The following is a 57,671-nucleotide window of genomic DNA, read 5'->3' as shown; positions in this document are numbered from 1 at the left end:
GGAGGAAGTCCCCGCCCGCGTGGGGCATTCCCGCGTTCCGGGCACGGCCGAGCCCCACGTTCCGCGGCAGGTGCAGCACCCGCACGCGCGGGTCGCGGGCCGCGTACTCGTCGAGGATCGCGCCGCAGCCGTCCGGCGAGCAGTCGTCGACGGCGATCACCTCGAGATCCGTGTACGACTGCTCCAGGACCGAGTCGAGGCACTCGCGCAGAAAGCCCTGCACCCTGAAGACGGGGACGATGATGCTGAAGCGGGGCACGTCAGCTCCTTACGAGGGTGGACGCGGCGGGGGCCGGAAGCCGCTCGGCGAGCGGGATCACCGGGGGGACCGCCTCGGGAGGCTGGCCCAGCAGCACTCTGCGGACGACCCGTTCGGCGGCCTGCCCGTCGTCGAACGAGCAGAACCGCTCCCGGAATCCGGCCCGCAGGGCCCGCGAGGAGCCGTCCGCGTAGGAGCCGTCGCGGAACACCCGCGCGAGCTCCCCGGGGGTACGGGCCACCGGCCCCGGCGGCGCCTGGAGCAGGTCGAAGTAGACGCCCCGCGTCTCCTGGTACACCTCCCAGTCGTCCGCGTACACGACGATCGGACGGTCGAGGTTGGCGTAGTCGAACATGATCGACGAGTAGTCCGTGATCAGCGCGTCGGCGGCCAGACAGACGTCCTCCGAGGAGCGGTGCCGGGTCACGTCGATGATCCGGCCGCTGCCCGCGCGGCCGCCCTCGTCGTAGAAGTAGTGGGCGCGCAGCAGCACGACGAAGGAGTCGCCGATCTCCTCGCAGAACGCCTCCAGGTCCAGCCGGGACTCGAAACCCGTGCTGTGGTCCCGGTGCGTCGGCGCGTACAGCAGGGCCGTCCTGCCCTCGGGCACGCCCAGCTCCCCGCGCACCCGGGCCACGTCCTCGGCGGTCGCCGTGCAGTAGACGTCGTTGCGCGGATAGCCGTACTCCAGGGCCTCGTAGGTGCCGGGGAACGCCCGCTCCCACATCTCCGTGGAGTGCCGGTTGGAGGAGAGGTTGTAGTCCCACCGGTCCACCCGGGCCAGCAGCTTGGTGAAACTGCCGGTCGCCGCGGCCACCACCGGGTACGTCGACTGGTCGACGCCCATCTTCTTCAGCGGGGTGCCGTGCTGGGTCTGCAGATGGACACTGCCGGGGCGCTTGACGACGCCGTCCGCGAAATTGGCGTTGTTGATCAGGTATTTGGCGCGGGCCAGCACCTCCCAGGAGCGGGCGCTGCCGATCACCGCGTGGTCCACGCCCGCGGGCAGGCCGTCCACCGCGTCGGCCTCGACGAGGAACACCCCCCGGATGTGCGGGGCGAGTTCACGGGCTTTGGCGTGGATCGCGGCCGGGTTGCAGGCGTAGCCGCGCCCCCAGTAGGCGCAGTACACCGCGAGGTTCTCGTCCAGCGGGCGGCGCAGCTGCGCGGCGTACCGGGTGCGGGTGCGCAGCAGTCGGGGACGCGGCACCTTCCCCCAGACCCTCGGCAGCCGCCGGTTGGCACCGCGCAGCGCGCGGAACGCGCTGTACGCCCCGGCCGCCAGCAGTCGGTGCTGCACCCCGACCCGGCCCGGCGGGGGCCGGAACCCGGTCGGGCGGTGCAGACGGTAGAGCCTGCCCGCACGGCGGAAGAAGGCCCGGCGCCGCCTCAGCGGAAGCCGCCGGGGATGGGCCGCCGACTTCAGCACCGCCGTGAAGAGGTCCCCGAACAACGCCCTCGACCGCTCCTCGGACAGCCCCTGTCCCGCGGCCCGTCCGAGCACCAGGCCGACCTGGTCGAGCAGGTGGAACTGGTGCTCGCCCGGCTCGTTCAGCCGGCTGCCCTGCCGGCGCAGCAGATGGCGTACGAGGACGGAGCGCAGTACCGCCATCCGCTCGGCGGCGACGTTCACGAGTCCGCCCCAGCCCAGGTCCGTGAAGTGGCCCTGGGGGAAGGTGAGATGGTGCTCGCGCAGGAAGTCCCGCCGGTAGGCCGCGCTCCAGGCCGGGAGCAGCACACCGGTCAGCCGCGCTGCCCGGTCGGGCGTGAAGACCCCCTCGGGTGTCCTCGGGAGCGGGGGCGTGCTGGTCTCGACGTCCCACCAGTGGACCCGCTCGTGCGCGAAGTACAGGACGTCGGGCTCCTCGTGCAGCCCGCCGTCCAGGGCCCCCAGCGCGCCCGGCACCAGGACGTCGTCACCGTCCAGGAAGAGCAGATACGTGCCGGCCGCCGCCCCGATCCCGGTGTTGCGCGCCGCGCTCAGCCCCTCCGACGGCGGTGAGTGCACCGGGACGACCCGGGAGTCGCGCGCGGCGTACCCGGCGACCACCTCGGCCGCCGGGGAGTCCGGCGCGTCGCAGACCGTGATCAGCTCGAAGTCGCCGAAGGACTGGCCGAGTACCGAGTCCAGTGCGAGGGCCAGCCGCCCGGCGACTCCATGGGTGGGGACGATGATGCTGAAGCGGGGCATTCTGCTCTTTCTCTCACGGGGAGCTGAGGTCTCGGGGGGTGCTGGTGCGGGTCGTCATCGCCCCGGCCGGCCGGCGGGACGCCAGGTGGCGGGCCGGGACGGCGTGGGCCGGGAGGGGCTGGAGGGCATGCCTGCTCCGGTTCAGAGGGTCTCGGTGACGGTGGCGGGGGCGGGGGAGCCGGGCGCGGGCACCGTGGCGAGAGGCGGCACCGGCTGCGTCCGGGCGGCCGACGCGACCGGGTGGCGCTCGGCGGGCGGGAGGACCCGCGGCAGCCCGCCGCTCTCGCCCAGCACGACATGGCGCACCACCCGCTCGGCGGCGAAACCGTCCTCGTACGGGCAGAAACGCTCGCGGAACGTGGCCCGCAGCCGCGCCGAACGGGAGCCGCGCCACTGTCCGCCCGCGAAGAGGTCGATCAGCTCGTCCTCGCTCCGCGCGACCTCGCCCGGCGGGAAGGCGCGCACGTCGAAGTAGGTGCCGCGGGAGGCCTCGTACGCCTCCCAGTCGTCCGCGTGGATCACGATCGGCCGGTCGAGGACCGCGTAGTCGAACATCAGGGACGAGTAGTCGGTGACCAGCGCGTCCGAGGCGAGACAGAGGGACTCGACGTTCGGGTGGTCGGACACGTCGATGAGCCGGCCCCCGGGGACGGCGGTGAGGGGACCCGCGTACGCGTGGTGCGCGCGGGCCAGCACGACGAAGCGCGGGCCGAGCCGGCGCAGGACGCGCTCCAGGTCGAGGGTGAGGCGCTGGGTGAGCCGGTAGTCGCGGTACGTCGGCGCGTACAGGACCGCGACCGTGCCCGCGGGGATGCCCAGGGACTCGCGCAGCCGCGCCACGTCCGCCGAAGTCGCCCGCTGGAAGACGTCGTTGCGCGGCAGACCGTACTCCAGCGTGGTGAACGCGGCCGGGAAGACGCGCTCCCAGACCAGGGTGGAGTGGCGGTTGCCGGACAGGCAGAAGTCCCACTTGTCGGCGCTGCGCAGCAGTTCCGCGAAGTCCGTGCCGCGGGCGGCGGCCGGGCGGTCCTGCAGATCGAGACCCATCTGCTTGAGCGGGGTCCCGTGCTGGGTCTGGATCATGATCTGGCCGCGCCGCTTGACCAGTCGGCGGTCGAAGTTGACGTTGTTGACCAGGTACTTGGAGCGGGCCAGCGCCGTCCAGTACCCGGCCGAGCCGGGCCGCAGCCGGTGCGTCGCCGGCGGGATCGTGTGGTGGTGCTCGGGGTGCGCGATCCACGCGGTGCGGATGTGCGGCGCGAGATCGCGGAACGCGGACTCCAGGGCGCCGGGGTTGCAGCCGTGACCGCGCCCCCAGTAGCTGGAGAAGACGGCCCGGTCGGCGCGCAGCGGAAGGCGGAGCTGCACTCGGTAGTGGAACTGGAGCGCCCCGCCGCGGGCCCCGCGGAGCAGTTCCTTGGCGCGGCGCAGCGTCTTCTTGTGGACGCGTGAGGCCAGCGACAGCAGCCGGTACGTGCGGTGGTTGCCGAGCCGGACCAGGGCGTGCCGGACACGGGTGCGGAGGCGGACGGGCGCGCCCGGCGCGCGGTGACGGCGGTAGTGGGCGCGGGCCGCGCGCAGGAACTCGGCACGGGTGCCGCGCGGCAGCCGGCCGCGCTTGGTGAACACCGTCGAGAGGTGGTCGACCATGCGGCGGAACAGGACCGGGCGCCAGTGCTCCAGTTCCGGGTGCGCGTCGAGGTGCGCGAAGACCCGGTCGTACTGGGCGAAGATGTCGAAGTGCTTGCGGCTGCTGGTGCCGAGGATGTTGCCCTGGCGGCGCTGGCGGTAGTGCACACAGACCCGGTCGAGGGTCGCGATCGTCTCGGCGGAGGTCAGCACCGGGTACGTCCACGGCGTGTCCTCGTAGTACCCGGGCGGGAAGGTGAAGCCCGCGCGTTCGACGAACTCCCGGCGGTACGCCTTGTTCCACACCACCATCAGGACCTTGAGCAGCCCCGGCCGGTCGTCGAGGCGGAAGGGCGCGGGGCCCTCCTCGGTGAGGTGCGCCGCGAACTGGTTGCGGACCGCCTCGCCCGACCAGTAGGTGCGCGCGTAGTCGTAGACCAGGACGTCCGGTTCGCCGGTCTCCTTCAGCCGGTCGGCGATGGCGCGCAGCGCGTCCGGTGTGAGGGTGTCGTCGCCGTCCAGGAAGACCAGATAGTCGCCGGTGGCCTGTTCGAGCCCCGCGTTGCGGGCGTGTCCCAGGCCCACGTTCCGCGGCAGGCGCACGGGACGGACACGGGCGTCACGTTCGGCGAACTCGTCGATGATCTCGCCGCAGGCGTCGGGCGAACAGTCGTCGACGGCGATCAGTTCGAGGTCGGGAAAGGACTGATCCAGCACGGATTCGAGGCATTCGTGCAGGTACGCCTGAACCTTGTACGCGGGGACGATGACACTGAACCTGGGCAACGGACATCCATGGGTCGGCGCGGGCATACTGCCCGGCAACGGCCGAAGGGGTGACTTGGTTACGCCAGATGTGGCATATGGGGGACCCCGGGTGAACGCCGAGGGGCGAACCGGTGTCCGGCCCGCCCCTCGACCCGCCCGCCGTACCGCTACTTGACCGCGCCCGCCATCACGCCGGACACGAACTGCCGCTGGAACGCGAAGAACACGGCCAGCGGGATCACCATCGAGATGAAGGCGCCCGGTGCCAGCACATCGATGTTGTTGCCGAACTGGCGTACCTGGGTCTGCAGGGCGACCGTGATCGGCTGGCTGCCCGAGTCGGAGAACACCAGCGCGACCAGCATGTCGTTCCACACCCACAGGAACTGGAAGATGCCCAGCGAGGCGATCGCGGGACCGCCGAGCGGCATCACGACCCGTACGAACAGGCGCAGTTCACCCGCGCCGTCCAGCCGGGCCGCCTCCAGCAGCTCCCGGGGGATCTCCGCGAAGAAGTTCCGCAGCAGGAACACCGCGAAGGGCAGGCCGAAGCCCACGTGGAAGAGGATCACACCGAAGATCGTGCCGAAGATGCCGATCTTCCCGAAGAGTTCGGCGATCGGGATCAGCGCCACCTGCACGGGGACGACCAGCAGGCCGACCGTGCCGAGGAACCACCAGTCGCGGCCCGGGAACTCCATCCAGGCGAAGGCGTAGCCCGCGAGCGAGCCGATCACCACGACCAGAAGGGTCGCCGGGACCGTGATCAGCACCGTGTTCAGCAGCGAGTTGGTGATGTCGCTGTTCTCCAGGAGCTTCTGGTAGCTGTCCACGGTGAGCTGCGAGGGCTCGCTGAACACCTTCCACCAGCCGGACGCGCTCATGTCCGCCGGCCTGCGCAGCGAGGACAGCAGGAGCCCGATGGTCGGCACCAGCCAGAACAGGCCGACGAGCAGCAGGAAGACGCGTACGATCCCGCCGCTGACGCCGCTCGCGAGGCGTGAGCCGAGCGAGGTCCTGGCCTTCTCCCGGGCGGTGACGGGCGTGGTCCCGGTGACCGTGCCGGCGTGTGTGGTCATCGCCGTACCTCCCGTCGGAGCCGTCGGATGTTGAACAGCATCACCGGGATCACGAGCAGCAGCAGGAACACCGCGATGGCGCTCGCTATGCCCGGCTGGTCCTCGGCGAAGCCCTTGCGGTACAGCTCCAGGGCCAGCACGTTGGCGTCGTCCTGGGACGAACCGGGCGCGATGATGAAGACCAGGTCGAAGACCTTCAGGACGTTGATCATCAGGGTGACGGCGACGACCGCGAGCACCGGCGCGAGCAGTGGCACCGTGACCCTTCTGAAGACCTGCCACTCGTTCGCGCCGTCGACCCGGGCGGCCTCCAGCAGCTCCCGGGGCAGGCCCGCGAGCCCCGCCGCGATCAGCACCATCGCGAAACCGGCCCACATCCAGATGTACGAGCCGATGATCGCCGGGGTGACCAGGGACGGGCCGAGCCAGTCGAGGCCGTTGTACGGCTCCTTGAAGTTGCTCGCGGGCAGCCGGAGCAGGGCCCCGTCGGCCTGGGCCGGCAGCGTGAACGTGCCGTTGTCGCGCACCTTCGTGGAGGCGACCACCCTGCCGTCCTTGACGGCCTCGACCTTCATGCCCGCGTAGCCCAGCTCGCTCGGGTCGGCCTGCCCGAGCCTGCCGACGCCCTTGCCGCGGGTGAAGTCCTGCCAGGCCGTACCGGTGACCTTGCCCGGCTCGACGGCGGCCCGTACGGCGTTCTTCGCGCTGCCGGGCATCTGGTCCGGTGCGACGCCGACGAGCGGGAGGGCGACCGACTGCCCGGCCCGGACGGGCTGAGCGGTGACGAACCCGCCCTTCTCCGGCCGGAGCGGCGACTGCCGTCCCGGGTGGGCCTTCGGGAACGCGGACGACTGCGCGAAGGTGTCGTGCACCCCGACCCAGACCGCGTTCGCCACCCCCTTGTCCGGGTCCTGGTCGTACACCAGCCGGAAGATGATCCCCGCGGCGAGCATGGAGATCGCCATCGGCATGAAGACGACCAGCTTGAACGCCGTTCCCCAGCGCACCCGTTCGGTGAGCACCGCGAAGACGAGACCGAGCGCGGTCGCGATCGTGGGCGCGAACACGACCCAGAGGACGTTGTTCTTGAGCGCCGTGCGAATGCCGTCGTCCGTGAACAGCGCCTTGTAGTTGTCGAATCCGGCGAAACCGTCACCGGACCGGTCGAGGAAGCTGCGGACCAGCGAGTACCCGATCGGGTAGACCACGAGCGCGCCGAGCAGCACGAGGCAGGGCAGCAGGAACAGCACTGCCACGGCCCTGCGGGTACCGGTCACGCTCTTGCGCCGTGTTGCCGCGGGAGGGGTCGGGCCGACCCCTCCCGCCGTTGCCGACGTCATCGCCGGATCAGCCCTTGTACGCCGCGGCCGCGTCGGCCTCCAGTTTCGCCTGCGTCCCCGCCACGTTCTTGGGGTTCTTCAGGAAGTCCTGCAAATCCTTCCACTCGCCCTTGCCGGGCGTACCGCCGAAGGCCTGCGGGGCCTGGTCGGACATGTCGAAGCGGAAGTCGTCGCCGGCGGCGATCAGGGCCTTCGCCATCGACTGCTGCACCGCGTTCGGATAGGCGGAGTTCGCCACGCTCTTGTTGGGGGAGAGATAGCCGCCCAGCTTCGCCTGGATGGTCGCCGCGTCCGGCGAGGCCAGGAAGGTGACCAGCGCCTGGGCCGCCTTGGAGTCCTTCAGGATGACGGCCGCGTCGCCGCCGCTGACGACCGGCGCCTTGTCGCCCACCGCCGGGAACGGGAACACCTTCGCGTCCGTGCCGATCTTCGCCTTCGTCTCCGCGATGTTGACGCCCACGAAGTCGCCCTCGAAGACCATGCCCGCCTTGGGCTGGTCGCCGCCGGTGAACGTCTGGGTCACCGAAGCCGGGAACTCCGTCTGCAGCGCGCCGTCCGGGCCGCCCGCGAGGTAGTTCTTGTTGCCCCACAACTGGGCGAGCGTGGTCAGCGCGTCCTTCACGGACGGGTCAGTCCACTTGATCTTGTGCTGGGCGAGCTGGTCGTACTTCTCCGGGCCGGCCTGGGAGAGATAGACGTTCTCGAACCAGTCGGTGAGGGTCCAGCCGTCCGCGCCGCCCACGGAGACCGGGGTGACCCCGGAGTCGTAGACGGTCTGCGCGGTGGAGAGGAAGTCCTTCCAGGTGGCGGGCTCCTTCGCCCCCGCGTTCTCGAAGACCTTCGCGTTGTACCAGACCAGCGACTTGTTGGCCGCCTTGTAGTACACCCCGTACTGCTTGCCGTCGATCTTGCCGAGGTCCTGCCAGCCCTGCGAGTAGTTCTTGGCGAGCTGGGCCTGGGCCTCGGCGCCGACGGGCTTGGCCCACTTCTTCTCGACGGCCTGCTTGATGGCGCCGACCTGGGGGAGCATCGCGACGTCCGGCGGTGCGCCGCCCGCGACCTTCGAACCGAGGAAGTTGATGATCGGGTCCTGCGCGGGGACGAAGGTGACCTTCGCGCCGGTGCGCTTCTCGAACTCCGCCAGCACCTTCTTGAAGTTGGCCTGTTCGGGGCCCGTCCACACGGCGGCGACCTCCAGGCTCGCGCCGTCGAGCTTGGGCAGGGCGACACTCCCGCCGCCGCCCGCCGTGTCGCCGGTGCTGCCGGTGCCGCTCTTGCCGTCGTCGCTCTTCTTGCCGTCGCTGCCGCCGCATGCGGTGAGGGTGAGTGCGCCCGCGATGAAGGCGGCTGCCGCGGCCTGTGCGGCCCTGTGCGTCGAGTGCGTGTGCGACCTGTCTGTACGAAGCGATCTGCGCATTTCTGCCCCGTTCTTCGTTCCTCGTCGAACGTCCGGCGCTGTCCCGTGCGGTCTGGTCTACGCCCGGGGCCTTAAGGGCGGCAAGAGCGCCTGGGGTGTCAAGTGAGCGATCGTGATTGGGTCGTGACGTGGCCTGCCGGCCTGGCTGACCCGGGTGGGAGGTTCTTCGGGTGCGGGTGGGTGGGGGCGGCCGCGCGGTTCCCCGCGCCCCTCGAAGGTGGCCGGGGGCCGCTGTCCCGGGGCCGTCCCGTCCCTGGGGGCTTCGCCCCCAGACCCCCGTTCGGCCTGGACGGCCTCGTCCTCGAACGCCGGACGGGCTGAAAGACCTGCCCTCGGCCGGACCTGTCAACACGCACCCGAAAGCGCGTTTCCGCTTGCGCCCGCCTATCCAGCCCGTCCGGCGTTCGAGGACGAGCCCTTCGGGCGATGCGGGGATCCAGGGGGCGCGGCCCCCTGGCGGGGTCCGGGGCGGAGCCCCAGGGAAGGAAGGGCGGCGGGGGCGAGGGAAACGGGGTCAGAGGAGGGACGGGACCTCGGCGGCCGCCACCGACCTCGCGGCCCGCTCCAACGCACTGGCCAGCAACGCCAGATCCGTCGGCCCGTTACCCAACTCCCGTACGGGCCGCCGCGCCGGCGGGTCCCCCATGCGCTGCCACTCGACGGGCACGACCGTCGGCCGCAGCGTCGCCGTCCGCGGAATGCGCCCCGTGACCCGCCCGGCCTGGAAGGGCGTGACCCGGCCGTCCGGCGTGAACAACCGCCCACGCCCGGGGGCGGGTTCGTCGGCCCCGGGTGACACGGGGTCCAGGGCGACCCGGAGCCCGGCGGAACGCCCCGGCTCACTGGCCGCCGCCCGTCCGTCGTCCGAGGCCGCCGCCACGAGATGCACACCGAGCCGGTCGCCCTCACGGGCCACGGCCTCCAGGGCACGGACGACCGAACCGGCGGCCGGCCGGCCCGGCGACCCCAGCGCGGGTGAGAGCAGCGCGTCCAGGTCGTCGACCACGACGACGAGACGGGCGAGCGGCGGCGCGGGTTCGGCACGCGCGCGTGTGGCCGCCGGCCGCAGCCGCAGCGTCGAACTGGGCGGGGTGTCCAGGTCGGCGGCACCGGAGGACGCGCCGGACGGCGCCCCGGGGGACGGCCGGACCGCTCGCTGGCCGACGAACCGGCCCGACACCTCCCGGTGGGTGTGCCACTCCGCGAAGCCGAGCCGCCCGAGGAGCTCGGCCCGCCGCTTCAGCTCGGCGCTCAGCGACTGGGCGAACTCCCGCATCCGGACGGGGTCGTTGGCGGTGAGGTGGGTGGTGACGTGAGGCAGGTCGGTACAGGCCCGCAGGCCCTCGCCGCCCTGCGCCGCGCCAGGGCCGCCGGTGCTGTCCCGGCCGTCCACCAGCACGATGCCGAGCCGGTCGGGCCGCTCCGCGGCGGCCAGGGCCGCGGCGATCGAACGGAGCAGCTCCGTACGGCCGCTGCCCGGCGGGCCCTCGATCAGCAGATGGGGGCCCTCGGCCGGGAGGTCCACGGCCAGCGGCCCCCGCGGGCCCGCGCCCAGGACCGCCCGTCCGCGCCCGCCGGGCGACTCCGTGTCATCGGCCGCGTCCGCCCAGCGCGCCATCAGTGAGGCGGGGGTGGCGCGGGCCAGCCCCAGTTCGTCCAGCAGACGGGCGACCTGGGGGAGCGGAGAGGACACCCGTATGTGCCGGTCGCCGTGCGCGCCGTCCGTGCGCAGGGGCGCCAGGGCGCGGGCGAAGCGCTCGGCCCAGGCCCGGGACACCGCGTCCACGGTGGCGACCGTGCCGTGCCCGACGGGGCCGCCGGACGCGACCCGCATCAGCCGCAGCGCCGTGGCCACGTCCCCGCTGAGCAGCGCGACGGCCCCGCACTCCCGGAACGCCGGTGACGCCGAACAGGCCGCCTCGTACGTCTTCGTCACCGGGGACGCGGGGGACGCCGCCGCGGTCTCGGCGAGGCAGAGCACGTGGATGCCCGCGCGGGGCCCCTCGTGCGCCAGCCGCAGCACGGCCTCCCGCACGTCGGCCCCTCCGGGGTCCCCGTCGACGACGACCAGCGTGTACGGCCCGTCGAAGTCCCGGTCCGTGCCCCCGGTCCCGCCCTTGTCCGCCGGGTCCTGGTCCCGTGCCCAGGACGGACGCCGTCCGGCGGCCCGGGTGTCCAGCGGGATGTGGTCGGCCTCGTCGTACGGCCGGGGACGGGCGCCGGGCCCGGTGGTGCCCGCGCCCCGGGAGTGCGTGCCGTGACCGCCGTCCGCTTCCGTCAGGTGGTCCTCCAGGCGGCGCAGCAGCTCGTCCGTGCGGGCCGTCGCCTGTTCGCGGTCGTAGGCGAGGAGCAGGCGGCAGTCCTGACCGTGGGTGGGGCGCAGATGGGGGAGCCAGCCGAGCCAGGCCCATTCCGCGGTGCGCTCCTCGACCGTGCGGGAGCGGTCCGTGCTGAGCAGGACGATCTCCAGGGTGTCCGGCGAGTGCAGCGCCGCGAGCTGGGCCACCACCGAGCGGGCCAGCCCCGCGAGGCGCGCCCGCGGGCCCGCCAGGCCCAGCGCGCCGGCCTCTCTCAGACCGGCCGTGACCGGCACCACGGGCAGCGGCCCCGCACCGTGGGGCGTCGCCCGGTCGGCCGTCCCCAGCCGCACCGTCAGCGCCTCCGGGTGCCCCGGGCCGCGCTCCCACAGCCGCGATCCCGGTCCGAGCGCGGTGAGCAGCAGCGTCGCGGCGTCGGGCCAGCTCTCCGGCACCTGCGCGGCGCCGCGGTCCGCCGGGGACTCGACGGCGTGGTTCCCGCCGTGCTTCCCGTACTCGCCGTGTTCCCCGTGCTCGCCGTGCTCCTCGTACTCTCCGTGCTCCTCGTACTCTCCGTGCTCCTCGTACTCGTACGGGTCCTGTCCGGTGTCCGTGGGCTCGCCCCGGCTTCCGGTCAGGCGGCGCGCCCAGGCTCCGAGGCCGCCCCGCCTGCGCTCCCCCGGCGGCAGTTCGGTCCCCCGCGGGGGAGTGCCCTTTCTGGCGCCTTGGTCAGGGACGGCCGGGGACCGGGCGAGGTCCCCGGCGGACGGGGTGCCGGGACCGGACGACTCCGGCCACCTGCTCTCGATCCCGGGCGCCCTGCCCTGTTCCGGCACCACGGGCGGCACGGCGGAGGGTGCGGCCGAGGAGGCAGAGGAGGCGGGTGAGGCGGAAGGGGCGGCGGGGGGTACGGCCCGGCCGTGCGTGCGTGTTCCGGGGACGTCCTCGGTGGTTTCCCACCCCGTCGATCCGTAGGCGTGACGGGTCTCACCGCGGGGCGGTTCGGGGGCGTCGCCGGTGCGGGCCCGGGGCACGGACGCGACGTGGGCGGACGCCGGATCAGGGCGGGCGCCCGTACCGGCCGTGGTGGTGACCCGGACGTGTCCCTCCCCGTCGGGTGCCGTCCTCACGGAGCCGGGTCCGCCGGGTGGCGCCAGCCGCAGGGCGGACTCGCCCACGCGCAGCAGCGCGCCCGGCGGGAAGCCGACCGGGCGGGTGGTGACGCGGGTGCCGTCCAGCGTCGTACCGTTCGTCGACCCCAGGTCGGCCACCGTGACGCGGCCCTCGGGAGAGACCGTGACCGCGCAGTGCAGACGGGAGACGTCGGGGTCGTCCAGCGGGACGTCCGCCTCGGCGGAACGGCCGATGTGGATCCGCCCGCCGTGCAGGAGGTGGACGCCGCCCGCGTCGGGGCCCGCGACGACATGGAGCTGGGCCGCGTCCTCGTCCACGTCCGGACCGGGTTCCGTGGGGGCGCCCAGGGACAGCACCGCGCCGTCGGTCAGCGGCGGCTCGCCCAGCGTGCAGCGCTGCCCGTCGAGCCGCTCGGCGCCCGCGTACAGCACGACCGGACCACCGCCGGGCTCCCGGCTCCGCTCGGACGGGGCGCCGCTCCCGTCCCCGCCGACCGCCGAGGCCAGACCCGACGCCACCGCCGCCAGCGCCGTGCCTGCGGGGGCGGTGACCAGCACATCGCAGGCCGTGGCACGCCCCCGGGGCTCCGAAGGCGGGCCCAGCGGGTCTACGACGGTCAGCCGGATCTGCATCGCCGTCAGGGGTCCCTTCCGCGCAGGCGCCCGCGACGAGGACGAGGCTGTGCTGCGGTCCCCCCACCGCAGATCCCCCCACCGCGCACGGACACGTCGGCCAGTACTGAAGGCATCCTCGCACCTGCCACTGACAACACGCCCGCCACCCGGGCAGAAGTGATCTTGATTGGTCGGCTCTGCCCGTAAAAGTGCCTGACCAGTGCCCGACCGGTGCCCGCTTGGGATCGGTGGCGGCATCCGTCACACCCTCCTCGAAGGGGCCGAACGGCAACCAACCGTCGCGAGTGAGCGTCTTTCCGTCGAACATGTACGGCAACGCCTACGTAAGCGCTTATACGAACCACAGGCGCTCACGGGAAGCACACAAGGACGACAGCCCGGTGCCGGGCAGCTCGGCATTACAGTGGGCGCAGCCGCCGCGGCAGAAGTGACGCCGAAGTGACAACGGCGGACGGACCAGGCAAGCAAGCAACACGGACCAGGCAAGCAAGCAACAGGGAGCGCATGACGTGCGGCCGGTAGGGAGCAAGTACCTCCTTGAGGAGCCGCTGGGACGCGGCGCCACAGGCACCGTCTGGCGAGCCCGCCAGCGGGAGACCGCGGGTGCCGAGGCGGCCGTCGCCGGCCAGCCCGGCGAGACCGTGGCGATCAAGGTCCTGAAGGAGGAGCTCGCCAACGACGCGGACGTCGTGATGCGCTTCCTGCGGGAGCGGTCCGTCCTGCTGCGGCTCACCCACCCGAACATCGTGCGGGTCCGCGACCTCGTCGTCGAGGGCGATCTGCTCGCGCTCGTCATGGACCTGGTCGAGGGTCCCGACCTGCACCACTACCTGCGCGAGAACGGGCCGTTCTCGCCGGTCGCCGCCGCCCTCCTCACCGCCCAGATCGCCGACGCGCTCGCCGCCAGCCACGCCGACGGTGTCGTGCACCGGGACCTGAAGCCCGCGAACGTCCTGCTCAGGCAGGACGGCGGCCAGATGCACCCGCTGCTCACCGACTTCGGCATCGCCCGGCTCGCCGACTCCCCGGGCCTGACCCGGACCCACGAGTTCGTCGGCACGCCCGCGTATGTCGCGCCCGAGTCCGCGGAGGGACGTCCGCAGACGTCCGCCGTCGACATCTACGGGGCGGGCATTCTGCTGTACGAGCTGGTCACCGGACGTCCGCCGTTCTCCGGCGGCTCCGCCCTCGAAGTACTGCACCAGCACCTGAGCGCCGAGCCGCGCCGGCCCTCCACCGTGCCCGATCCGCTGTGGACGGTCATAGAACGCTGTCTGCGCAAGAACCCGGACCAGCGGCCCAGCGCCGAGAACCTCGCGCGCGGGCTGCGCGCCGTCGCCGAGGGTGTCGGCGTGCACGCCACCTCCGCGCAGATCGCCGCGGCGGACGGGGTGGGCGCGCTGCTCGCCCCCGACCCGGCACCGGCGCCGGTCCCCGGCACGCCGGGCGCGGCCGACCCCACCCAGGTGCTGCCGCACGGCGCTCCGGGGGCGTACGACCCGAACGGCGCGACCAGTGTCCTTCCGCACACGGGTGCTGCCGATCCCACCACGGTCCTGCCGCACCGGGGTGCCGCCGACCCGACCGCCGTCATGCCGCCGGTGCCGCAGAACCAGCCCGGCGGGGGACCCGGCCGGCCGGAGGACCCGCATCCCTGGCAGAACCAGTTGCGGGCGGCCCGCGACCGCAACGAGCAGACGCAGTTCCAGCAGTACGTCGACCCGGACCAGGACCCCCTGCGCCGGCGTCCGCAGCGGCAGGTCGCACGACCGCAGCAGCGGCCCGAGCAGCAGCAGGGCCAGCAGCCGCCCGGATACGGGTATCCGCAGCAGGGCCAGCAGCCCCAGCAGTACGCACCTCAGCAGCAGCCTCAGCAGTACGGGCAACAGCAACAGCAGCAGCGACAGCAGTACGGGCAGCAGCAGCAACAGCAGCAGCGGCAGCAGTACGGGCAGCAACAGCAACAGCAGTCCCGGCGGGCGCAGCGTCAGCAGCCACAGCCGCAGCCGCAGCGTTACGCTCCCGCGCCGCAGCAGCCCGAGGCGCCCGCGCCGCGGCAGCCGCGTGAGCCGCGGCAGCGCAGTGCCAACCGGATGAGGATCCCGGGGCTGGGCTGCCTCAAGGGATGCCTGTTCATGATCGTCATCCTGTTCGTCGGCGGATGGCTGGTCTGGGAGTTCAGCCCCCTGCAGGGCTGGATCGGCTCAACCCAGTCCTTCTGGGGCGTGCTGACCGACGGATACCACAGCGTCAGCGACTGGGTCGGGAATCTCGGCTCGGGCTCGTCCGGCAACTGACGCGCACCCGACCGGCGGCCGGTTCGCGGCCGACTCTGGGGACTTGTCGACATCCGGCGGGTGATTTCCGCCTCCGGAGTGAAGGTTGGCTCCTCGGACGCGTACTTTTAGCGGCAACACGCGTCGGTAGGAGCAGTCTTGGCACGGAAGATCGGGAGCCGCTACACCGCCCACCAGATTCTGGGGCGGGGCAGCGCCGGTACGGTGTGGCTGGGTGAGGGACCCGAGGGGCCCGTCGCCATCAAGCTGCTGCGCGAGGACCTCGCGTCCGACCAGGAGCTCGTGAGCCGCTTCGTACAGGAGCGCACGGCCCTGCTCGGCCTCGACCATCCCCACGTGGTCGCGGTGCGTGACCTCGTGGTGGACGGCAACGACCTCGCGCTCGTCATGGATCTCGTACGGGGTACGGACCTGCGTACCCGGCTGGACCGGGAGCGGCGGCTGGCGCCCGAGGCCGCGGTCGCGATCGTGGCCGACGTCGCGGACGGTCTTGCGGCGGCGCACGCGGCCGGGGTGGTCCACCGGGACGTCAAGCCCGAGAACGTGCTCCTCGACATGCAGGGGCCGCTCGGGCCGGGTGGCGCGCACCCCGCGCTGCTGACCGACTTCGGTGTGGCCAAACTCATCGACTCACCGCGGCGCACCCGGGCCACGAAGATCATCGGCACGCCGGACTATCTCGCGCCCGAGATCATCGAGGGACTGCCGCCGCGGGCCGCCGTCGACATCTACGCCCTGGCGACCGTCCTGTACGAGCTCCTGGCCGGGTTCACCCCCTTCGGGGGCGGACACCCGGGAGCGGTGCTGCGGCGGCACGTGACCGAGACGGTCGTGCCGCTGCCGGGGATCCCCGAGGAGCTGTGGCAGCTCCTCGTGCAGTGTCTGGCGAAGGCGCCCGCGTCGCGGCTGCGGGCGTCCGAGCTGGGAGCGCGGCTGCGGGAGCAGCTGCCGTTGCTGGCGGGGATGCCGCCGCTGGACGTGGACGAGCCGGACGGGGAACCGGCGGAGGAGACGTCCGAGGAGGCCGCGGAGCCGGCCGAGCCGACGTCACGGGTACGACGAGGGGCCGTGCCGCTGGTGCCGGGCGCCGCACCGGACTCGAACCGGGACACGCACACCTCGATGCGGGTGCCGGGGCCGGACGAGCTGGCCGGCGGGGCGCGGGGGACGGCACGCGTGCCGCGCGCGGCGGGGGCGCCCCGGCCCGGATCGGCGCGGCACCGGGCCTCCGCCCGGCGGCGCCGGATCACGCTGGGGGTGGCGGGAGTGGTGCTCGTCGCCGCGGTGGGGGTGGGGACGTGGCTCGCCACCTCGGGGGACGACGGAGGGGCGCAGCCCTCCGACACGAAGAATTCGGCCCCGGCCTCTCCCTGACAGGCCTTCTCCCGGACAGGCCCTTTCCCTGACGGGCCCTGTCCCGCCGTGGGGCTCCGCCCCGGACCCCTGCCAGGGGCGCTGCGCTCCCGGACCCCCCGCATCGCCCGAAGGGCTCGTCGTCGAACGCCGGAAGGTTCCCGCGTGGACGGGACGGTCTCCGGGCCGGACTGGTGATGCCGGCCGGGGCAGGGCTTTTCAGCCCGTCGGGGTTCGAGGACGAGGCCGTCCAGGCCCGCGCGAGGGTCCGGGGGGCGGCAGCCCCCGGGACGGGGAGGCCCGGGGGCGTGGTCCCCGGGGGTGAGGGCCCCGCTTGCCGCAGCCGTTACGCTGGAGGCGTGGCAGTCGTCGATGTATCCGAAGAGCTCAAGTCCCTCTCCTCGACCATGGAGTCGATCGAGGCCGTCCTGGACCTCGACAAGCTGAGGGCAGATGTCGCCGTGCTCGAGGAGCAGGCGGCCGCGCCGTCCCTGTGGGACGACCCGGACGAGGCGCAGAAGATCACCAGCAAGCTGAGCCACCTCCAGGCGGAGGTCAGGAAGGCCGAGGCGCTCCGCGGGCGTATCGACGATCTGAGCGTGCTCTTCGAGATGGCCGAGGAGGAGGACGACCCGGACACCCGTGCCGAGGCCGAGTCCGAGCTCACCGCCGTCAAGAAGGCGCTGGACGAGATGGAGGTGCGGACGCTGCTGTCGGGGGAGTACGACTCCCGCGAGGCCGTCGTCACCATCCGCGCCGAGGCCGGAGGCGTCGACGCCTCCGACTTCACCGAGAGGCTGCAGCGCATGTACCTGCGCTGGGCCGAGCGGCACGGGTACAAGACCGAGCTCTACGAGACCTCGTACGCGGAAGAGGCGGGCATCAAGTCCACCACCTTCGCCGTGCACGTGCCGTACGCCTACGGAACGCTCTCCGTGGAGCAGGGCACCCACCGGCTCGTGCGGATCTCGCCCTTCGACAACCAGGGACGCCGGCAGACGTCGTTCGCCGGTGTCGAGATCCTGCCCGTCGTCGAGCAGACCGATCACATCGAGATCGACGAGTCCGAGCTCCGGGTGGACGTCTACCGTTCCTCGGGTCCCGGCGGCCAGGGCGTCAACACCACCGACTCCGCGGTGCGTCTGACCCACCTGGCGACCGGCATCGTCGTGTCGTGTCAGAACGAGCGGTCGCAGATCCAGAACAAGGCGAGCGCGATGAACGTCCTGCAGGCCAAGCTCCTCGAGCGGCGCCGCCAGGAGGAGCAGGCCAAGATGGACGCCCTCAAGGGCGACGGCGGCAACTCCTGGGGCAACCAGATGCGTTCGTACGTGCTGCACCCGTACCAGATGGTCAAGGACCTGCGGACGGACTTCGAAGTGGGCAACCCCGAGGCCGTGTTCAACGGTGAGATCGACGGGTTCCTCGAGGCCGGAATTCGCTGGCGCAAGCAGCAGGAGAAGTGACGGGAGCCCTCAGGGGCTCTTTGTCGACAAGGCAACTGCCGCTCTTTGAGCGGCAGTTGCCTTTTGTGTGGCGGTTGTCTGGGTTTTACGTCACAGTCACATGTCTTCATGGCGGTCAAATAGCGCCGATCCGGACATCGCGGCCGCAACGACCTTGACGCTGCTTTGAAAACTGGGAAGGGTGACGTGTGGCATGCGTATCTCTGGGGCGCATGTGAACCGGGGGGTCGAGCAAAGCCACCCCCTGTGACGCCGTGGCCCCGGGCGCTGCTCCATTGACGATCAGCTACTGGGGGTAGCAAGCAGATGACCAAGAAGACGCGGATTCGCGCGGCGCGGATAGCCGCCTGCGCGGTGATCGCCGCCGGTGCCTCGCTGACCGCCGCGGGTGCCGCTTCGGCTCTCGACATCAACATCGGCGTCACGGCCGACGGCCCGACCCCGACCGCGACCGACACGGGCATTCCGACCGACCCGGGCACGCCTTCCGGCCCGGGCACGCCCTCGGACCCGGGTACGCCCTCGGACCCCGGTACGCCCTCCGACCCGGGCACGCCCTCCGACCCCGGCACGCCCTCCACCGAGCCGACCGACGGGCCCACGGACCCCACCGAGGAGCCGACCGAGCCCACCGACCCGACCGACAACCCCACCGACGGGGCCGGTGCGGGCGGCAACAACAGCAACCCCGACGGTGGCTCCAAGCCCGTCGAGCAGGGCAAGGGCTCCTCCGGTCTGACCGACACCGGCTCGGACACCTCCGCCCAGGGCAAGAGCGGCGAGCTGGCCGAGACGGGCGCCACCGAGACCACGTTCCTGCTGGTCGGCGCCGCCACGATGATCGCCGGCGGTATCGGCTTCCGCCTGCTGCCGCGCCTCACGGGCGGCCGCGGCACCACTGCCTGACGCGGGCCCGTGTGATGCGGGGGTCGGTGTGATGCGCGACACCATCCGCGCGTGAGATGCGAAAAGGGCCCGGAGCGAGCTGCTCCGGGCCCTTCCCGTACGCCCTGGGTAGCCGTACGTACGCCCTGGGTGCCCTCTCGCGGGTCCTACACCGTCTGGTGGGCCAGCAGCGCCACCGCCGCGATGAGCACGGCCAGCAGCGCTATCAGTGCCATCGGGTTCAGCCCGGCGAAGGGGCTCTCCTGCTGCAGCCGCTCCCGGTTCGCGCGGCAGACCGGGCAACGGCCCTCACTGACGGGCGCCGCGCAGTTCGCGCACACCAATCGGTCGTACGTCATGCGCTTGCCCTCCTTGCGCCGTCCTCCGCGTACATAACGCCGCGGGGAACGCAACCGTTCCCCTTCCACTGTGCCAGGTTCCGCGGAATTCGGCGCGGCTCGGCTTATCCTGCCCCGCCCGGACGCTTTCCAGCCCGTCAGATCCGTGACAAAACGTGCAAGCGTCGCGCAACCCCGGACGCCGACTGCGGAGCCACACCCGGTTCGCGTATGGTCACGCACATCTACCCCCGGCGACCCGTGGTGCATCCGTGATCCGATTCGACAATGTCTCCAAGGTCTACCCCAAGCAGACCCACCCCGCTCTCAGGGATGTCTCCCTGGAGGTCGAGCGTGGTGAGTTCGTGTTCCTCGTGGGGTCCTCCGGCTCCGGAAAGTCCACCTTCCTGCGGCTGGTCCTCCGCGAGGAGCGGTGCAGCCACGGTCAGGTGCACGTCCTGGGCAAGGACCTCGCGCGCATCTCCAACTGGAAGGTGCCGCAGATGCGGCGCCAGCTGGGGACCGTCTTCCAGGACTTCCGGCTGCTGCCGAACAAGACGGTCGCCGAGAACGTGGCCTTCGCCCAGGAGGTCATCGGCAAGTCCCGCGGCGAGATCCGCAAATCCGTGCCCCAGGTGCTCGACCTCGTCGGGCTCGGTGGCAAGGAGGACCGCAGGCCCGGCGAGCTGTCCGGTGGTGAGCAGCAGCGTGTGGCCATCGCGAGAGCCTTCGTGAACCGGCCCAAGCTCCTCATCGCGGACGAGCCGACCGGCAACCTCGACCCGCAGACCTCCGTCGGCATCATGAAGCTGCTCGACCGCATCAACCGGACGGGCACGACTGTGGTGATGGCGACGCACGACCAGAACATCGTGGACCAGATGCGCAAGCGCGTCATCGAGCTGGAGAAGGGTCGTCTCGTCCGCGACCAGGCGCGCGGCGTCTACGGCTACCAGCACTGACGACGGTCCACGGAAAGGCTTACCAGACGCCATGCGCGCCCAGTTCGTTCTGTCGGAGATCGGTGTCGGTCTCCGTCGCAATCTGACGATGACCTTCGCGGTCGTCGTCTCGGTCGCCCTCTCCCTCGCCCTGTTCGGCGGTTCGCTCCTGATGAGCGACCAGGTGAGCACCATGAAGGGCTACTGGTACGACAAGGTCAACGTCTCTGTCTTCCTCTGCAACAAGAGCGACGCGGAGTCCGACCCCCACTGCGCCAAGGGGGCCGTGACCGCCGAGCAGAAGAAGCAGATCGAGGGCGACCTCGGCAAGATGACCGTCGTCCAGAAGGTGACGTACGAGTCCGCGGACGACGCCTACAAGCACTACAAGGAGCAGTTCGGCGACTCCCCGCTGGCCAGCTCCCTGACGCCGGACCAGATGCAGGAGTCGTACCGCATCAAGCTGAAGGACCCGGAGAAGTACCAGGTCATCGCGACCGCCTTCGACGGGCGTGACGGCGTGCAGTCCGTGCAGGACCAGAAGGGCATCCTGGACAACCTCTTCGGGCTGCTCAACGGCATGAACTGGGCCGCCCGCGCGGTGATGGCGATGATGCTCGTCGTCGCCCTGATGCTGATCGTCAACACGGTGCGCGTCTCGGCGTTCAGCCGGCGCAGGGAGACCGGGATCATGCGCCTGGTCGGCGCCTCCGGGTTCTACATCCAGGCGCCGTTCATCATGGAGGCCTCGGTCGCCGGACTCATCGGCGGCGGTGTCGCCTGCGGATTCCTGGTGGTCGCGCGGTACTTCATCATCGATCACGGTCTGGCCCTGTCCGAGAAGCTGAACCTGATCAACTTCATCGGCTGGGACGCGGTGCTCACCAAGCTGCCGCTCATCCTCGCGACGAGCCTGCTGATGCCCGCGCTTGCCGCGTTCTTCGCGTTGCGCAAGTACCTGAAGGTGTGACGCATGCCAAGGGGGCCGTACTGCCAACCGGCGGTACGGCCCCTCGCGTTGTCCTAGACTCACCGCCATGTCAGGTCGTGACCTGTTCTGCCAGCCCCGCCGCGTCGGCCGCGGGGCTGCCCTGACATTGGTCTTCGCGAGCGTTCTCGTCGCCGGCGCGGCGACCGGGTCGTTCGGCGACCCCGACCGGAAATCCCCGCTCCCGTCGGCCCGTTCGACGCCGGCCGCCCACCACAAGGACGTCGCCGCGGCGGCGGCCGAGGCGATGGCCGACGGCAAGTCCCCCATGGAGGCGGCCGAGCGCGCCGTCAGCCGCAGCGGCGACCGCTGGGGCGCGGTCTACTCCCAGGGCGACTACGAGGAGTTCGAGGAGGCCCTCGACGGCCAGTACACCGGCGTCGGGCTGTGGGCCCGGCGCGAGCGTGACGGCCGGATCGAGGTGACCCGGGTGCAGGGCGCGTCACCCGCGGCGGCCGCCGGGATCCGCGTGGGCGACCGGCTGCGCAGCGTCGACGGCGAGGACGTCGACGGCAGGCCCGTCACCGACGTGGTCTCCTTACTGCGCGGGGACGCGGACGACGCCGCGGCCGGTACGAAGGTCCGCCTCGGTCTGGAGCGCGGCACGCGCGCGTGGAGCGAGACCCTGCGCCGGGCCAGGTTGTCCACGGACTCCGTGACCGTGCACAAGCTCCCCGGCGGCGTCACCGTGATCAAGGTCGCCGCCTTCACCAAGGGCGCGGGCGACGCCGTGCGCACCGCCGTCGAGCAGGCCCCCCGGCAAGCCGGGATCGTCCTCGACCTGCGTGGCAACTCCGGCGGACTGGTCACCGAGGCCGTCACGACGGCCTCCGCCTTCCTCGACGGCGGCCTCGTCGCCACGTACGACGTCAACGGTGAACAGCGCGCCCTGCACGCCGCGCCCGGCGGCGACACCACCAGACCCCTGGTCGCGCTCGTCGACGGCGGCACGATGAGCGCCGCCGAACTGCTCACCGGCGCCCTCCAGGACCGTGGCCGCGCGGTCGTGGTCGGCACCAGGACCTTCGGCAAGGGCTCGGTCCAGATGCCGAGCACCCTTCCCGGCGGGTCCGTCGCCGAGCTGACCGTCGGGCACTACCGCACCCCCTCCGGCCACGGCGTCGACGGACGGGGCATCACCCCCGACCTGGAGGCCGACGCGGGTGCCCTGGAGCGCGCCGAGACCGTGCTCAGCGGTCTCGGCGACCCCTCGTAGTCACCAGCCCGGCCCGTCGAGGTCACCGGTCCGACGGGGTCACTGGCCGGGGCCCCTGTAATCGGCTTTCCCCCGGACCCCCCTGTAGTGCGAAAATGGTCAGCATCATGAGCAAGGGAATGTACGTACCGAAGGAGTCCCAGCCCAAGCAGGGCGGAGGGACCGCGAAGGTCAAGGACGGCAAGCGCAAGATCGTCGCGCAGAACAAGAAGGCACGGCACGACTACGCGATCGTCGACACCTACGAGGCCGGCCTCGTGCTCACCGGCACCGAGGTCAAGTCGCTGCGTCAGGGACGCGCCTCGCTGACCGACGGCTTCGTCCAGATCGACGGGAACGAGGCGTGGCTGCACAACGCCCACATTCCCGAGTACAGCCAGGGCACGTGGACCAACCACACGGTGCGCCGCAAGCGAAAGCTGCTCCTGCACCGCGAGGAGATCGACAAGCTGGCGTCGAAGTCGGAGGAGACGGGTCACACGATCGTGCCCCTAGCCCTGTACTTCAAGGACGGCCGGGCCAAGGCCGAGATCGCGCTCGCCCGGGGCAAGAAGGAGTACGACAAGCGGCAGACCCTGCGTGAGAAGCAGGACCGCCGGGAGTCGGACCGTGCGATCGCGTCGGCGAAGCGGAAACAGCGGGGCGAGTAGCCACGGCCGCGGTGACCGCGGGGCGGTGGCCACGGGTAATACGGTGGCACCGACGTGCGTGGGTCACGTACGATGGGATCTGCACCCCACAGCGGGTGCGCCACCCTCTCCGGAGGGGCTTGAAAAAACAACATGGGGATGATCGGTTTCGACAGCGGCTGTCGAAGCAGGGGAAGCGTGTCGAGGAAGCGACAATGATCTCGTTAACCATATGTCGCAACCAATAATCGCCAATTCCAAGAGCGATTCCCAGTCCTTCGCCCTCGCTGCCTAATAAGCAGTGAGTGAAGGACCCTTAATGGGTGTCAGCCCGGGAGTGTTCCCGACCCGGATCCTGGCATAATCTAGGGGACTAAACCATCGAGCCCGGTCACGGGGTTCGATGGGAAATCAAACAGTGACTGGGCCCGTCGGCGACTTGTTCGCGTGATCACCGGGGCCGAGAAAATCGCAGCGAACTGCACACGGAGAAGCCCTGATTCTGCACCGGTGGACGCGGGTTCGATTCCCGCCATCTCCACGATCAGGAGGTCCCCCGGGACCTCCACATCCCATGTGGGCAAAGGCCCCGTCGCTTTCGAGCGGCGGGGCTTTTGTCATGCCTGGTGTTCGTTTCCTTCATTCCGGTGGACGTGACCACGTACACGGCCGACCAGATCAGAGCGATCAAGGCCGCAGTGAAGGAACTTCCGGAAGCGGATCAGACGCGGATCTTCTACGTCGGCGATCACAGCTGAGCAATCTGTTCACCCTGCGGTGGGCTGGTCCTGCTGAGGCCGCCCACCGCTCGCTGCAAAGGCAAGGAAGCCATGACGAAGCTCGTGTCGTTCCCCTCTGGAGGGGCAGGAGAGGATCTCGGCTGGTTCGCCACCGCCGCCCTCTTCGATGATGTAGCCGATTTCGTTCTCCGGCATGTGACGGACGAGCATGCAAAGCGTGACGTCACTGCAGGTGCCGCATCGGGATATCTGTTCATCGGTGACCTTCCCGAACCTGATCAGACGAACGTTCTGGTCGCGCTGCGTGACGAATTCCCCGGCCATGTGGATTCCGTTGTCCATCCACCGGATGTGACCTCCAGGATGGACGACAAGGAAACCTTCGTCGCGCGTGCCAAGTCGCTCGCGCAGATGGCGAGTAGAAGCATCGCCCTGCGCGACGCTTCCGGAGCCATGCCGAAAGGGAAGGAATGAAGGGATGCGTCGACTGACCGGACGCACCTGGACTGTGGTGGCTGAACGGGGGCCTTCGGGCTGAGGGATCACGCGGCGGTTCATGGCGTTTGATTTCGATGTCTCATGTGCCTTAGGGGTGATGGATTTCCTCCACCTCCTGACGTCCGACAACGGCTGACACCATGAGGTGGATCGGACCTGACTGCCATTGGTTCCGTCTGGTGGTCCGACTCCTCCCACATCAGGGCGTTGAGGAGGCAGCACTCGGGGCTTCAGCGTGCCGACCGCGAACACATGATCGGAGCAACCCCGCCATGCCCCTCGAAGAACCGCGTGCTCTGCTCGTGCAGGCGCGGGGCGAGCCGTCTCCGCTGTACGAGTGGGAGGTCCCCGGGGCCTACGAGGATCTGGGGGCCTTCACCCGCAACGTCCCCTTGGACGACGGCCGGTTGGACCTTCCGGCGGAGCTGGCGGACGCCCTGCGCTCATGGTCGCTGTCCCGCCCGCCGGAGGGTTTCACCTCTCGCCCGGAACTGCGCAAGCACGTCCGGCAGGGTCTGGCGGTCACCCGGCGACTGGCCGGGCGGCTCGGGCCGTCGTGGCCGGTGCGCTACTGGGACGAGCGCCACCGGACGGCGAAGTGGGTGTGCCGGAGCTGCGACCGCCTGCACGGGGAACGCGACAGCCATGGCACACCGGCGTACCCCGTCGACCTCACGGTCGAGGGCGAGTTCAGGTTCGCTCCGCTGCGCGCGGACGGATTCGGGGACTTCTTCCCCGATGATCCCGCCGCCGGGCTGAATCTCTCCGGGGAACTCGTCGCCGGCCTGTACGCGTGGGCGAACGGGATCGACACCACGGTGAACCTGGATCTGCGGGACCGGGTGGAGGGCAAGTACGACGGCGAGTGGGAGCGGCTGTTCCGCCTGGGTGAGGACTTGGCGGGACGAGTGGCCCACGAGCTCGGCCCCGACCGGACAGTGACCTATAGGGGCTTGGCGCATGGTGGTTTGGCAGCGATGACGTCCGTCAGCTGGCAAGGTGACCGGCAGTTGTAGACGCGAGGGGCCCGCACTCACCCGAGAGCGTGGCGCGCCCTCGTCTACGGTTCGGGCGACCGCACCGCGCCCCGTGACCGCTTCGGCGGCGGGAAGGTCCCGACTCCCACCGGTGTTGTCGTCCTCGGCTTCACCACAGGCAGGGAGCCCGCGGTCCGGGTACGCCGCCCGCGGGGATCGAGGTGAAGTGGCCACAGGCACGGAAGACCGGAGGGGGCGACGGTGACGGGACGGCAGGAGCGGTACTACGTCGACTACGACGCGGACTTCGGACTCAGCGGGCTGACCGAGATGTTCGCCCTCTCACCCGCTCCGGGGGACATCGGCGCGGCACTCGGCCTCGTCACGGCGAAGCTCGACGCGTACGACCTCGAATGCCCCGTGTTCGGCGTCGACCATCTCGACCCGGACGAGCGGAGCATCCTGGGCTTCGACGTCAGCCACGACGAGTGGGGGTACGCCGACGATCTGCGCGAGGACGTGCGCGGGCTTGTCGACTCGCCGCTGGCCGACGAGGCGATCCTGACCGTGTGGCGGGCGGCGGCCGGGGGTGTGTGGGATCCCGCGGCGCACGGCATGAGTGCCCGTGACTGGCTGCGGCGCGTCGACGGGATCTGCGCCGCACGCCCTCCCCGGAGAGCCCCCGGGCGGCGGCCGGCGCCTTCCGCGTTGTGGGGTCACCGGCCGCCGCCGGCCGACGAGGTGCGTGACGACGTCGTCGCGGAGATACGGTTCTGCCGCGAGCGGTCGGCGGGTGCCCTCCCTTCCCCCGACACCCTGGGCGCCTTGGAAGAGGTGGCCGCCCGCGTTCCCGAACTCGGCTTCCGGCTCCTTCTGCGGGTTCTGCAGGTCCACTCCGTACGGATCGAGAAGGAGTGGTACGACCGGTTGCAGGCGCTCGCCGAACGTTTCAGTCACAGCGCAGCGCTGGTCCGCTCCGGTCTCGACATCGTGTGGCCGCCCATCGACCCCGCCCGTCGCGACACCACCTGGGACTTCGGGTTGTCCGGCCTCACCGGGAAGGCGCACCAGGACTGGCGTGCGAGCCGGGAGGAGATCCGCAGCGCGGCCGACGGCGACGACATCGGACAGACCCCGGGCTCCGCGGCGGCCGTCCTCCTGGAGGACACGCTCCGACTGCTGGGGTCCGCACTGCCCGACGCCGCGCTCGCGGCGCTGTGGGCCGGGGCCTCGGGCATGCGGGAGGCCGTCGAAGGACGGGACTGGCTACGGCTGGTCGCGGACGTGTGCCGGGAGCGGCTGCGGGAGGTCGCGCCCGCGTACACGCTCGTCGTGGTGCCCGCCCGGACCGAGCTCGCCGACGTGGTGCTGAGGGAGGTCCGGGAGGTGGCACCCGCGGTGGCGGACAAGTTCGCCAGTCCCCACTGGCGTCCCGTTCCCGCCGCGGACGTCATGGACGCGCTGGAGCACGTGGTCACCCGGATCGATCCCGATCTCGGGTTCCGGTTGTTCCTCCGCGTCCTGATCGAGCTGTCCGTGCCGCTCTCACAGGAGCAGTACGACCGCTACGGCGCGATCGGGGAGCGCATCGGGTACGGCGAGTACCACGTCTCCGACGTGGACTACCTGATCGAGACTCGCTGACCCGCCTCGGCGCCGGGTGAACGGGGGCGGCGGGGCCTGCGCGTGCGGTCGTACGCGGACTGCGCCCCGCCCGCCTCTCCCCGGGCCACGGCTCCTCAAGGATTCAGCGTGCGCGGTGCGGTGCTCGCGCGTTCCGTCAGCCGGGGCGCGAGCAGCGTGGCCTCGGGGACGTCGGCGCCGGCCAGTTTCCTCATCAGCAGTTCCACCGCCCGAGCGCCCACCTCGGAGGACGGGAGGGTGACGGAGGTGACGGGGACGCGGACGTTCTCGGCGAGTTCGTCCGGGCAGATCGCCGTGACGGAGAGGTCGACGGGGACGCGCAGACCGAGTTGCCCGAAGGCGTCGATCAGCGGTTCCAGGACCGGTTCGTTGTGGACGACGACGCCGGTGAGCCCCGGCTGTTCGCGCAGGAGCTGTTCGGCGACCCGGCGCGCGGCGGCGGGTGAGGCGTCGCAGGGGTGGACCAAGGACACGAGTCCGTTGCGGTCGGCGGCGGCGGTGAAGCCCTCCACCACACGCTGGGCGAACGCCGTCCCCCGCACGTACACCTCGGGCGGCGACCCGACCAGTGCCACGACCCGGTGCCCGAGCCCCGCCAGCCGCTCGACGCAGAGCTCCCCCGCCGCCTTGAAGTCCAGGTCGATGCAGGTCAGTCCGGCGGGCCGGGAAGGGAACCCGATGAGGACGGAGGGCCGGTCCAGGGTGCGCAGCAGCGGCAGCCTGGGGTCGTGCAGCTGGACGTCCATCACGATCAGGGCGTCCACCAGCGCGGTGTCCGCGACCCGCCGCAGTCCCTCCTCGCCCTCCTCCTGCGTGAGCAGCAGGACGTCGTGATCGTGCCGGCGCGCCGCCGTCACCACCGACACCGCGAACCGCATCACCACCGGCACGTGGATGCCCGCCCTCAGCGGCACCACCAGCGCCAGGACGTTGGACCGGTTGCTCGCGAGGGCGCGCGCCCCGGCGTGCGGACGGTAGCCCAGCCGGCGGATGCTGGCCTCGACACGCTGCCGGGTCTCCTCGGAGATGGGCCGCTTGCCGCTGAGGGCGTAGGAGACGGTGCTGGGGGAGACCCCGGCGTGCCGCGCCACATCGGTGATCTTCACCATCAGTCCGACTCCGACTCGGGCTGCGGCTGCGGGTCGGGTTCCAGGTCCAGCTCCAGGGACAGGAATCCCGTCCCCGCCTTCGCCCGCACCTCGCGGCCGCCCGCCGCCAGCCCCCACGGCGCCGCCGGATCACTCGACGAGGCCCGCAGGGTGTTCCCCTCGCGGACGACGGTGAACGTCACGCCGCCCACCGGCACCGTCACCCGGGCGCCGCGCTCCAGGCCGTACGCGCGCAGGGTGACCCCGTCGGCGTAGTCGTAGTCGGGCCGGTCGTCCACGGCGCCCACCGGGATCACCGCACCCGGCCGCACCAGCAGCGGCACGCTCAGGAAACCGTGGCGTTCGCGCACCCAGCGCGGACCGGTCACCGTCCGCCCGGTGAGGAGGTGGGTCCAGGTGCCGTCCGGTACGTAGTAGGAGACGTCCCCCTCGTCGCTGAAGACGGGCGCGACCAGCAGGTCGGGGCCGAGCATGTACTGCCGTTCCAGATGCGCGCACGCCGGGTCCTCCGGGAACTCCAGCACCATCGCCCGCATCATCGGCACCCCCTCGGCGTGCGCGGCGCGGGCGGCCTCGTACAGATAGGGCATGAGACCGAGCTTCAGCCGGGTGAACAGCCGCAGCACGTCCACGGCCTCCTCGTCGAACAGCCACGGCACCCGGTAGGAGGACGAGCCGTGCAGCCGGCTGTGGGAGGAGAGGAGACCGAAGGCGATCCACCGTTTGAAGAGGGCCGGTGCCGGCGTTCCCTCGAAGCCGCCGATGTCGTGGCTCCAGAAACCGAACCCGGACATGCCGAGGCTCAGCCCGCCGCGCAGTGACTCGGCCATCGACGCGTACGTCGCCTCGCAGTCGCCGCCCCAGTGCACCGGGAACTGCTGGCTGCCGGCCGTCGCCGAGCGGGCGAAGACGACGGCCTCCGCCTCGCCCCGGTGCTTGCGCAGCACCTCGAAGACGGTCCGGTTGTAGAGGTAGGTGTAGTAGTTGTGCATGCGTTCCGGGTCGGCGCCGTCGGCGTACGCCACGTCGACCGGGACCCGTTCGCCGAAGTCGGTCTTGAAGCAGTCGACGCCCTGGTCGAGCAGTGCCTCCAGTTTGGCGGCGTACCAGTCGCGGGCGGCGGGGCTGGTGAAGTCGACCAGCGCCATGCCCGGCTGCCACAGGTCCCACTGCCACACACTGCCGTCGGGCCTCCTGAGCAGATGGCCCAGGGCCTTGCCCTCCGCGAAGAGCGGGGAGCGCTGCGCGATGTACGGGTTGATCCATACGCAGATGTGCAGGCCCTTGTCCTTCAGCCGGGTCAGCATGGCCGCCGGGTCGGGGAACACGCGCGGGTCCCACTCGAAGTCGCACCAGTTGAACTCGCGCATCCAGAAGCAGTCGAAGTGGAAGACGGAGAGGGGGAGTTCACGCTCCCGCATGCCGTCGATGAAGGAGGTGACGGTGGCCTCGTCGTAGGAGGTGGTGAAGGACGTCGACAGCCACAGGCCGAAGGACCAGGCGGGCGGGAGGGCCGGACGGCCGGTGAGTCGCGTGTACGTGCGCAGGATGTCCTTCGGGCTCGGCCCGTGGATCACGTAGTACGTCAACTGCTGTGTCTCGGCGCTGAACTGGACCCTCGACACCGACTCCGAGCCGACCTCGAAGGAGACCCGGCCCGGATGGTCGACGAAGACGCCGTAGCCCGCGTCCGTCAGATAGAACGGCACGTTCTTGTAGGCCTGTTCGGTGGCGGTGCCGCCGTCGGCGTTCCACATGTCCACCACCTGGCCGTTCTTGACGAGCGGGCCGAAACGCTCGCCGAGGCCGTAGACCTGGGTGCCGACCCCGAGGTCGAGCTGTTCGCGCAGATAGTGGGCGCCGGCCGCGTCCCGCATGATGCCCATGCCCTTGGGGCCGCTGGTGGTCAGGACGCGGCCGTGGGCGAGGAAGTCGACGTGCCAGGGGGCGGTGCGGGAGACCCGCACGGACAGGGCGCCCGCGGTGAGCGTCGCGTGCTCGTCGTCGTGTTCCACGGTGGGGGAGAAGTCGCCCCGGTGGAGTTCGAAGCGGGGGCCGCGCGGTTCCTCGCCCTGGAAGTGCGTGAACGTCACGCCGATGACGTCCGGCATCGGCGCGTGCGCGCTGATCGTCACGACCGGTCCCTTCAGCAGGTCGCCGCGGTGGCGGATGGGCTGGGTCGGCGCGTGGATCTCCAGGGTGTTGTCGGAAACGCTCACGTCGAGGACCTCGACCGGGTGGGCCGCGGTGACGCCTTCGCGCAGCAGCCAGTAGCCGTCGGTGAACTTCACGCCCACACCCCTTACTTGACCGCGCCCACGGCGATGCCGCGGGTCAGTGTCCGCTGGAAGACGAGGAAGAAGACGATCGCGGGGAGCACGCCGAGGAGGGCCGCCGCGTTGGTCATGGTCGCGTCCATCAGGCGCTGGCCCTGGAGGACGCCGAGCGCCACTGACACCGTCTGGTTGTCGTTGGAGATCAGCATGACCAGCGGCAGCAGGAACTCGTTCCAGGTCCAGATGAAGAAGAAGACCAGGAGGACGCCGATGGTGGGTCGGCTGACGGGGACCACGATCCGCCACAGCACCTGCCACTTGTTCGCCCCGTCGATCCGGGCGGCCTCGATGATCTCGCGCGGGAACTGCCCGAGGACGGAGGACAGGAGATACGTGCCGAAGGCCGCCTGGACGACGGTGAACACGATGATCACGCTGAGCCGGGTGTCGTAGAGGCCCGCCTGCTTGCTCAGGTAGTAGACCGGGTAGACCAGTGCCTCCTGCGGCAGCATGTTCGCCAGCACGAAGAAGGCGAGGACCCAGGTGCGGCCTTTGACGCGTCCGATGCCGATCGCGTACGCGTTCAGGACGGACAGCACGGCGGCGCCGATCGCCACCGAGCCGGAGATCAGGACCGAGTTGACCAGCTTCTGGCCGTAGTCGACGCGCTGCCAGAAGTCCTTGAGACCGTCGAGGTAGAGGCCGTGGGGCAGGCTGAGGGGCCCGTTCGACGAGTACTCGGCGGGGGACTTGACCGCGTTGACCGCGACGATGCCGAACGGCAGCACCATGAAGAGGGCCGCGATGATCAGGGCCACGAGGACGGGATATCGGCGTGCGGCGGTCATGCGCGGAGTCCTTCCTCGGCGTCCTCGGCACGGGTCTGGAGCTTCAGACCGATCAGGGCGAGTACGAGGATGATCACGGTCAGCACGGTGGAGATCGCGGCGCCGTAGCCGACCTGGGTCTTCTCGAAGAAGGTGGTGAAGGAGAAGTAGGACGGCACGTCGGTCGCGCCGCCGGGGCCGCCCTTCGTGAGGACGTACACCGCGCCGAACACCTTGAGCGCGGCGATCGTGCACCAGAGGAGGACGACGTAGATCTCCGGGCGGATCTGCGGCAGCGTGATGTGCCCGAAACGGCGCCACCAGCCCGCGCCGTCCAGCTCCGCCGCCTCGTACAGCTGCGGGTCGACGCGTTGCAGCCCCGCCATGAAGACGACCAGCGGGAAGCCGATCTGGACCCACACCATCACGCCCATGACGCTGTAGAGGGCGAGGTCGGGGTCGCCGAGCCAGTCCCGCTGGAGCGAGCCGAGGCCCACCGCCCTCAGGAGCGCGTTCAGGGAGCCGTTGTCGGGGGCGAGGATCCAGCTCCAGACGATGCCGGCGACGGCGATGGGCAGGACCTGCGGGAGGTAGAAGCAGGCCCGCAGGACGGCGGCGGTCCGGGTGCCGAAGTGCTTGCCGACGAAGTCGAAGAGGGCCGCGGCCAGCACGAGCCCGAGGACCGTCGGTACGGCGGCCATCGCGACGACCATGAAGAGGCTGTGCCGGAAGGACGCCCAGAACTCGGAGTCGTCCCACAGCGCACGGTAGTTGGCGAGCCCCGACCACTTCGGTGAGCCGACGCCCTGCCAGTCGGTGAAACTCACACCGGTGTTCATCAGGAACGGGACGACGATCACCGTGAGGAAGGCGAGGACGCCGGGGAGCAGGAAGAGGGCGTAGGAGGAGCGGGGGCGGCGCGGGCGGCCCGTACGGCTGCGGTGCCGCCGGACCACCTGGCCGCCCCGTTCGGCGGTGGCCGTCATGTCTTCGGCGCGCCCTTGTCGTACGCCGTCTGCAGCGCGCTCAGATAGGCGTCCGGCTTCTCGCTGCCCGTGATCAGTTTCTGGGTCTCGGAGACGAGGACGTCGTAGAAGCCGGCGACCGGCCAGTCCGGGTAGAAGGCCAGACCGTCCTTGCCGGAGAGGGTGTTGAAGTCGGCGATCAGGGTCTTGGCCTTCGGGTCGGTGATGGCGGCGGTGTCGGCGCCCACCGGGACCCCGCCCTTGTCGCCGAGCAGGTTCTGGATCTTCTTCGACATGGTGATGTCGATGAATTCGTAGGCGAGTTCCTTGTTCTTGGCGCCCTTGGGAACGACCCAGAGGTTGCCGCCGGAGCCGAGGGTGAGGTCGCTGCCCGGCCACAGGAAGGTGCCCCAGTCGAACTTGTTCTCCGTCTGGAAGCGCCCGTACCACCAGCTGCCGCTGAACAGGATCGGGCTCTTGCCCTGGATGAAGGAGACGCCCGCGTCCTCGGCCTTGAGCGAGGTGGACTTCTTGCCGATGTAGCCCTTCTTCACCCAGTCGGCGAAGGTCGTGGCGGCGTACGTCCAGGCGGCGTCGTGGAAGTCCGTCTTCCCCTTGTAGAGCTCGTAACTGTCGACCCACGAGCGGTCGGCCTTGGAGAGGGCGAGCTGGTACAGGTACTGCTGCGCCACGTACTCGGCGCCCGCGTTGGCCAGCGGGGTGATGCCCTTGGACACGAACGTGTCCATGGCGGCGGTGAGCTGGTCGAGGGTGGTGGGCTCCGCGATGCCGTACCTCTTGAAGAGGTCCTTGTTGTAGAACACCATCGTGTACTCGGCGTAGTTGGGCACGCCGTACCACTTGCCGGAGCCCATGACCCCGTTGGTGTCGTACTGGCTCGTGGTGCGCACCCCCGCGCTGAGCTTCTTGTCCCAGCCGCGCTTGGCCGCCTCGGCGGTCAGGTCGGTGAGGAGCCCCTGCTTGGAGAGCAGCCCGGCTGTCGCGTTGCCCTTGTTGTACTCCATGAGGTCGGGCGCGTCGTTCGAGTTCAGGACCATCGGCGCGGTCTTCTGGATCTGTTCGAAGCCCTTCTCCTCGAACTTCACCTTGACGCCCGGGTGGGTCCTCTCGAACTCCTTGATGGCCTCGTTCCAGGCCACGCCCATCGCGCTGTCCGGCCCTTCGTAGTGCCAGAGTTTCAGCGTCTTGCCGTCCGGCGAACCGCTGTCCGAACTGCCGCAGGAGGCCAGCAGCAGGGCGCCCGTCAGGGTCACCGCCGCCGTCGCCACCACACGCCGTCGTGTCGTCGACATCCATTGCCTCCGGGGGTCGGATGGGGATCGGAGCCGTCACGCAGCGGACGTCGAAATCGTTTCGATGCGCGACGTCGAAGCGCTTCGACGGGGGAAGGTATGTGGGGGCCCTGGGCGCGTCAATGGGGTGCGTCGTAATTGGCGCACGGGTTCGACCCGCCGGACGGCGCACTCCCGCGAAAAGACGGTGAACTCCCTCGAAAACGCACTGATATCAGGACCGGGAGCGTGAACGCGGTCGCCGCCGCCGCGACCGGCACGACATACCCGGCCGTCGAAGAGAAGCGCTCCACCACCCAACCGCCGACAGCCGAGCCGCAGGCGATCCCGCCGAGCAGACCGGTCACCGCGAGCGTCATGCCCTCGTTCAGGCGGCCCTCGGGCGTGCGCCGCTGGACGAGCGCCATACCGGTGACCATGGTCGGCGCGGTGGCGGTCCCGGCGAGGAGCAGCGCGCCCGCCAGCACCGGGAGCGAACCGGTGAGTGAGGCCGCGAGCAGCGGCAGGGACATCGTGGCCGTCATGGCGGCGAGGCCGAGCCGGTGACGCCGTTCGGGGGGCCCGGCCGGCTTCAGGGTTCCGTACAGCAGCCCCGCCGCGCACGAGCCGGCGGCCTGCAGGGCGAGCACCGCGCCCGCGGCCGACCGGTGCCCCTGCGCGTCCGCGAACGCGATCGTGACGACCTCCATCGAACCGAACACCGCCCCGGTGGCGAGGAAACAGAGCAGGAGCGGGGGCATTCCGGGGGCCAGGACGGGGGACTTGGACCGCGGGTGGCGCTGGGGCGGCGGTTCCGTGGAGCGCTGGGCGGCGAAGACCAGGACGCCGGTCATCAGCAGGACCCCGGCCACCAGCGTCCCCGCTTCCGGGAAGAGCGTGGTGCACAGGAACGCCGCGCACACCGGGCCCAGCATGAAACACAGCTCGTCCGCGGCCTGTTCGAAGGAGTTCGCGGTGTGCGCGGCGTCGGGGTCGGCCCGGAAGAGGTGGGCCCAGCGGGCGCGTGACATGCCGCCCGTGTTGGGTGTCGTGGCGGTGGCGGCGTACGCGGCGAACAGGGTCCAGTCGGGCGCCCCGAAGCGCACGCACAGCAGCAGCGCCAGACTTCCCAGCAGGGCGAAGGCCGTGGCGGGCACGGCGATCCGGGCCTGGCCGTGACGGTCGACGAGACGCGCGGTCCAGGGTGCGACCAGCGCGGTCGCCGCGAGGCCGGTCGCCGTCACGGCCCCGGCGAGGGCGTAGGAGCCGCGCGACCCGGCGATCATGATGACCGCGCTGACACTGAACATGCCCATGGGCAGCCGTGCGAGCAGGTTCCCGAGGGTGAAGGCACGGGCGCCGGGGACGGCGAAGAGGCGGTGGTACGGGGTTCGGGGTGTGCGAGGGGTGCGGTCGGCTCGGGGTGCTCGGGGTGCTCGAGTGCTTCGGGTTGTTCGGGTTGGCTTCGAGGGGCGTGGGCGGAGGACCGGGCCGGCGGGCTGCGGGCTGTCGCCGGTGACGGTGAGCGGTGGCGTGCGTGTTCGCTCGGAGGGCTGTCGGGGCATGGGCCCACCGTCGCCGGGGGTGGGACGAACGGTCCAACACCTGTTCCGCGGCGATTGACGCATCCGCGTTGTAAATTCGCTCGATGCCTGGTCAACGGCCCCCTGCCGCATCCCGCGTCGTGCCTCTCGCCCGCAGTCCCCGCCCTCGTCCCGCCGGCCGGCCCGACCCCCGTCTCCTGCGCGCCTTCCTCGCCGTCGCCGAGGAGTTGCACTTCACTCGGGCCGCCGCCCGGCTGTACGTCGCCCAGCAGGCCCTGAGCCGCGACGTCCGGCGGCTGGAGCGGGAGCTCGGGGCGGAGCTGTTCGTGCGGACGACCCGGCAGGTGACGTTGACGGCGGACGGTGAGCGCCTGCTGCCGTACGCCCGGCGGGTGCTGGAGGCGAACGAGGCCCTGCTGTCGGCGTTCGCGGGGAACGGCCCGGACCGGCCGCTGCTGGTCGACGTCAACTCCCCGGGGCTCGCCTGCGGACGCGTCCTCGACCGGGCCCGCGCGCTCGCCCCTGACTGCGAGTTGCTGGCCCGCTTCGAGAGCGGACTCACCGGCGCGGCCGAGGAGATCCTCGCCGGGCGTCTGGACGCGTCGTTCGGGCGGTTCGCGGGTCTCGCCCCGGCGGTCCGGGCGAGGCTCGCACAGCAGCCCGTGCGGTACGAGCCGATGGCGGTCGTCCTGCCCGAGGACCATCCCCTCGCAGCCCTGGACGCGGTGCCGCTGGACGCGCTGGCGGGCGAGACCGTGTACGCCGGCGCGGGGAATCCCCGGACGCTGGAGTGGACCGACTTGGCGCGTCACCTCTTCGAGGGACGTGGGATCGCGCTGGCGCCCCCCGCGCCGGTGGCCCTCGGAGTCGAGGAGTTCCAGCGGATCATGGCGAAGAAGCGGAACCCGGTGCTGGCCGTCGTGGACTTTCCGATGATGTCCGAAACCGTACGCAGACCTCTGATCGACCCCGTTCCCCTGTCACCCGTGTCATTGGTGTGGCGGAAGGGGCTGGAGCATCCCGGCATCGATGCCCTGCGGCGGGCGGCGGTCGAACTCGCAGCCGAGGAGGGCTGGCTGCGGCGCCCGGTGGACGGTTGGATTCCAGCCAGCGATGCAGGCATCATGATGGGGCAGGATTGACACATAAGCACACGGGTCCTCCACGTGCGCTACATTCATCTTCCGGGTTCAGTGTGGTAAAGGGGGCGCTCGGAACGGGTGGGGGCCCGTTCCGGACGGCGAGTTAGTAGCGCCCGGAGTCGTGCGCGCACCCGAAATCCGTCCCTGGGGGGATGTACGTGCACGTGGAGAAGTGGCGAAAAGAAGCCCAACCCGATCATCGGCACGGTGATCAGGTGGAGGGGCCCTGTCCTGATCCGTCGGAACGGCGACAAGCCGGAGACGCGACGCCGGACGGCCCCGAAGACCCCTTTGTCTGGCCCGAAGCGGCCCAGGCGACATCGACCTGGCCGCAGGCCGGAATCGACTCCGAGGCCTCGCGCGCCGCAGAAGCGGAATGTGAGACGGGGGTCGAACACGATGCCGAAACAGCTCGTGGAGCTGCGGTGGAGCGGAGTGCGCCGACGCCGTCCCGAACCGGGACGGAACCCCGAACCGGGATGGAACGCCGAATAGGTACGGACCGCGGATTCGGCGCGGACCGCGGATTCGGCGTAGACCGGCCGAGTCGGGCTGACCGTGCGATGTCGGCGGACAACCCAATGTCGGCGGACGACTCGATGTCGGCGGACCGCCCGACGACGGCGGACCGCCCGACGTCGGCGGACCGCCCGACGTCGGCGGATCAATCGACGTCGGCGGACCGTCCGATGTCGGACGTGAGTCCGGCGGATGCGGATCGTCCGGTGTCCCCGGCGTCCCCGATGTCCCCGATATCCCCCGAGTCTCGCGGTGAGGTCGGAGGCGGGGCCGGAGTCGTCCACCCGGCGCTGGTGGGCGGGCCGGTCGCGGCCGCGCGGCGGACCGGTGTGGACCGTCCCGCCGACGCGGGCCACCGGAGCGTGTCCGGCGGCCCACCGCGGAGCGGCCCCCGTGCCTCCTTCGCCACCGTCCCCTGGGAGCGGCCCGAGGAGCCGGACCACACCCACGATCCCCACGAGGTGACCGTCCAACTCGACGGAGCCGGACGTCGGCTGGAGGACCGGCTCGTCGCGCAGACCAAGGACACCCCCGGTGTTCCGGACAGTTCGGACGGTCCGGTCTTCGTCGACGAGTCGGGGCGCCGCAGCCGCAGATTCCGCCGCCTCGGCATCCTGATCGGCGTCGCCTGCGCCGCGTACGCCGTGGTCATCGTCGCCACGCTGCTGTCCGGCAGCTCCGACGCGCCCTGGCTGCCGGTGCCGGGCCAGGAGGACGACATCCCGGCCGGGCAGGTCCACACCTCACCCCTGCCCACCGACTCGGTGAAGCCCTCCGGCGCGAACGGTGACGCGTCACCCGGCGTGAGCGCGTCGGTCAGTGACGGCACCACGCCGGCCTCGGGCGTCGCCCCGACGCCCGAGGCTTCAGGCAGCACCCCGCCGCCGGGCGCCTCCGTGGACCCCAAACCCTCGGCGTCCACGACCACCAAGCCGAAGCCGAGCGCGAGCACCACCAAGACACCGGTCGTCGAACCGTCCCTGCCGGTGTCCAGCTCTCCCGACTCCACCCCCTCGGTGGACCCCTCCGCGGGCACGTCGGAGAGCCCGCTCGGCGGCGCCAACGGAACCGTCGCCGACGGCCCCGTCGAGCCGCACCCCCTCATCCCCGTACCCGGCGCCACCGGCACCCCGTTCTCGGAGAACCTCGTCTGATGGCTTCCCGCACCAGCCCGCACGGGTCCGCTCCCCGTGCGCGGCGCCCGGTTCCCCACGCCCGGCGCCGACGGCTGCCGATGCGTTTCCTGCTCCCTTCGCTGCTCCTCGTCGCCCTGCTCGCGATGCTGATGCTGCGCGGCTACGTCCACAGCGAGATCCTCGCCGACCATCGCATCCAGCCCGAGGCGGCCACCGACAAGGTGCCCGAGAAGATCCTCGACGGCGGCCCGGTCATCGACACCCGCAGTGGCCGTACGAGCAGCCTGAGCGTCCCCGATCACCGGCTCGTCCTCACCTTCGACGACGGCCCGGACCCGAAGTGGACGCCCCAGGTCCTCGACGTCCTCAAGAGGCACCACGCGCACGCCGTCTTCTTCGTCACCGGCACCATGGCCTCGCGCTATCCGGAGCTGGTGCGGCGCATGGTCGAGGAGGGGAACGAGGTCGGCCTGCACACCTTCAACCACCCCGACCTCTCGTACCAGTCGAAGGGGCGCATCGACTGGGAGCTGTCCCAGAGCCAGCTGGCCCTGGAGGGCGCGGCGGGCATCCGGACCTCCCTCTTCCGCCCTCCGTACTCCTCCTTCGCCGACGCCATGGACAACAAGTCCTGGCCGGTGACGAAGTACATCGGCACCCGCGGCTACATCACCGTCGTCAACAACACCGACAGCGAGGACTGGCAGAAGCCCGGCGTCGACGAGATCATCCGCCGCGCCACGCCCGAGGGCGGCAAGGGCGCGATCGTCCTCATGCACGACTCCGGCGGCGACCGGCACCAGACGGTGAAGGCGCTCGACAGGTTCCTGCCCGGGCTTCAGCGGCAGGGCTACCAGTTCCAGAACCTCACCGAGGCGCTGGACGCCCCCAGCGCGCACACCCCGGTCACCGGCCTCGACCTGTGGAAGGGCAAGGTCTGGATCTACCTGGTCGGGGCGTCCGACGGCGTCACCGACGTCCTGGTCGCCGGTATCGCCGTCATCGGCGTGCTGGTCTTCACCCGCTTCGGCATGATGCTCGTGCTCTCCGCCGCGCACGCCCGCCGGGTGCGCCGCGACGGCTTCCGCTGGGGTCCGGTCCCGGTCACCGAACCGGTGTCGGTGCTCGTGCCCGCGTACAACGAGGCCAAGTGCATCGAGAACACCGTCCGTTCCCTCATGGCGAGCGAGCATCCCGTCGAGGTCGTGGTCGTCGACGACGGTTCGAGCGACGGCACGGCCCGGATCGTCGAGGACCTGCGGCTGCCGAACGTCCGTGTCGTGCGTCAGGTCAACGCGGGCAAGCCCGCGGCCCTCAACCGGGGTGTGGCCAACGCCCGGCACGACCTCGTCGTGATGATGGACGGTGACACCGTCTTCGAACCGGCCACCGTCGGTGAACTCGTGCAGCCCTTCGCCGACCCGGGCGTCGGCGCGGTCGCCGGCAACGCGAAGGTCGGCAACCGCGACTCCCTCATCGGGGCCTGGCAGCACATCGAGTACGTGATGGGCTTCAACCTCGACCGGCGGATGTACGACATCCTGCGCTGCATGCCGACCATCCCCGGCGCGGTCGGTGCCTTCCGCCGTTCCGCCCTGGACCGGGTCGGCGGCATGAGCGACGACACGCTCGCCGAGGACACCGACATCACGATGGCCCTGCACCGCGACGGCTGGCGGGTGGTGTACGCGGAGAAGGCGCGCGCGTGGACCGAGGCCCCGGAGTCCGTGCAGCAGCTCTGGTCCCAGCGCTACCGCTGGTCGTACGGCACGATGCAGGCGATCTGGAAACACCGCAGGGCCGTCGTGGAGAAGGGCCCCTCGGGCCGCTTCGGGCGGGTCGGCCTGCCGCTGGTGGCGCTGTTCATGGTGCTGGCCCCGCTGCTGGCCCCGCTGATCGACGTCTTCCTGCTCTACGGAGTGGTGTTCGGGCCGACACAGAAGACGATCATCGCCTGGCTCGGTGTCCTCGCCGTCCAGGGGATCTGCGCGGCGTACGCCTTCCGGCTGGACCGCGAGCGCATGATCCACCTCGTTTCGCTCCCGCTCCAGCAGATCCTCTACCGGCAGCTGATGTACATGGTCCTGATCCAGTCCTGGATCACCGCTCTCACCGGAGGCCGGCTGCGCTGGCAGAAACTCCGGCGTACGGGCGTGGTCGAGGCGCCGGGGGCGATCCCGCGGCAGCGGACCGCGCAGAGCGAGAACGAGAAGGACCGGAGGCCGGTCGGATGACGACGCACGAGTACACGGCGGGTGCGACGCCGCCGCCGGGTGCCGCACGGGTCGGCACCGAACCCGCGCCGGTGTCCGCGCCGGTGCCCGCGGCGGCGGGCGGGAAGCCGGGCCGTGACCGCTACCTCGACCTGCTGCGCTCGGTCGCCCTGGTCCGGGTGGTCGTCTACCACCTCTTCGGCTGGGCGTGGCTGTCCATCCTGTTCCCCTCCATGGGCGTGATGTTCGCGCTGGCGGGCTCACTGATGGCACGCTCGCTCAAGCGCCCGGCCCTGGGTGTGATCCGCGGCCGTGTCCGCCGTCTGCTGCCGCCCCTGTGGGCCTTCAGCGCGGTGGCGCTCACGCTGATGTTCGCGGGCGGCTGGAACCTGATGAAGGACCCGGACCTCGGCGGCGCCTGGGGCCTGGTCAAACTCGTCGACTACGTGATCCCGTTCGGCGCCCCGCCCTTCCCCTGGCACGTCGGCTCCAAGTCGGGCCTGCTGGAGGACACTTGGGCGGTCCAGGCGGCGGGCCCGCTCTGGTACCTGCGCGCCTATCTGTGGTTCGTCTTCGCCTCACCGCTCCTGCTGTGGGCCTTCCGCCGCCTGCCGTGGGCGACGCTGCTGGCCCCGCTCGCCCTGACGGCGGTCCTCGGTACGGGTCTGGTGAGCATCCCCGGCGAGACGGGCAACGCGGTCTCCGACTTCGTGGTCTACGGCGGCTGCTGGGTCCTGGGCTTCGCCCACCACGAGGGTGTCCTGCGGCGCGTCCCCCGCTACCAGGCGATCTCCTGCTCGGCCCTGCTCATGGCCTTCGGCCTGTGGTGGGCCTCGGGCCACCTGGGCCCCGACGGCTGGGACCTCAACGACATCCCGCTCGCCCAGGCCGCCTGGTCGTTCGGCTTCGTCGTCGTCCTCCTCCAGTACTCACCGTCCTGGCAGGAGCTCCCCGGCCGGCTGGCCCGGTGGGACAGGTTCATCACCCTCTCCAACAACCGTGCGGTGACGATCTACCTCTGGCACAACATGCTGATCATGGCCACCGTCCCGATCATCGACCTGGCCTACCGACTCCCCTTCATGCAGAGCGACAGCAGGGCCGGCCTGCTCGACACCTCGTACAACCTCTGGATGTTCGTCCTGGTGTGGCCCCTCATCGGGCTGGCCGTCCTGGCCTTCGGCTGGATCGAGGACATCGCGGCGAAGCGCGGCCCACGGCTGTGGCCGGACGGAGGGAAGCCGAAGGGCGGCGCGTCAGGGGGCAGCCACCGGGCCAGGACCGGGGCACCCTCAGGAGGCGGTCACCGCGTCTGAACCCGGGCGGGAGGCGACGGCACGCCGGGCATTCCTCACCGTCGCCCCCGCTCTGCGGTGAGAGCAACGTTCCGCTCCGGTCACTCGCGGCCACAGCGCGGAAACGCGTCCTCCCTACCTTCGGGACCCAGCAGGTCGTCGGCCGACGCCTGGGCACCGCACCGGAGAACCGTGGAGGCGTCATGACAGCCCCGAGCACAGCCCCCGCCCGGAACAGGGGAGGCCGCTGGATCGAGGAGTGGGATCCGGAGGACGAGACCTTCTGGCGGGTGACGGGGGCGAGGGTCGCCCGGCGCAACCTGCTCCTGTCCGTACTCTCCGAGCACATCGGCTTCTCGGTCTGGACCCTGTGGTCGGTCATGGTGCTCTTCATGGGACCCGAGTACGGACTCACCCCCGCCGACAAGTTCCTGCTCACGTCGATGGTGACGCTGGTCGGGGCCGTGGTGCGGGTGCCGTACACCTTCGCGGTGGCGGTCTTCGGCGGCAGGAACTGGACGATCGTCTCGGCGGGCCTGCTGCTCGTGCCGACCGTCGCCGCGTTCGTGGTGATGGAGCCGGGGACCTCGTTCTCCACCTTCCTGCTGGTCGGTCTGCTCGCCGGCGTCGGCGGCGGCAACTTCGCCTCCAGCATGACCAACATCAACGCGTTCTTCCCGCTGCGCCGCAAGGGCTGGGCGCTCGGCCTCAACGCCGGCGGCGGCAACATCGGCGTGCCCGTCATCCAGCTCGTGGCGCTCGCGATCATCGGCGCGCACGGCGGGCCCCGCGTGCTGCTGGGCATCTACATCCCGCTCGTCCTCGTCGCCGCCGCGCTCGCCGCCGTCTTCATGGACAACATCGCGTCCGTGCGGAACGACACCGGCGCCGTCAGGGACGCCGCGAAGGACGCGCACACCTGGATCATGTCCCTCCTCTACACCGGCACCTTCGGGTCGTTCATCGGCTACGGCTTCGCCTTCGGACAGGTGCTGCAGAACCAGTTCGGGCGTACGCCCCTGCAGGCGGCGTACGTCACCTTCGTCGGCCCGCTGCTCGGCTCGCTGATCCGGCCCGTCGGCGGGCGGCTCGCCGACCGGTACGGCGGGGCGCGGATCACGCTGTGGAACTTCGTCGCCATGGCCGGCGCGACCGGTGTCGTCGTGGTCGCCTCCGTCCAGAGGTCGTTGCCGCTGTTCACCGCCGCGTTCATCGCGCTGTTCGTCCTCACCGGGCTCGGCAACGGCTCGACGTACAAGATGATCCCCGGCATCTTCCAGGCCGAGGCGGTCGCCCAGGGGCTGCGGGGCGAGGAGGCCACCTCCTACGGGCGGCGGCTGTCCGGGGCCTCCATGGGACTCATCGGCGCGGTGGGCGCGCTCGGCGGCGTCGGCATCAACCTCGCCCTGAGGCAGTCCTTCCTCTCCTACGGCTCCGGCACCGGGGCCTTCGTGGCCTTCCTCGCCTTCTACGGGCTCTGCTTCGCGGTCACCTGGGCCGTATACCTTCGCGGGCCCGCACCCCGGACCCGGACCGTCGCGGTCGCGGAGGCGAAGCCGCGGCTCGGCCACGCCAGGGTCTGACGTAACACGGGTGACATCACGGGGAACCGGGTCTGTCACGGGCCGTTGACAGGCTCGGTCGGCCGCAAGCGCACGACGACTCCACGTGAGACGAGACCCATGTACGAGGAACCGCAGCGACCCGCCCCGCAGGATCACGGCCCCCTCTCCGGGTTCACCGTCGGAGTGACGGCCGCACGCCGGGCCGACGAGCTCGGCGCTCTGCTCCAGCGGCGCGGCGCCTGTGTCCAGCACGCCCCCGCCCTGCGCATCGTGCCGCTCGCCGACGACGGCGAACTGCTCGCCGCCACCAAGGAACTGATCGACCGGGCCCCGGACATCGCGGTGGCGACGACCGCCATCGGCTTCCGCGGCTGGATCGAGGCCGCCGACGGATGGGGACTCGGCGAGGCCCTGCTCGCACGGCTGCGCGGGGTCGAGGTCCTCGCACGCGGGCCCAAGGTCAAGGGCGCGATACGGGCCCAGGGGCTGACCGAGGAGTGGTCACCGTCCTCCGAGTCCATGGCCGAGGTGCTCGACCGGCTCCTGGAGGAGGGCGTGGAGGGCCGCCGGATCGCCGTACAGCTGCACGGTGAACCACTGCCCGGGTTCGTGGAGTCGCTGCGGGCGGCGGGCGCCGAGGTGGTGCCCGTCCCGGTGTACCGGTGGATGCCGCCGGAGGACATCGGCCCCGTAGACCGGCTGCTGGACGCCACCGTCGCCCGGGGCCTTGACGCGCTCACCTTCACCAGCGCGCCCGCCGCCGCCTCCCTGCTGTCCCGCGCCGAGCGACGCGGCCTGCTCCCCGACCTGCTCGCCGCCCTCCACCACGACGTGCTGCCCGCCTGCGTCGGCCCGGTCACCGCGCTGCCGCTCCAGGCCCACGGCGTCACCACGGTCCAGCCCGAGCGCTTCAGGCTCGGCCCCCTCGTCCAACTGATCTGCCAGGAACTCCCGGGCCGCGCCCGTACGTTGCCGGTCGCCGGCCACCGGGTGGAGATCCGCGGGCACGCGGTGCTGGTCGGCGGCGCGCTGCGTCCCGTACCGCCCGCCGGGATGTCGCTGCTGCGGGCCCTGTCGAGGCGGCCGGGCTGGGTGGTGGCGCGGGCCGAACTGCTGCGGGCGCTGCCGGGCGCCGGGCGTGACGAGCACGCCGTCGAGACGGCCATGGCCCGGCTGCGCACCGCGCTGGGCGTCCCTGGACTCATCCAGACCGTGGTCAAGCGCGGCTACCGGCTGGCCCTCGACCCGGCCGCCGACGCCAAGTACGCGGACGGGTAGGCCCCGTGGTGGAGGAACAGGGCGCGGGCCAGGCAGGCCAGGGCGGACGTCGACAGCAGGGCCCGTACGACGTTCCAGGCGACCCAGGTGTCCTCGAAACGCTCGCGCACGGCGGCCGGGTCGGCGATCCGCGCCGGGTCGCCCGCGTCCGCCAGCCGGTCGTTGAGCGGGACGTTCACGACCGTGGTGACCAGGAAGGCGAGCGCGTACGCGGTCAGGGCCGTCCACACCCACCGGCGGTGGGGGGACCTGCGCGACTGCCAGGCGGAGACGGCCGTGAGGACCAGCGCGCCCAGGAAGCTCAGGAAGAACACCGGGTTCTGGATCACGTCGTTGATGTTCCCCATGACCTCGATGAAGACGCGGTCGTCACTGTGCGCCAGCGACGGCATGACGGCGCAGGCGAAGAGGTAGAAGACGCCCGAGATCAGGCCCATCGCGACCGTGGCCGCGCCCAGGACCCCTGCGGCGGCCGTCGGCCGCCCCGTGCTGTTCTCTGTCATGACACCGAGTCAACCGGGCAGGCCGGAAAGGGGACATGGCCGAGGCGCGCGGCCGCATGCGCGGACGTCCACGCGGCTGTCCGCGCCGCTGTTCACACGGCCGTCCGCGGCCTGTGCGGTACCGGGTCTTCCGGCGGCGCGCGCGGGCATGCACTGTAGGAGGTACCCCCCCCCACGGCGGTAACCCCAAGGCGGTGACAGGCACATGGCATCGGGCATGGCCACGGCCCCGTACGAGTTGCGGTTCGACTCCGGGCGGATCTGCCTGGACCTCCTGGCGACCACCCACCCGGAGGAACGGCTCGACACGGTGGACCGGCTGCGGGTCTGGATCACCCGGTCCGGCCTCGTCCCGGCGGGCACACCACTGGCGGCGGCCGATCCCTCCTGGCTCGTGGGCTTTCGCGAACTACGCGGTCAAGTAGCCCGGTTGGTCCGGGCGGAGCTGGACGGCCGGCCCGCCGAGACGGCGCTCGCCCGGGTCAACGCGCTCGCCCTCGCCGCCCCGCCCGCCCCCTCCGCCGTACGGGCCGAGGACGGCTCCCTGCGGCGCAGCCTGCACACCCCGCCCAGATGTCCCGGGCTGCTCGCGGTCGTCGCCCGTGACGCCCTCGAACTGCTCACCGATCAGGGGGCGCGCGCGAGCCTGCGACAATGCGCCGGTGACAACTGCCCGATCGTGTATCTCGACACCTCCCGCGGCAGGCGCCGGCGATGGTGCTCCAGCGAGGTGTGCGGCAACCGCGAGCGAGTGGCCCGGCATCGGCGGCGGGCTGCCCTCGCCCGGGCGTGAACCAGCCCTCCGAAGACCTCTTCCCCACCCCTACGTGATCTTCCGATCGCGCGGAGTGGTCATGGAGAGATCTTCACAACTTCCCCAGGAAATATGTACTCCCTCTTTGAACACGGGCCTGGCCCCGCACGTACCCCGTCATGAGCGACCGACTGGGGGAACCCCCGGACACCGGAGGTAGGCGTGCGCAAGGATTCGGCCGTGGCTGATGATGAACGAAGGTCAAGGGCCCGACATCGCATGAATCCGTCCGCGTCGGCTTCGTCGAACAACGAACCCGACGAGGAGCTGATGCGTGCGCTCTACCGGGAGCACGCGGGTCCCTTGCTCGCATACGTGCTGCGTCTGGTCGCCGGCGACCGGCAGCGCGCCGAGGACGTCGTACAGGAAACACTCATCCGTGCCTGGAAGAACGCCGGTCAGCTCAATCGGGCGACCGGTTCGGTACGACCCTGGCTGGTGACGGTCGCGCGGCGCATCGTCATCGACGGACACCGCAGCCGGCAGGCCCGGCCGCAGGAGGTGGACCCGGCACCGCTGGAGGTCATCCCCGCGGAGGACGAGATCGACAAGGCGTTGTGGCTGATGACACTGTCGGACGCGCTGGACGACCTGACCCCTGCTCACAGGGAGGTTCTGGTCGAAACGTACTTCAAAGGGCGTACGGTCAATGAAGCGGCCGAAACGCTCGGCATACCCAGCGGCACTGTGCGCTCCCGGGTGTTCTACGCCCTGCGTTCGATGAAGCTGGCGCTGGAGGAGCGGGGGGTGACGGCATGAACACGTACGGGGGATACGGAACGGGCGGTCCAGGAGCCATGCAGGGACCACGGGGACAGCAGAACCCGGGTGACAACATCCACGAAACCGTCGGCGCCTACGCCCTCGGCATCCTCGACGACGCGGAGGCCACGGCCTTCGAGGCCCACCTCGCCACCTGTGAGTGGTGCGGCCAGCAGCTCGACGAGCTCGCCGGGATGGAACCGATGCTCGCCGCGCTCGCGGATCTGCCCGCCGCGCAGGGCACCCCGGCCATCGGCGAGTCGCTGTCCGCCCGCCCGAGCCCACGGCTCGCGGAACGGCTGGTCGACGAGGTCTCGCAGCGGCGCGCGGTCAAGCGGCGGCGCGGGATGTACCTGGTGGCCGCGGCGGCCGCGCTGATCATCGGCGGTCCGCTGACCGTGATGGCGGTCAACGGCGGCGGCTCCGACACGCCCGCGGCGGTGGCCTCCAGTCCGGCCAAGGCCGCGTTCCAGACGATGACCGACAAGGTCACGGCCGAGGACCCGAAGACCCATGTCACGGCGACCGTCGCGGTGGAGCCGAAGGACTGGGGCACCCACGCGGTCCTCCAGCTCTCCAACGTCGGGGGCCCGCTCAAGTGCTCCCTGATCGCCGTCGGCAAGAACGGCGAGCGCGAGACGGTCACCTCCTGGGCGGTCCCGGAGTGGGGCTACGGCAAGCCGGACGCCACGACCGAGAAGGCCAAGAGCCCTCTCTACGTGCACGGCGGAGCGGCCTTCACACCCGACCAGATCGACCACTTCGAGGTCATGACCTTCGACGGCAAGCGGCTCGTACAGGTGAAGGCGTGAGCGGGGCCAGGGCGCGCACGTAGCCTCCAGGGGTCCCCTTCGCGTACGGTTGACGGCTGCCCAGCACGTCAGAAGGGGGCCCGGTGGCCGCTCAGGCTCAGCAGGAAACCGCGCTCGGTCCGGTTCACGGTTCCGTACCGGAGAAGTCCGTCAAGGACGACTCCGTACGGGAGCGGGAGATCGGGATCGAGCAGCAACATCTGGACCGGGTGTACCGGCGCCTCGAGGAGAAGATCCACGAGGCGGAGTTCCTCATGAACGACGCCGCCCAGCGCGGTCAGGTCGGTACGCCAGGAGCGCTCGCGGAGCGTGACGCCCAGGTGTTCCGGGCGGGAATTCACCTCAACCGCCTCAACAACGAGTTCGAGGACTTCCTCTTCGGCCGGATCGACCTCCTTCCGGGGAAGGACGGCAAGAAGGGGCCGGACGGCGCGTACACCGCCGTCGAACCGGCCGACGGCGCGGTCCGCGCCGACGAGACCGGTCAGTACGCCTCCATCGCCGAGACGCTCCACATCGGCCGTATCGGGGTGCTTGACGCGGACTACGCGCCGCTCGTCATCGACTGGCGGGCGCCCGCCGCGGCTCCGTTCTACCGCTCGACGCCGGTCGACCCGGGACGGGTGGTCCGCCGCCGGGTGATCCGTTCCAAGGGCCGCAGGGTCCTCGGTGTCGAGGACGACCTGATGCGCCCGGAGCTCAAGGCCACCCTGGACGGCGAGGCGCTCCCGGTGATCGGCGACGGCGCCCTCATGGCCGCCCTCGGCCAGGCCCGCAGCCACACCATGCGGGACATCGTGGCGTCGATCCAGGCGGAACAGGACCTGGTGATCCGGGCCCCCGCCGCCTCCGTGACGTACGTGGAGGGCGGACCGGGCACCGGCAAGACCGCTGTCGCCCTGCACCGCGCCGCCTACCTCCTCTACCAGGACCGCCGCCGGTACGCGGGCGGCATTCTGATCGTCTCCCCGACCCCGCTCCTGGTCGCCTACACGGAGGGCGTGCTGCCCTCCCTCGGTGAGGAGGGCCAGGTCGCCATCCGCGCCATCGGCTCCCTCGTCGACGACGCGGAGGCGACGCTGTACGACTCCCCGGCCGTCGCCCGCGCCAAGGGCTCCTCCCGCATGCTCAAGGTGCTCCGGAAGGCGGCGCACGGGGTGCTGGAGGCGCCGGGAGGCCCGCGGCAGGGCTCACAGGGCTCAGGCTCGCGGCGGGGCGACAGGGGCGACAGGCGGAACTCCGCGGGCCCCCGGAGCTCCGGGGAGCAGCTCGCCTTCGGCGCGGACACCCCCGAGGTCCCCGCCGGGCCGCCCGTCCGGCTGCGGGTCGTCGCCTTCGGACGGCGGCTGGAGCTGGAGGCCGCCGAGCTGGACCGCGTCAAGCAGAACGCGCTGAGCGGGACCGCCCCGGTGAACCTGCTGCGCCCGCGCGCCCGCAAGCTGCTGCTGGACGCGCTGTGGGCGCAGTCCGGCGCCGGCACCCGGCACGCGGACCCGGAACTGGCCGCGGAGCTGCGCTCGTCGTTCGACGAGGACGTCGCCTCCGAGGACAGTTTCCTCGCGTTCCTGAACGCGTGGTGGCCGGAGCTGACGCCGCGCGGTGTGCTGGAGGCGATGGCCGACGAGCGGCGGCTCGGGCGGTGGGCGCGGCGGATCCTGAACCCGGGCGAGGTCCGCCGGGTGGCGCGCTCCCTCAAGCGGGACGGTTTCTCCGTGCACGACGTGGCGATGCTGGACGAGCTCCAGGCGATCCTCGGCGCTCCCGCCCGGCCCAGGAAGCGGCGTGATCTCGACCCGCTGGACCAGCTCACCGGCCTCGAGGAACTGATGCCCGTGCGCGAGGAGACGCAGCGCGAGCGGGCCGAGCGGCTGGCGCAGGAGCGGACCGAGTACGCGCACGTCATCCTCGACGAGGCGCAGGACATCACGCCGATGCAGTGGCGGATGGTGGGCAGACGCGGGCGGCACGCGACCTGGACCGTCGTCGGCGACCCCGCGCAGTCCTCCTGGTCGGACCCGGACGAGGCCGCGCAGGCCCGTGACGAGGCGCTGGGCAGCCGTCCCCGGCGCCGCTTCACCCTGACCGTGAACTACCGCAACCCGGCCGAGATCGCCGACCTGGCCGCCAAGGTCCTCGCCCTGGCCATGCCGGGATCGCAGTCCCCGTCGGCGGTCCGTTCCACCGGCGTGGCGCCGCGCTTCGCCGTCGTGGGGGACTCGCTCGCGCAGACCGTGCGCGCCGAGGCCGCGCACCTCCTGGAGCGGGTGGACGGCACCGTGGGCGTCGTCGTGGCCATGAACCGGCGCGAGGAGGCCGCCCGCTGGCTCGCGGGTCTGGGTGACCGCGTGGTGGCGCTCGGCAGTCTGGAGGCGAAGGGGTTGGAGTACGACGCGACGGTGGTCGTCTCGCCGGCGGAGATCGCCGACGAGTCGCCCGCGGGGCTGCGTGTCCTGTACGTCGCGCTGACCCGGGCCACGCAGCAGCTGACCATCGTCTCCGGCGAGCGCGACGAGCCGGACGGGAACGGGGTGCCGGACCTGCTGCGGGACTGAGGCGCACCCTCCGCCCGGACCCCGGGCGGAGGGGAGGCCACAGCGAGAGGCCCACGTCACCAGGTGACGTGGGCCTCTCGTTCGTTCACGACACCGACCCGCCATGCTCGCCTCGCGGCAAGTGGTCGCTCGTAGCGACGAAGGTTGGGCCCGGGGGCTTGGATCGGGCCGGTGTCACGTCCACGGTAACAAAGGATCCCCGCTAGGCAATTCCCGTCCCGAAAGTTCATTTGCGCGGCGCGGGCTCTTCGCGGTCCGCCCTTCCACCGTCAGGGCGGCTTCTCGTATGGTGGAATCAGTTTTCCGAATGATCTCCCGCGTCGCGAACACAACGTTCGCAACCCGGGGCGGCTACCACGTACTCCGCGGTAGGTGCGACGATCGGACGGCATACCCGCGACACGCAGTACACGGTGAAAAGCAGAGGAAGTCGGCCATGGCAACGGCGCCCAGCGTCTCCTACTCGATGACGGTCCGGCTGGAGGTGCCCGCGAGCGGAACCGCGGTCTCCCAGCTCACCACGGCCGTCGAGTCCCACGGAGGCTCGGTGACCGGCCTCGACGTGACCGCCTCCGGTCACGAGAAGCTCCGGATCGACGTCACCATCGCGGCGACCTCCACGTCGCACGCCGACGAGATCGTGGAGCAGCTGCGCCACATCGAGGGCGTCACCCTCGGCAAGGTCTCCGACCGTACGTTCCTGATGCACCTCGGCGGCAAGATCGAGATGCAGTCCAAGCACCCCATCCGCAACCGTGACGACCTCTCGATGATCTACACCCCGGGCGTGGCCCGGGTGTGCATGGCGATCGCCGAGAACCCCGAGGACGCCCGCCGCCTCACCATCAAGCGCAACTCCGTTGCGGTCGTGACGGACGGTTCGGCCGTGCTGGGCCTGGGCAACATCGGCCCGAAGGCCGCGCTGCCGGTCATGGAGGGCAAGGCGGCCCTCTTCAAGCGCTTCGCCGGTATCGACGCCTGGCCGCTGTGCCTGGACACCCAGGACACCGACGCGATCGTCGAGATCGTCAAGGCCATCGCCCCCGGATTCGCGGGGATCAACCTGGAGGACATCTCCGCGCCGCGCTGCTTCGAGATCGAGGCCCGGCTGCGTGAGGCCCTCGACATCCCCGTCTTCCACGACGACCAGCACGGCACCGCGATCGTCGTGCTGGCCGCCCTCACCAACGCGCTGCGGGTGGCGGGCAAGGCGATCGGCGACATCCGGGTCGTCATGTCCGGCGCGGGCGCGGCCGGTACGGCCATCCTCAAGCTGCTGATCGCCGCGGGCGTCAAGAACGCGGTCGTCGCCGACATCCACGGTGTCGTGCACGTCGACCGCGCGGACCTGGTCGACGCGGCCCACGGTTCGGCCCTGCGCTGGATCGCCGACAACACCAACCCCGAAGGTCTCACGGGCACGTTGAAGGAGGCCGTGCGTGGCGCCGACGTCTTCATCGGCGTCTCCGCCCCGAACGTGCTGGACGGCGACGACGTGGCCGCCATGGCCGAGAGGGCCATCGTGTTCGCGCTCGCGAACCCCGACCCCGAGGTCGAGCCGGCAATCGCCCGCCAGACGGCGGCAGTTGTCGCCACCGGCCGCTCCGACTTCCCCAACCAGATCAACAACGTGCTGGTCTTCCCGGGCGTCTTCCGCGGCCTGCTGGACGCTCAGTCGCGCACGGTCAACACGGAGATGATGCTGGCCGCCGCGGCCGCCCTCGCGGGCGTGGTGACCGAGGACGAGCTGAACGCGAACTACATCATCCCCAGCGTTTTCAACGACAAGGTCGCGGGCGCGGTCGCCGGAGCGGTGCGCGACGCCGCGAAGGCGGCGGGGGCGTCGGCCGCCGAGTAGACCCCGGCGCGCCGGTCCGGGGGCGCGCCGGACGCGTGGACCGCCGGCGCGGGACACGCCCGGGCGCGCACCGGCTGTGACGATCGCCACGGCCGGTCCGGCACCGGCGCGTCGTGGAACGCGGGGCCCGCGGGCGCCCTCTAGGGTGGCGGCCAGGCTCGGGCCTTCGCAGGCCCTGCGATCAGCTGCCGGGAGCGGACGAAGCGTCACCACATTGAGGCAGTGGCGCTTTTCGTGTGACTCCCAAGGGTGTTCGTGTGACCCCCAGGGGTGCCGGATTGGCTTTCCCGCCGCAGGTGGGGGCAGGATGCGTCTTCGGGCGCGAGGGTCTGGCTACGGACCCGGGTCCGGGGACCGACCGAGGACCCTGGCAGCATCGGCTTCGCCGCATCCGACATGCGGCTCCGCCGCGTGGCACGCCTCAACGGCAAGAAGAACACGGGAGTAAGAACATGAACCGCAGTGAGCTGGTGGCCGCGCTGGCCGACCGCGCCGAGGTGACCCGCAAGGACGCCGACGCCGTTCTGGCCGCGTTCGCCGAGACCGTCGGCGAGATCGTCTCCAAGGGCGACGAGAAGGTCACCATCCCCGGCTTCCTGACCTTCGAGCGCACCCACCGTGCCGCTCGCACCGCGCGCAACCCGCAGACCGGCGACCCGATCCAGATCCCGGCCGGCTACAGCGTGAAGGTCTCCGCGGGCAGCAAGCTCAAGGAAGCGGCCAAGGGCAAGTAGGTTCCTGCGTGTGCCACGGGACGGCGCACGAGGTCCGGTAACGCCAATGGGGCGGCCCCCTTCACCGGGGGGCCGCCCCATCGTCGTACCCGCGACCGGTACGGGCCGGGCGCGTCGAATCGTGTCTAGCCGAGCGCCTTGCCCGGCAGCTCGACCTTCGCGCCGAGCTCCACGAGCTTGTCCATGAAGTTCTCGTAGCCGCGGTTGATGAGCTCGATGCCGTGGACCCGGGAGGTGCCCTGGGCCGCGAGGGCGGCGATCAGGTACGAGAAGCCGCCGCGGAGGTCGGGGATGACCAGGTCGGCGCCCTGGAGCCTGGTCGGGCCCGAAACGACCGCGGAGTGCAGGAAGTTGCGCTGGCCGAAGCGGCAGATCGAGCCGCCCAGGCACTCGCGGTAGAGCTGGATGTGCGCGCCCATCTGGTTGAGCGCGGAGGTGAAGCCGAGGCGGGACTCGTAGACCGTCTCGTGGATGATCGACAAGCCGGTGGCCTGCGTCAGGGCGACGACCAGCGGCTGCTGCCAGTCGGTCTGGAAACCCGGGTGGACGTCCGTCTCCAGCGCGATCGACTTGAGCTGGCTGCCGGGGTGCCAGAAGCGGATGCCCTCGTCGTCGATCTCGAACGCGCCGCCCACCTTGCGGTAGGTGTTCAGGAACGTCATCATCGAGCGCTGCTGGGCGCCCCGGACGTAGATGTTGCCTTCGGTGGCCAGCGCCGCGGACGCCCAGGAGGCGGCCTCCAGACGGTCCGGCAGGGCCGCGTGGGTGTAGCCGCCGAGCGAGTCCACACCGGTGATGCGGATCGTCCGGTCGGTGTCCATGGCGATGATCGCGCCCATCTTCTGCAGTACGCAGATGAGGTCCTCGATCTCCGGTTCCACGGCCGCGTTCGCGAGCTCCGTGACGCCCTCCGCCAGGACGGCGGTCAGCAGCACCTGCTCGGTGGCGCCCACGGACGGGTACGGCAGCTTGATCTTGGTACCGCGCAGCCGCTGCGGGGCCTCCAGGTACTGGCCGTCCTCCCGCTTCTCGATCTTCGCGCCGAACTGCCGCAGCACCTCGAAGTGGAAGTCGATGGGGCGGCCACCGATGTCGCAGCCGCCGAGGCCGGGGATGAACGCGTGGCCCAGACGGTGCAGCAGCGGGCCGCAGAAGAGGATCGGGATCCGGGACGAGCCCGCGTGCGCGTCGATGTCCGCGACGTTCGCGCTCTCGACGTGCGAGGGGTCGAGCACCAGCTCGCCCGGCTCCTCGCCCGGGCGCACCGTCACGCCGTGCAGCTGCAGCAGCCCGCGCACGACCCGCACGTCGCGGATGTCGGGGACGTTCCGCAGCCGGCTCGGCTCGCTGCCCAGCAGTGCGGCGACCATGGCCTTCGGTACGAGGTTCTTCGCACCGCGGACACGGATCTCGCCCTCGAGCGGGGTTCCGCCGTGGACAATCAGTACATCGTCAGAGCCGTTGACGGTCATGTGTCTCGCGATCCGAAGAGTTGGGCAGGGGTACGCATCGGCGGGCCTGTTGGGCGGGAGCCGAACAGCAAGGGTAATCGCCGCCCACCCCCCTTCCGTAAGCCCGAGTACGGCCCAGCAACGTCCCAGCTTCGCCACAACACGAACCGTTCCGTATCGGGCACACCGGGTCACCGGAGCCCTTGTGCGCGGGGGGCGCTTCTCTGCGCCCTGAGCTGCATTCACTCGGTTACGGGTATTGGGTCCCCCTACGGGGGGAAGATGCGGGATCATGTCTGGCATGACCGAGGTGTCCTCGCTCACAGGGCGGCTGCTCGTGGCCACGCCCGCCCTGGCGGACCCGAACTTCGATCGCGCGGTGGTGCTGCTCCTCGACCACGACGAGGAGGGCTCGCTCGGTGTCGTCCTCAACCGCCCGACCCCCGTGGGTGTCAGCGACATCCTGGAGGCCTGGGCGGACCTGGCAGGTGAGCCCGGTGTCGTCTTCCAGGGCGGCCCGGTGTCGCTGGACTCGGCACTGGGTGTCGCGGTGATCCCGGGCGGCATGACGTCCGAGGAGCGCGCACCGCTCGGCTGGCGGCGTGTGCACGGCGCGATCGGCCTGGTCGACCTCGAGGCCCCGCCCGAACTCCTCGCCTCGGCCCTCGGCTCCCTGAGGATCTTCGCCGGGTACGCGGGCTGGGGCCCCGGCCAGCTGGAGGACGAACTGGTCGAGGGCGCCTGGTACGTGGTCGAGTCCGAACCGGGAGACGTCTCGTCCCCCGCCCCGGAACGCCTGTGGCGTGAGGTGCTGCGCCGCCAGCGCAACGAGCTGGCGATGGTGGCGACGTATCCGGACGACCCTTCCCTCAACTGACCGGCGGGCTCCGGCCCGGCTGTCGCCCGGCGCCCCGCGTCCCGGCCGGGGGTTCCTCGACGGGGCGGGCGACCGCGAACGCGCGGTCGTTCCCCGTACGGCTGTCGATCTGTGACGCGGGCCCGTCGCTGTAGCGGCGCGTCGTTGATTACCCTTGCTCCCATGAGCACTCTTGAGCCTGAGACCCAGCCCCAGCGCGGCACTGGGACGGGGACCCTCGTGGAGCCGACGCCGCAGGTGTCGCACGGCGACGGGGACCACGAGCGCTTCGCCCACTACGTCCAGAAGGACAAGATCATGGCGAGCGCCCTCGACGGCACGCCCGTCGTGGCCCTCTGCGGCAAGGTGTGGGTCCCGGGCCGCGACCCGAAGAAGTACCCCGTGTGTCCCATGTGCAAGGAGATCTACGAGTCCATGGGCGCCGGTGGCGACAAGGACAAGGGCGGCGACAAGAAGTAGGCGCCCCGGCGCCCTCGTGGCGCGGCTCGCCGCGTGGAGCGAGCAGGACCGCGGCATCCCCGTGCGGGGTGCCGCGGTTTTGTCGTGCGCGCGTTGCACGGGGTGCGTCCTGTGGTCACAGAGTGGTGGAGACCTCTTGTGGGCATGTTCATGTACTCCATAGCCTCCGGTGTGTTGTGCAGAGCAAAACCCCCATTGCGCATGTTGCAACGCACCCCCCACCGGAGGACGCTCGATGAAGCTCCCGCTGAACCTCTCCGTCCGAACGGCCGCCGCCGCGACGGCACTCGCCGTCGGCGCTCTCGCCGCCACCGCCTGCGCCCCCCAGAGTTCCGGCGACTCCGCCTCCGGGAAGGACGAGAAGACCGGCACCCTGCGCGTCTGGCTCTTCCAGGAGGTCAGCAACGCGCCGAAGCAGAAGGTCGTGGACGCCGCCGTCGGCACCTTCGAGAAGGCCCACAAGGACACCAGGGTCACCATCGAGTACATCCCCGTGGAGACCCGCGCGCAGCGCATGAAGGCCGCCTTCAACGACCCGAAGAGCGCCCCGGACGTCATCGAGTACGGCAACACGGACACCGCCGGGTACGTCAAGGACGGCGGACTCGCCGACGTCTCCGGGGAGTTCGCGGACTGGAGCGAGTCCAAGGACACCGACCCGACGGCCAGGCAGTCGGTGACGGTGGACGGGAAGATCTACGGCGCCCCCTTCTTCGTCGGCGTCCGCGCCCTTTACTACCGCACCGACATCTTCAAGGACCTCGGCATCGAAGTCCCGAAAACCCAGGACCAGTTGGTCGCCGCCGCCCGACAGATCCGGGCGGCGGAACCGGACCTGTACGGACTCGTGGTCGGCGGCGCCTACACGTACGGCGCGATGCCGTTCATCTGGTCCCGGGGCGGTGAACTCGCCGAGGGAAAGGGCGGTTCGTACGCGGCGGCCATCGACAGCGCCGCCGCCCAGAAGGGCATCAAGACGTACACCTCGCTCTTCGGGGACGACAACTGTCCGGCCGCCAACTGCGCGGGCATGACCGGCAACGACACGGTCACCGCGTTCTCCTCCGGCAAGGCGGCCATGGCCATCGGCGGCGACTTCAGCCACGCGGCGATCGAGGCCGGGAAGATCAGGGGCAAGTACGCCGTCGTGCCGCTGCCGGGCCGGAAGGCGGGCGAGATCGCCCCGGCGTTCGCGGGTGGCAACAACCTCGGCGTCCTGAGGAGCACCTCGCACCGCACCCTCGCGGTCGGTCTGATGGAGGAGCTGGCGGGCAAGAAGACCCAGGCCGCGCTCTTCGACGCCATGGGATTCCTGCCCACGTACACCGACGTGCGGGACGACGTCGCCAGGAAGCAGCCGTTCGTCGCGCCCTTCGTGAAGACGCTCGCCTCGGGCGCCAGGTTCGTGCCCGCGTCGCCGGCCTGGTCGCAGATCGACGCCTCGCTCGTCCTGCCGACCATGTTCCAGGAGGTCATCAGCGGCAAGAAGGACGTGGCGGCGGCCTCGAAGGACGCGGCGAAGAAGATGAACGACGCGTTCAGCTCCGCGGGCTGAGCCGATGACCACGCAAGAGGCCGTGGCCGGCCGGACCCCGGTGGGCGAGGCGGCGCCCGCCCGGCCCCGGCCCCGGCGCCGCGGTGCGGGCCCGGCCCCCTGGCTCTACCTCGCCCCCGCCCTCGTCGTGCTCGGCGGGCTGCTCGTCTACCCCGTCTACCAGCTCGGCCTCATCTCGCTCCTGAACTACACCCAGGCGCAGGTCAGCGGCGGTGAGCCGACCACCTTCGAGGGCTTCGGCAACTACACGGCGCTCTTCGCCGACGACCAGTTCTGGCAGGTGCTGGCCGCCACCGTGGTGTTCGCGGCGGCCTGCGTGCTCTCCACGCTGGCCGTCGGCTGCGCGCTCGCGGTGCTCCTCACCCGGGTGCGGGCCCTGCCACGGCTGGCGCTGATGCTCGCCGCCCTCGGCGCCTGGGCGACCCCGGCCGTCACCGGGTCCACCGTCTGGCTGTTCCTGTTCGACCCCGACTTCGGTCCGGTCGACCGGGTGCTCGGCCTGGGGGACCACTCCTGGACGTACGGCCGCTACAGCGCCTTCGCGCTCGTCCTGCTCGAAGTGGTGTGGTGCTCCTTCCCGTTCGTGATGGTGACGGTGTACGCGGGCATCCGGGCCGTACCGGCCGAGGTGCTGGAGGCGGCCGCGCTGGACGGCGCCTCGCAGTGGCGGATCTGGCGCTCGGTGCTCGCGCCGATGCTCCGGCCGATCCTGGTGGTCGTCACCATCCAGTCGGTCATCTGGGACTTCAAGGTCTTCACACAGATCTACGTGATGACGAACGGGGGCGGCATCGCCGGACAGAACCTCGTGCTGAACGTCTACGCGTACCAGAAGGCGTTCGCCTCCTCGCAGTACGGCCTCGGCTCCGCGATCGGTGTGGTGATGCTGGTGATCCTGCTGGCGGTCACGCTCGGGTACCTGAGACTGCTGCGCGGACAGGGAGAGGAACTGTGAGTTTTCCGGGAATCGCCGTGCGCCGGCCGTGGCGGCTCGCCGCGGAGGCGTCCGCGCTGCTGATCGCGGTGGTCGTCGCCTTCCCCCTCTACTGGATGGTGCTCAGCGCCTTCAGACCGGCCGGTGAGATCGAGTCCACCGAGCCCCGGCCGTGGACACTTTCCCCCTCCCTGGATTCCTTCCGGCGCGTCTTCGGGCAGCAGGAATTCGGCCGCTACTTCCTCAACAGTCTTGTGGTGGCGGGCTCGGTGGTCGTCGTCTCGGCACTGATCGCGTTTCTCGCGGCGACGGCGGTGACACGATTCCGCTTCCGTTTCCGGACCACCCTGTTGATCATGTTCCTGGTCGCGCAGATGGTGCCCGTGGAGGCGCTGACGATCCCGCTCTTCTTCCTCATGCGGGACTTCGGTCAGCTGAACACACTGGGCTCGCTGATCCTGCCCCACATCGCGTTCTC

44 protein-coding genes and 1 other RNA gene (2 of these 45 cut by a window edge) are annotated in these 57,671 nt (G+C 71.0%); 29 read left to right on the top strand and 16 right to left on the bottom strand.

The window, feature by feature from the left end; all coding sequences use genetic code 11:
• From ABZV34_RS09085 to ABZV34_RS09055, 7 genes are all read right to left on the bottom strand, one after another.
• Positions 1-259 carry the 5' portion of a bifunctional glycosyltransferase family 2 protein/CDP-glycerol:glycerophosphate glycerophosphotransferase gene (locus ABZV34_RS09085; protein ID WP_356272763.1) on the bottom strand. The gene continues 1,949 nt to the left of window position 1, outside the view, so 259 of the gene's 2,208 nt are visible here — the first part of the coding sequence; the start codon lies at positions 257-259; the stop codon falls past the left edge of the window.
• 1 nt (position 260) lies between these two features.
• Positions 261-2,450 (bottom strand): CDP-glycerol glycerophosphotransferase family protein, encoded by a 2,190-nt coding sequence (locus ABZV34_RS09080; RefSeq protein WP_356272761.1) that lies wholly within the window; start codon positions 2,448-2,450, stop codon positions 261-263.
• A gap of 141 nt (positions 2,451-2,591) precedes the next feature.
• Entirely contained in the window at positions 2,592-4,865 is a 2,274-nt protein-coding gene (locus tag ABZV34_RS09075) for a bifunctional glycosyltransferase family 2 protein/CDP-glycerol:glycerophosphate glycerophosphotransferase (RefSeq protein ID WP_356272760.1), read from the bottom strand.
• A gap of 149 nt (positions 4,866-5,014) precedes the next feature.
• The gene (locus ABZV34_RS09070) at positions 5,015-5,926 is read right to left on the bottom strand and encodes a carbohydrate ABC transporter permease (RefSeq protein ID WP_356272758.1); all 912 of its coding nucleotides are present in this window, start codon (positions 5,924-5,926) and stop codon (positions 5,015-5,017) included.
• Positions 5,923-7,203 (bottom strand): sugar ABC transporter permease, encoded by a 1,281-nt coding sequence (locus tag ABZV34_RS09065; RefSeq protein ID WP_356272756.1) that lies wholly within the window; start codon positions 7,201-7,203, stop codon positions 5,923-5,925. The genes ABZV34_RS09070 and ABZV34_RS09065 overlap by 4 nt, the downstream gene beginning before the upstream one ends.
• A gap of 70 nt (positions 7,204-7,273) precedes the next feature.
• Positions 7,274-8,683, bottom strand: coding sequence for an extracellular solute-binding protein (locus ABZV34_RS09060; RefSeq protein ID WP_356272754.1), 1,410 nt, complete (start codon positions 8,681-8,683; stop codon positions 7,274-7,276).
• A gap of 514 nt (positions 8,684-9,197) precedes the next feature.
• Entirely contained in the window at positions 9,198-12,746 is a 3,549-nt protein-coding gene (locus ABZV34_RS09055; protein WP_356272752.1) for an FHA domain-containing protein, read from the bottom strand.
• Between the two features lie 512 nt (positions 12,747-13,258).
• Here ABZV34_RS09055 and ABZV34_RS09050 point away from each other — a divergent pair.
• The 4 genes from ABZV34_RS09050 to ABZV34_RS09035 all read left to right on the top strand — a co-directional run bounded on the left by ABZV34_RS09050 (position 13,259) and on the right by ABZV34_RS09035 (position 18,771).
• The gene (locus tag ABZV34_RS09050; RefSeq protein WP_356272750.1) at positions 13,259-15,046 is read left to right on the top strand and encodes a serine/threonine-protein kinase; all 1,788 of its coding nucleotides are present in this window, start codon (positions 13,259-13,261) and stop codon (positions 15,044-15,046) included.
• Between the two features lie 138 nt (positions 15,047-15,184).
• On the top strand, positions 15,185-16,420 hold the full coding sequence (locus ABZV34_RS09045) for a serine/threonine-protein kinase (protein WP_356272748.1): 1,236 nt from the start codon (positions 15,185-15,187) through the stop codon (positions 16,418-16,420).
• A 338-nt stretch (positions 16,421-16,758) separates the two neighbouring features.
• The gene (gene prfB / locus ABZV34_RS09040) at positions 16,759-17,865 is read left to right on the top strand and encodes a peptide chain release factor 2 (RefSeq protein ID WP_356272746.1); all 1,107 of its coding nucleotides are present in this window, start codon (positions 16,759-16,761) and stop codon (positions 17,863-17,865) included.
• Positions 17,866-18,171: 306 nt separating this feature from the next.
• Complete coding sequence (locus tag ABZV34_RS09035) at positions 18,172-18,771, top strand: hypothetical protein (protein ID WP_356272744.1); 600 nt, start codon at positions 18,172-18,174, stop codon at positions 18,769-18,771.
• A gap of 146 nt (positions 18,772-18,917) precedes the next feature.
• Here ABZV34_RS09035 and ABZV34_RS09030 read toward each other — a convergent pair whose 3' ends face one another.
• Positions 18,918-19,109 (bottom strand): hypothetical protein, encoded by a 192-nt coding sequence (locus ABZV34_RS09030; RefSeq protein WP_095854342.1) that lies wholly within the window; start codon positions 19,107-19,109, stop codon positions 18,918-18,920.
• A gap of 251 nt (positions 19,110-19,360) precedes the next feature.
• Here ABZV34_RS09030 and ftsE point away from each other — a divergent pair, with 251 nt between their 5' ends.
• The 8 genes from ftsE to ABZV34_RS08990 all read left to right on the top strand — a co-directional run bounded on the left by ftsE (position 19,361) and on the right by ABZV34_RS08990 (position 26,721).
• Entirely contained in the window at positions 19,361-20,050 is a 690-nt protein-coding gene (gene ftsE / locus ABZV34_RS09025; RefSeq protein ID WP_356272742.1) for a cell division ATP-binding protein FtsE, read from the top strand.
• 31 nt (positions 20,051-20,081) lie between these two features.
• Positions 20,082-20,999, top strand: coding sequence for a permease-like cell division protein FtsX (gene ftsX / locus ABZV34_RS09020; protein WP_356272740.1), 918 nt, complete (start codon positions 20,082-20,084; stop codon positions 20,997-20,999).
• A 67-nt stretch (positions 21,000-21,066) separates the two neighbouring features.
• A complete protein-coding gene (locus ABZV34_RS09015; RefSeq protein WP_356272739.1) occupies positions 21,067-22,233 on the top strand; it encodes a S41 family peptidase in 1,167 nt (388 codons plus the stop codon).
• 119 nt (positions 22,234-22,352) lie between these two features.
• Complete coding sequence (gene smpB, locus ABZV34_RS09010) at positions 22,353-22,883, top strand: SsrA-binding protein SmpB (protein ID WP_356272843.1); 531 nt, start codon at positions 22,353-22,355, stop codon at positions 22,881-22,883.
• Positions 22,884-23,017: 134 nt separating this feature from the next.
• Positions 23,018-23,406: a transfer-messenger RNA gene (ssrA, locus tag ABZV34_RS09005) on the top strand.
• A 286-nt stretch (positions 23,407-23,692) separates the two neighbouring features.
• The gene (locus ABZV34_RS09000; protein WP_356272737.1) at positions 23,693-24,076 is read left to right on the top strand and encodes a hypothetical protein; all 384 of its coding nucleotides are present in this window, start codon (positions 23,693-23,695) and stop codon (positions 24,074-24,076) included.
• Positions 24,077-24,372: 296 nt separating this feature from the next.
• Positions 24,373-25,116: a hypothetical protein gene (locus ABZV34_RS08995; RefSeq protein WP_356272735.1), complete on the top strand. Its 744-nt coding sequence runs from the start codon at positions 24,373-24,375 to the stop codon at positions 25,114-25,116.
• Between the two features lie 222 nt (positions 25,117-25,338).
• Positions 25,339-26,721 (top strand): hypothetical protein, encoded by a 1,383-nt coding sequence (locus ABZV34_RS08990; RefSeq protein ID WP_356272733.1) that lies wholly within the window; start codon positions 25,339-25,341, stop codon positions 26,719-26,721.
• 95 nt (positions 26,722-26,816) lie between these two features.
• Here ABZV34_RS08990 and ABZV34_RS08985 read toward each other — a convergent pair whose 3' ends face one another.
• From ABZV34_RS08985 to ABZV34_RS08960, 6 genes are all read right to left on the bottom strand, one after another.
• Positions 26,817-27,830, bottom strand: a complete 1,014-nt coding sequence (locus ABZV34_RS08985) for a LacI family DNA-binding transcriptional regulator (RefSeq protein ID WP_356272731.1) — start codon at positions 27,828-27,830, stop codon at positions 26,817-26,819.
• Entirely contained in the window at positions 27,830-30,121 is a 2,292-nt protein-coding gene (yicI, locus tag ABZV34_RS08980) for an alpha-xylosidase (protein ID WP_356272729.1), read from the bottom strand. The genes ABZV34_RS08985 and yicI overlap by 1 nt, the downstream gene beginning before the upstream one ends.
• Before the next feature lie 11 nt (positions 30,122-30,132).
• The gene (locus ABZV34_RS08975; protein WP_356272727.1) at positions 30,133-30,954 is read right to left on the bottom strand and encodes a carbohydrate ABC transporter permease; all 822 of its coding nucleotides are present in this window, start codon (positions 30,952-30,954) and stop codon (positions 30,133-30,135) included.
• The gene (locus ABZV34_RS08970) at positions 30,951-31,919 is read right to left on the bottom strand and encodes a sugar ABC transporter permease (RefSeq protein WP_356272726.1); all 969 of its coding nucleotides are present in this window, start codon (positions 31,917-31,919) and stop codon (positions 30,951-30,953) included. The genes ABZV34_RS08975 and ABZV34_RS08970 overlap by 4 nt, the downstream gene beginning before the upstream one ends.
• The gene (locus ABZV34_RS08965) at positions 31,916-33,211 is read right to left on the bottom strand and encodes an extracellular solute-binding protein (protein WP_356272724.1); all 1,296 of its coding nucleotides are present in this window, start codon (positions 33,209-33,211) and stop codon (positions 31,916-31,918) included. The genes ABZV34_RS08970 and ABZV34_RS08965 overlap by 4 nt, the downstream gene beginning before the upstream one ends.
• Positions 33,212-33,330: 119 nt before the next feature.
• Positions 33,331-34,755, bottom strand: coding sequence for an MFS transporter (locus ABZV34_RS08960; RefSeq protein ID WP_356272722.1), 1,425 nt, complete (start codon positions 34,753-34,755; stop codon positions 33,331-33,333).
• A gap of 83 nt (positions 34,756-34,838) precedes the next feature.
• Here ABZV34_RS08960 and ABZV34_RS08955 point away from each other — a divergent pair, with 83 nt between their 5' ends.
• The 6 genes from ABZV34_RS08955 to ABZV34_RS08930 all read left to right on the top strand — a co-directional run bounded on the left by ABZV34_RS08955 (position 34,839) and on the right by ABZV34_RS08930 (position 43,882).
• Entirely contained in the window at positions 34,839-35,876 is a 1,038-nt protein-coding gene (locus tag ABZV34_RS08955; RefSeq protein ID WP_356272720.1) for a LysR family transcriptional regulator, read from the top strand.
• 743 nt (positions 35,877-36,619) lie between these two features.
• The gene (locus tag ABZV34_RS08950) at positions 36,620-37,549 is read left to right on the top strand and encodes a hypothetical protein (protein ID WP_356272718.1); all 930 of its coding nucleotides are present in this window, start codon (positions 36,620-36,622) and stop codon (positions 37,547-37,549) included.
• On the top strand, positions 37,549-39,765 hold the full coding sequence (locus tag ABZV34_RS08945; protein WP_356272716.1) for a glycosyltransferase: 2,217 nt from the start codon (positions 37,549-37,551) through the stop codon (positions 39,763-39,765). Before ABZV34_RS08950 ends, ABZV34_RS08945 begins: the two co-directional genes overlap by 1 nt.
• Positions 39,762-41,060: an acyltransferase gene (locus tag ABZV34_RS08940; RefSeq protein ID WP_356272714.1), complete on the top strand. Its 1,299-nt coding sequence runs from the start codon at positions 39,762-39,764 to the stop codon at positions 41,058-41,060. The genes ABZV34_RS08945 and ABZV34_RS08940 overlap by 4 nt, the downstream gene beginning before the upstream one ends.
• A gap of 182 nt (positions 41,061-41,242) precedes the next feature.
• A complete protein-coding gene (locus tag ABZV34_RS08935; RefSeq protein ID WP_356272712.1) occupies positions 41,243-42,622 on the top strand; it encodes a nitrate/nitrite transporter in 1,380 nt (459 codons plus the stop codon).
• Between the two features lie 99 nt (positions 42,623-42,721).
• Complete coding sequence (locus ABZV34_RS08930) at positions 42,722-43,882, top strand: uroporphyrinogen-III synthase (protein WP_356272710.1); 1,161 nt, start codon at positions 42,722-42,724, stop codon at positions 43,880-43,882.
• Here ABZV34_RS08930 and ABZV34_RS08925 read toward each other — a convergent pair.
• On the bottom strand, positions 43,831-44,385 hold the full coding sequence (locus ABZV34_RS08925; RefSeq protein ID WP_356272708.1) for an anthrone oxygenase family protein: 555 nt from the start codon (positions 44,383-44,385) through the stop codon (positions 43,831-43,833). The genes ABZV34_RS08930 and ABZV34_RS08925 overlap by 52 nt on opposite strands.
• A gap of 205 nt (positions 44,386-44,590) precedes the next feature.
• Here ABZV34_RS08925 and ABZV34_RS08920 point away from each other — a divergent pair, with 205 nt between their 5' ends.
• From ABZV34_RS08920 to ABZV34_RS08895, 6 genes are all read left to right on the top strand, one after another.
• Entirely contained in the window at positions 44,591-45,178 is a 588-nt protein-coding gene (locus ABZV34_RS08920) for a CGNR zinc finger domain-containing protein (protein WP_356272706.1), read from the top strand.
• A gap of 183 nt (positions 45,179-45,361) precedes the next feature.
• The gene (locus ABZV34_RS08915; RefSeq protein ID WP_168528372.1) at positions 45,362-45,958 is read left to right on the top strand and encodes a sigma-70 family RNA polymerase sigma factor; all 597 of its coding nucleotides are present in this window, start codon (positions 45,362-45,364) and stop codon (positions 45,956-45,958) included.
• Between the two features lie 38 nt (positions 45,959-45,996).
• Positions 45,997-46,773 carry a zf-HC2 domain-containing protein gene (locus ABZV34_RS08910; RefSeq protein WP_356272704.1) on the top strand — a complete coding sequence of 259 codons (777 nt, stop codon included), beginning with the start codon at positions 45,997-45,999 and terminating at the stop codon, positions 46,771-46,773.
• A gap of 83 nt (positions 46,774-46,856) precedes the next feature.
• Complete coding sequence (locus tag ABZV34_RS08905; RefSeq protein ID WP_356272702.1) at positions 46,857-49,325, top strand: UvrD-helicase domain-containing protein; 2,469 nt, start codon at positions 46,857-46,859, stop codon at positions 49,323-49,325.
• Between the two features lie 436 nt (positions 49,326-49,761).
• Complete coding sequence (locus ABZV34_RS08900) at positions 49,762-51,183, top strand: NAD-dependent malic enzyme (RefSeq protein WP_356272700.1); 1,422 nt, start codon at positions 49,762-49,764, stop codon at positions 51,181-51,183.
• Positions 51,184-51,635: 452 nt separating this feature from the next.
• Positions 51,636-51,917 carry an HU family DNA-binding protein gene (locus tag ABZV34_RS08895; protein ID WP_148008648.1) on the top strand — a complete coding sequence of 94 codons (282 nt, stop codon included), beginning with the start codon at positions 51,636-51,638 and terminating at the stop codon, positions 51,915-51,917.
• Positions 51,918-52,042: 125 nt separating this feature from the next.
• On the opposite strand, the gene murA is transcribed toward ABZV34_RS08895, so the two are convergent.
• The gene (murA, locus tag ABZV34_RS08890; protein ID WP_356272698.1) at positions 52,043-53,389 is read right to left on the bottom strand and encodes a UDP-N-acetylglucosamine 1-carboxyvinyltransferase; all 1,347 of its coding nucleotides are present in this window, start codon (positions 53,387-53,389) and stop codon (positions 52,043-52,045) included.
• 280 nt (positions 53,390-53,669) lie between these two features.
• Between murA and ABZV34_RS08885 the strand changes: the two genes are divergently transcribed.
• The 5 genes from ABZV34_RS08885 to ABZV34_RS08865 form a co-directional block, all read left to right on the top strand.
• Entirely contained in the window at positions 53,670-54,245 is a 576-nt protein-coding gene (locus ABZV34_RS08885; protein ID WP_356272696.1) for a YqgE/AlgH family protein, read from the top strand.
• A gap of 162 nt (positions 54,246-54,407) precedes the next feature.
• Positions 54,408-54,704 (top strand): DUF3039 domain-containing protein, encoded by a 297-nt coding sequence (locus ABZV34_RS08880; RefSeq protein WP_010986534.1) that lies wholly within the window; start codon positions 54,408-54,410, stop codon positions 54,702-54,704.
• 235 nt (positions 54,705-54,939) lie between these two features.
• Entirely contained in the window at positions 54,940-56,259 is a 1,320-nt protein-coding gene (locus tag ABZV34_RS08875; protein ID WP_356272694.1) for an extracellular solute-binding protein, read from the top strand.
• Positions 56,260-56,263: 4 nt separating this feature from the next.
• Positions 56,264-57,214: a sugar ABC transporter permease gene (locus ABZV34_RS08870; RefSeq protein ID WP_356272692.1), complete on the top strand. Its 951-nt coding sequence runs from the start codon at positions 56,264-56,266 to the stop codon at positions 57,212-57,214.
• A protein-coding gene (locus tag ABZV34_RS08865) for a carbohydrate ABC transporter permease (protein ID WP_168528364.1) crosses the window boundary here: on the top strand, positions 57,211-57,671 show its 5' portion. The gene runs 385 nt beyond the window's last position; 461 of the gene's 846 nt are visible here — the first part of the coding sequence; it begins with the start codon at positions 57,211-57,213; the stop codon falls past the right edge of the window. The genes ABZV34_RS08870 and ABZV34_RS08865 overlap by 4 nt, the downstream gene beginning before the upstream one ends.

Origin of the sequence: Streptomyces sp. NPDC005195, assembly GCF_040608315.1 — a bacterium.
In the GTDB taxonomy this organism is placed as follows: Bacteria; Actinomycetota; Actinomycetes; order Streptomycetales; family Streptomycetaceae; genus Streptomyces; species Streptomyces kaempferi.
This window is presented reverse-complemented; position numbering and strand designations above follow the sequence as displayed.

Coding starts and splice junctions, on each gene's coding strand:
- ABZV34_RS08880 (WP_010986534.1), top strand. CDS start 54,408: ATGAGCACTCTTGAGCCTGAGACCCAGCCCCAGCGCGGCACTGGGACG.
- ABZV34_RS08885 (WP_356272696.1), top strand. CDS start 53,670: ATGACCGAGGTGTCCTCGCTCACAGGGCGGCTGCTCGTGGCCACGCCC.
- ABZV34_RS08935 (WP_356272712.1), top strand. CDS start 41,243: ATGACAGCCCCGAGCACAGCCCCCGCCCGGAACAGGGGAGGCCGCTGG.
- ABZV34_RS09060 (WP_356272754.1), bottom strand. CDS start 8,683: ATGCGCAGATCGCTTCGTACAGACAGGTCGCACACGCACTCGACGCAC.
- ABZV34_RS08945 (WP_356272716.1), top strand. CDS start 37,549: ATGGCTTCCCGCACCAGCCCGCACGGGTCCGCTCCCCGTGCGCGGCGC.
- ABZV34_RS08950 (WP_356272718.1), top strand. CDS start 36,620: ATGTCCCCGATATCCCCCGAGTCTCGCGGTGAGGTCGGAGGCGGGGCC.
- ABZV34_RS08910 (WP_356272704.1), top strand. CDS start 45,997: ATGCAGGGACCACGGGGACAGCAGAACCCGGGTGACAACATCCACGAA.
- ABZV34_RS08895 (WP_148008648.1), top strand. CDS start 51,636: ATGAACCGCAGTGAGCTGGTGGCCGCGCTGGCCGACCGCGCCGAGGTG.
- ABZV34_RS08960 (WP_356272722.1), bottom strand. CDS start 34,755: ATGCCCCGACAGCCCTCCGAGCGAACACGCACGCCACCGCTCACCGTC.
- ABZV34_RS08920 (WP_356272706.1), top strand. CDS start 44,591: ATGGCATCGGGCATGGCCACGGCCCCGTACGAGTTGCGGTTCGACTCC.
- ABZV34_RS08925 (WP_356272708.1), bottom strand. CDS start 44,385: ATGACAGAGAACAGCACGGGGCGGCCGACGGCCGCCGCAGGGGTCCTG.
- ABZV34_RS09055 (WP_356272752.1), bottom strand. CDS start 12,746: ATGCAGATCCGGCTGACCGTCGTAGACCCGCTGGGCCCGCCTTCGGAG.
- ABZV34_RS08985 (WP_356272731.1), bottom strand. CDS start 27,830: ATGGTGAAGATCACCGATGTGGCGCGGCACGCCGGGGTCTCCCCCAGC.
- ABZV34_RS08940 (WP_356272714.1), top strand. CDS start 39,762: ATGACGACGCACGAGTACACGGCGGGTGCGACGCCGCCGCCGGGTGCC.
- ABZV34_RS08930 (WP_356272710.1), top strand. CDS start 42,722: ATGTACGAGGAACCGCAGCGACCCGCCCCGCAGGATCACGGCCCCCTC.
- ABZV34_RS08995 (WP_356272735.1), top strand. CDS start 24,373: ATGCCCCTCGAAGAACCGCGTGCTCTGCTCGTGCAGGCGCGGGGCGAG.
- ABZV34_RS09080 (WP_356272761.1), bottom strand. CDS start 2,450: ATGCCCCGCTTCAGCATCATCGTCCCCACCCATGGAGTCGCCGGGCGG.
- ftsX (WP_356272740.1), top strand. CDS start 20,082: ATGCGCGCCCAGTTCGTTCTGTCGGAGATCGGTGTCGGTCTCCGTCGC.
- ABZV34_RS08875 (WP_356272694.1), top strand. CDS start 54,940: ATGAAGCTCCCGCTGAACCTCTCCGTCCGAACGGCCGCCGCCGCGACG.
- ABZV34_RS09070 (WP_356272758.1), bottom strand. CDS start 5,926: ATGACCACACACGCCGGCACGGTCACCGGGACCACGCCCGTCACCGCC.
- ABZV34_RS08975 (WP_356272727.1), bottom strand. CDS start 30,954: ATGACCGCCGCACGCCGATATCCCGTCCTCGTGGCCCTGATCATCGCG.
- ABZV34_RS08900 (WP_356272700.1), top strand. CDS start 49,762: ATGGCAACGGCGCCCAGCGTCTCCTACTCGATGACGGTCCGGCTGGAG.
- ABZV34_RS08870 (WP_356272692.1), top strand. CDS start 56,264: ATGACCACGCAAGAGGCCGTGGCCGGCCGGACCCCGGTGGGCGAGGCG.
- ABZV34_RS08970 (WP_356272726.1), bottom strand. CDS start 31,919: ATGACGGCCACCGCCGAACGGGGCGGCCAGGTGGTCCGGCGGCACCGC.
- ABZV34_RS09035 (WP_356272744.1), top strand. CDS start 18,172: ATGACCAAGAAGACGCGGATTCGCGCGGCGCGGATAGCCGCCTGCGCG.
- ABZV34_RS09000 (WP_356272737.1), top strand. CDS start 23,693: ATGACGAAGCTCGTGTCGTTCCCCTCTGGAGGGGCAGGAGAGGATCTC.
- ABZV34_RS08965 (WP_356272724.1), bottom strand. CDS start 33,211: ATGTCGACGACACGACGGCGTGTGGTGGCGACGGCGGCGGTGACCCTG.
- murA (WP_356272698.1), bottom strand. CDS start 53,389: ATGACCGTCAACGGCTCTGACGATGTACTGATTGTCCACGGCGGAACC.
- ABZV34_RS09030 (WP_095854342.1), bottom strand. CDS start 19,109: ATGACGTACGACCGATTGGTGTGCGCGAACTGCGCGGCGCCCGTCAGT.
- ABZV34_RS08955 (WP_356272720.1), top strand. CDS start 34,839: ATGCCTGGTCAACGGCCCCCTGCCGCATCCCGCGTCGTGCCTCTCGCC.
- ABZV34_RS09015 (WP_356272739.1), top strand. CDS start 21,067: ATGTCAGGTCGTGACCTGTTCTGCCAGCCCCGCCGCGTCGGCCGCGGG.
- smpB (WP_356272843.1), top strand. CDS start 22,353: ATGTACGTACCGAAGGAGTCCCAGCCCAAGCAGGGCGGAGGGACCGCG.